51 protein-coding genes and 1 tRNA gene (1 of these 52 running past the window's edge) are annotated in these 56,072 nt (G+C 71.5%); 19 read left to right on the forward strand and 33 right to left on the reverse strand.

Annotated elements, in window-relative coordinates; translation table 11 throughout:
- On the reverse strand, positions 1-1,234 hold a 1,234-nt coding region (locus tag G472_RS0120245), incomplete at its 3' end, for a flagellin N-terminal helical domain-containing protein (RefSeq protein ID WP_029009828.1).
- Between the two features lie 385 nt (positions 1,235-1,619).
- Between G472_RS0120245 and G472_RS0120250 the strand changes: the two genes are divergently transcribed.
- The 3 genes from G472_RS0120250 (at position 1,620) to G472_RS34545 (ending at position 4,661) form a co-directional block, all read left to right on the forward strand.
- The gene (locus tag G472_RS0120250) at positions 1,620-2,087 is read left to right on the forward strand and encodes a RidA family protein (protein WP_029009829.1); all 468 of its coding nucleotides are present in this window, start codon (positions 1,620-1,622) and stop codon (positions 2,085-2,087) included.
- A 70-nt stretch (positions 2,088-2,157) separates the two neighbouring features.
- Entirely contained in the window at positions 2,158-3,318 is a 1,161-nt protein-coding gene (locus G472_RS0120255; protein ID WP_029009830.1) for a GNAT family N-acetyltransferase, read from the forward strand.
- 182 nt (positions 3,319-3,500) lie between these two features.
- On the forward strand, positions 3,501-4,661 hold the full coding sequence (locus tag G472_RS34545; protein ID WP_051341080.1) for a pentapeptide repeat-containing protein: 1,161 nt from the start codon (positions 3,501-3,503) through the stop codon (positions 4,659-4,661).
- Between the two features lie 25 nt (positions 4,662-4,686).
- On the opposite strand, the gene G472_RS0120265 is transcribed toward G472_RS34545, so the two are convergent.
- Positions 4,687-5,811 (reverse strand): CaiB/BaiF CoA transferase family protein, encoded by a 1,125-nt coding sequence (locus G472_RS0120265; protein ID WP_029009831.1) that lies wholly within the window; start codon positions 5,809-5,811, stop codon positions 4,687-4,689.
- Between the two features lie 337 nt (positions 5,812-6,148).
- Here G472_RS0120265 and G472_RS0120270 point away from each other — a divergent pair, with 337 nt between their 5' ends.
- Positions 6,149-7,312 carry a patatin-like phospholipase family protein gene (locus tag G472_RS0120270; RefSeq protein ID WP_029009832.1) on the forward strand — a complete coding sequence of 388 codons (1,164 nt, stop codon included), beginning with the start codon at positions 6,149-6,151 and terminating at the stop codon, positions 7,310-7,312.
- A gap of 84 nt (positions 7,313-7,396) precedes the next feature.
- On the opposite strand, the gene clpA is transcribed toward G472_RS0120270, so the two are convergent.
- The 4 genes from clpA to G472_RS34550 form a co-directional block, all read right to left on the reverse strand.
- Positions 7,397-9,709: an ATP-dependent Clp protease ATP-binding subunit ClpA gene (gene clpA / locus G472_RS0120275; RefSeq protein ID WP_029009833.1), complete on the reverse strand. Its 2,313-nt coding sequence runs from the start codon at positions 9,707-9,709 to the stop codon at positions 7,397-7,399.
- An 8-nt stretch (positions 9,710-9,717) separates the two neighbouring features.
- A complete protein-coding gene (gene clpS / locus G472_RS0120280) occupies positions 9,718-10,044 on the reverse strand; it encodes an ATP-dependent Clp protease adapter ClpS (RefSeq protein ID WP_029009834.1) in 327 nt (108 codons plus the stop codon).
- A gap of 264 nt (positions 10,045-10,308) precedes the next feature.
- Entirely contained in the window at positions 10,309-10,785 is a 477-nt protein-coding gene (locus G472_RS0120285; protein ID WP_029009835.1) for a phasin family protein, read from the reverse strand.
- A gap of 317 nt (positions 10,786-11,102) precedes the next feature.
- Positions 11,103-11,630: a phasin family protein gene (locus tag G472_RS34550; RefSeq protein WP_029009836.1), complete on the reverse strand. Its 528-nt coding sequence runs from the start codon at positions 11,628-11,630 to the stop codon at positions 11,103-11,105.
- Between the two features lie 278 nt (positions 11,631-11,908).
- Here G472_RS34550 and G472_RS0120295 point away from each other — a divergent pair, with 278 nt between their 5' ends.
- Positions 11,909-12,670 (forward strand): proteasome-type protease, encoded by a 762-nt coding sequence (locus G472_RS0120295; protein ID WP_029009837.1) that lies wholly within the window; start codon positions 11,909-11,911, stop codon positions 12,668-12,670.
- Between the two features lie 16 nt (positions 12,671-12,686).
- On the opposite strand, the gene G472_RS34555 is transcribed toward G472_RS0120295, so the two are convergent.
- Positions 12,687-13,451, reverse strand: a complete 765-nt coding sequence (locus G472_RS34555; protein ID WP_051341081.1) for a hypothetical protein — start codon at positions 13,449-13,451, stop codon at positions 12,687-12,689.
- Between the two features lie 313 nt (positions 13,452-13,764).
- On the opposite strand from G472_RS34555, the gene G472_RS0120305 reads away from it, so the two are divergent.
- The 4 genes from G472_RS0120305 to G472_RS37440 all read left to right on the forward strand — a co-directional run bounded on the left by G472_RS0120305 (position 13,765) and on the right by G472_RS37440 (position 17,679).
- The gene (locus G472_RS0120305; protein ID WP_035693225.1) at positions 13,765-15,039 is read left to right on the forward strand and encodes a D-alanyl-D-alanine carboxypeptidase; all 1,275 of its coding nucleotides are present in this window, start codon (positions 13,765-13,767) and stop codon (positions 15,037-15,039) included.
- Positions 15,040-15,147: 108 nt separating this feature from the next.
- A complete protein-coding gene (locus tag G472_RS0120310) occupies positions 15,148-16,089 on the forward strand; it encodes an alpha/beta fold hydrolase (protein WP_029009839.1) in 942 nt (313 codons plus the stop codon).
- Positions 16,090-16,098: 9 nt separating this feature from the next.
- Positions 16,099-17,112, forward strand: coding sequence for a DUF6352 family protein (locus tag G472_RS0120315; RefSeq protein ID WP_029009840.1), 1,014 nt, complete (start codon positions 16,099-16,101; stop codon positions 17,110-17,112).
- 99 nt (positions 17,113-17,211) lie between these two features.
- Complete coding sequence (locus G472_RS37440; protein ID WP_051341082.1) at positions 17,212-17,679, forward strand: bacteriohemerythrin; 468 nt, start codon at positions 17,212-17,214, stop codon at positions 17,677-17,679.
- A gap of 29 nt (positions 17,680-17,708) precedes the next feature.
- Here G472_RS37440 and G472_RS37445 read toward each other — a convergent pair whose 3' ends face one another.
- From G472_RS37445 to G472_RS34590, 7 genes are all read right to left on the reverse strand, one after another.
- Positions 17,709-18,806 carry a 4Fe-4S binding protein gene (locus G472_RS37445; RefSeq protein ID WP_029009841.1) on the reverse strand — a complete coding sequence of 366 codons (1,098 nt, stop codon included), beginning with the start codon at positions 18,804-18,806 and terminating at the stop codon, positions 17,709-17,711.
- A 43-nt stretch (positions 18,807-18,849) separates the two neighbouring features.
- A complete protein-coding gene (locus G472_RS37450) occupies positions 18,850-19,557 on the reverse strand; it encodes a TorD/DmsD family molecular chaperone (protein ID WP_051341083.1) in 708 nt (235 codons plus the stop codon).
- Positions 19,558-19,581: 24 nt separating this feature from the next.
- On the reverse strand, positions 19,582-20,250 hold the full coding sequence (locus G472_RS34575; RefSeq protein ID WP_051341084.1) for a 4Fe-4S dicluster domain-containing protein: 669 nt from the start codon (positions 20,248-20,250) through the stop codon (positions 19,582-19,584).
- Positions 20,251-20,276: 26 nt separating this feature from the next.
- Positions 20,277-22,826 (reverse strand): molybdopterin-containing oxidoreductase family protein, encoded by a 2,550-nt coding sequence (locus tag G472_RS0120340; RefSeq protein WP_029009842.1) that lies wholly within the window; start codon positions 22,824-22,826, stop codon positions 20,277-20,279.
- A gap of 8 nt (positions 22,827-22,834) precedes the next feature.
- Complete coding sequence (locus G472_RS34580; protein WP_051341085.1) at positions 22,835-23,836, reverse strand: hypothetical protein; 1,002 nt, start codon at positions 23,834-23,836, stop codon at positions 22,835-22,837.
- Between the two features lie 269 nt (positions 23,837-24,105).
- The gene (locus G472_RS40290) at positions 24,106-24,972 is read right to left on the reverse strand and encodes a hypothetical protein (protein WP_245593540.1); all 867 of its coding nucleotides are present in this window, start codon (positions 24,970-24,972) and stop codon (positions 24,106-24,108) included.
- A gap of 101 nt (positions 24,973-25,073) precedes the next feature.
- Positions 25,074-25,427, reverse strand: coding sequence for a hypothetical protein (locus tag G472_RS34590; protein ID WP_029009843.1), 354 nt, complete (start codon positions 25,425-25,427; stop codon positions 25,074-25,076).
- Positions 25,428-26,000: 573 nt separating this feature from the next.
- On the opposite strand from G472_RS34590, the gene G472_RS37455 reads away from it, so the two are divergent.
- Genes G472_RS37455 through G472_RS0120370 form a run of 3 tightly spaced genes read left to right on the forward strand, consistent with a single transcriptional unit; the run spans position 26,001 to position 30,810 of the window.
- Complete coding sequence (locus tag G472_RS37455) at positions 26,001-28,703, forward strand: O-linked N-acetylglucosamine transferase family protein (protein WP_051341086.1); 2,703 nt, start codon at positions 26,001-26,003, stop codon at positions 28,701-28,703.
- Positions 28,700-29,725: a hypothetical protein gene (locus G472_RS0120365; RefSeq protein WP_029009844.1), complete on the forward strand. Its 1,026-nt coding sequence runs from the start codon at positions 28,700-28,702 to the stop codon at positions 29,723-29,725. The genes G472_RS37455 and G472_RS0120365 overlap by 4 nt, the downstream gene beginning before the upstream one ends.
- A complete protein-coding gene (locus tag G472_RS0120370) occupies positions 29,722-30,810 on the forward strand; it encodes an FkbM family methyltransferase (RefSeq protein ID WP_029009845.1) in 1,089 nt (362 codons plus the stop codon). Before G472_RS0120365 ends, G472_RS0120370 begins: the two co-directional genes overlap by 4 nt.
- Before the next feature lie 14 nt (positions 30,811-30,824).
- On the opposite strand, the gene G472_RS0120375 is transcribed toward G472_RS0120370, so the two are convergent.
- Positions 30,825-33,041, reverse strand: coding sequence for a tetratricopeptide repeat protein (locus G472_RS0120375; RefSeq protein ID WP_029009846.1), 2,217 nt, complete (start codon positions 33,039-33,041; stop codon positions 30,825-30,827).
- 93 nt (positions 33,042-33,134) lie between these two features.
- Here G472_RS0120375 and G472_RS0120380 point away from each other — a divergent pair, with 93 nt between their 5' ends.
- Positions 33,135-34,016 (forward strand): hypothetical protein, encoded by an 882-nt coding sequence (locus G472_RS0120380; protein ID WP_029009847.1) that lies wholly within the window; start codon positions 33,135-33,137, stop codon positions 34,014-34,016.
- Positions 34,017-34,106: 90 nt separating this feature from the next.
- Positions 34,107-34,781 (forward strand): class I SAM-dependent methyltransferase, encoded by a 675-nt coding sequence (locus G472_RS0120385; protein ID WP_029009848.1) that lies wholly within the window; start codon positions 34,107-34,109, stop codon positions 34,779-34,781.
- A gap of 137 nt (positions 34,782-34,918) precedes the next feature.
- On the opposite strand, the gene G472_RS0120390 is transcribed toward G472_RS0120385, so the two are convergent.
- Positions 34,919-35,206 (reverse strand): hypothetical protein, encoded by a 288-nt coding sequence (locus tag G472_RS0120390; protein WP_029009849.1) that lies wholly within the window; start codon positions 35,204-35,206, stop codon positions 34,919-34,921.
- Positions 35,207-35,421: 215 nt separating this feature from the next.
- Here G472_RS0120390 and G472_RS0120395 point away from each other — a divergent pair, with 215 nt between their 5' ends.
- Positions 35,422-35,892: a tellurite resistance TerB family protein gene (locus G472_RS0120395; protein WP_029009850.1), complete on the forward strand. Its 471-nt coding sequence runs from the start codon at positions 35,422-35,424 to the stop codon at positions 35,890-35,892.
- 28 nt (positions 35,893-35,920) lie between these two features.
- On the opposite strand, the gene G472_RS0120400 is transcribed toward G472_RS0120395, so the two are convergent.
- The 4 genes from G472_RS0120400 to G472_RS0120415 form a co-directional block, all read right to left on the reverse strand.
- Positions 35,921-36,649, reverse strand: coding sequence for a copper resistance protein B (locus G472_RS0120400; protein ID WP_169732838.1), 729 nt, complete (start codon positions 36,647-36,649; stop codon positions 35,921-35,923).
- Positions 36,650-36,668: 19 nt separating this feature from the next.
- Positions 36,669-38,357, reverse strand: coding sequence for a copper resistance system multicopper oxidase (locus G472_RS34600; RefSeq protein ID WP_035693228.1), 1,689 nt, complete (start codon positions 38,355-38,357; stop codon positions 36,669-36,671).
- Between the two features lie 11 nt (positions 38,358-38,368).
- Positions 38,369-38,932, reverse strand: a complete 564-nt coding sequence (locus G472_RS0120410) for a cupredoxin domain-containing protein (protein WP_029009852.1) — start codon at positions 38,930-38,932, stop codon at positions 38,369-38,371.
- 105 nt (positions 38,933-39,037) lie between these two features.
- A complete protein-coding gene (locus tag G472_RS0120415; RefSeq protein WP_029009853.1) occupies positions 39,038-39,430 on the reverse strand; it encodes a hypothetical protein in 393 nt (130 codons plus the stop codon).
- 182 nt (positions 39,431-39,612) lie between these two features.
- Here G472_RS0120415 and G472_RS0120420 point away from each other — a divergent pair, with 182 nt between their 5' ends.
- Positions 39,613-40,074, forward strand: a complete 462-nt coding sequence (locus G472_RS0120420) for a c-type cytochrome (RefSeq protein ID WP_029009854.1) — start codon at positions 39,613-39,615, stop codon at positions 40,072-40,074.
- A gap of 6 nt (positions 40,075-40,080) precedes the next feature.
- On the opposite strand, the gene G472_RS0120425 is transcribed toward G472_RS0120420, so the two are convergent.
- From G472_RS0120425 to G472_RS0120435, 3 genes are all read right to left on the reverse strand, one after another.
- A complete protein-coding gene (locus tag G472_RS0120425; RefSeq protein WP_029009855.1) occupies positions 40,081-40,968 on the reverse strand; it encodes a S49 family peptidase in 888 nt (295 codons plus the stop codon).
- Positions 40,969-41,052: 84 nt separating this feature from the next.
- Positions 41,053-41,823 (reverse strand): tRNA1(Val) (adenine(37)-N6)-methyltransferase, encoded by a 771-nt coding sequence (locus G472_RS0120430; RefSeq protein ID WP_051341087.1) that lies wholly within the window; start codon positions 41,821-41,823, stop codon positions 41,053-41,055.
- On the reverse strand, positions 41,820-42,035 hold the full coding sequence (locus G472_RS0120435) for a putative signal transducing protein (RefSeq protein ID WP_029009857.1): 216 nt from the start codon (positions 42,033-42,035) through the stop codon (positions 41,820-41,822). Before G472_RS0120435 ends, G472_RS0120430 begins: the two co-directional genes overlap by 4 nt.
- Positions 42,036-42,143: 108 nt before the next feature.
- Between G472_RS0120435 and G472_RS0120440 the strand changes: the two genes are divergently transcribed.
- Together G472_RS0120440 and G472_RS0120445 are read left to right on the forward strand one after the other, a co-directional pair.
- Positions 42,144-43,166 (forward strand): polyprenyl synthetase family protein, encoded by a 1,023-nt coding sequence (locus tag G472_RS0120440; protein WP_029009858.1) that lies wholly within the window; start codon positions 42,144-42,146, stop codon positions 43,164-43,166.
- 97 nt (positions 43,167-43,263) lie between these two features.
- Positions 43,264-43,340, forward strand: a tRNA-Pro gene (locus tag G472_RS0120445).
- 196 nt (positions 43,341-43,536) lie between these two features.
- Here G472_RS0120445 and G472_RS0120450 read toward each other — a convergent pair.
- The 10 genes from G472_RS0120450 to G472_RS0120495 all read right to left on the reverse strand — a co-directional run bounded on the left by G472_RS0120450 (position 43,537) and on the right by G472_RS0120495 (position 54,430).
- Positions 43,537-44,808 carry a type II toxin-antitoxin system HipA family toxin gene (locus G472_RS0120450; protein ID WP_029009859.1) on the reverse strand — a complete coding sequence of 424 codons (1,272 nt, stop codon included), beginning with the start codon at positions 44,806-44,808 and terminating at the stop codon, positions 43,537-43,539.
- The gene (locus G472_RS0120455) at positions 44,798-45,142 is read right to left on the reverse strand and encodes a helix-turn-helix domain-containing protein (protein ID WP_029009860.1); all 345 of its coding nucleotides are present in this window, start codon (positions 45,140-45,142) and stop codon (positions 44,798-44,800) included. Before G472_RS0120455 ends, G472_RS0120450 begins: the two co-directional genes overlap by 11 nt.
- Before the next feature lie 213 nt (positions 45,143-45,355).
- Positions 45,356-46,540 carry a S41 family peptidase gene (locus G472_RS34605; RefSeq protein WP_051341088.1) on the reverse strand — a complete coding sequence of 395 codons (1,185 nt, stop codon included), beginning with the start codon at positions 46,538-46,540 and terminating at the stop codon, positions 45,356-45,358.
- Between the two features lie 114 nt (positions 46,541-46,654).
- The gene (locus tag G472_RS34610) at positions 46,655-47,929 is read right to left on the reverse strand and encodes a vWA domain-containing protein (RefSeq protein ID WP_051341089.1); all 1,275 of its coding nucleotides are present in this window, start codon (positions 47,927-47,929) and stop codon (positions 46,655-46,657) included.
- Positions 47,926-48,849: an AAA family ATPase gene (locus tag G472_RS0120470; RefSeq protein WP_029009861.1), complete on the reverse strand. Its 924-nt coding sequence runs from the start codon at positions 48,847-48,849 to the stop codon at positions 47,926-47,928. Before G472_RS0120470 ends, G472_RS34610 begins: the two co-directional genes overlap by 4 nt.
- A gap of 9 nt (positions 48,850-48,858) precedes the next feature.
- Positions 48,859-49,653 (reverse strand): FAD binding domain-containing protein, encoded by a 795-nt coding sequence (locus tag G472_RS0120475; protein WP_029009862.1) that lies wholly within the window; start codon positions 49,651-49,653, stop codon positions 48,859-48,861.
- A gap of 13 nt (positions 49,654-49,666) precedes the next feature.
- On the reverse strand, positions 49,667-52,054 hold the full coding sequence (locus G472_RS0120480; protein ID WP_029009863.1) for a xanthine dehydrogenase family protein molybdopterin-binding subunit: 2,388 nt from the start codon (positions 52,052-52,054) through the stop codon (positions 49,667-49,669).
- A gap of 31 nt (positions 52,055-52,085) precedes the next feature.
- Complete coding sequence (locus G472_RS0120485; protein ID WP_029009864.1) at positions 52,086-52,589, reverse strand: (2Fe-2S)-binding protein; 504 nt, start codon at positions 52,587-52,589, stop codon at positions 52,086-52,088.
- A 166-nt stretch (positions 52,590-52,755) separates the two neighbouring features.
- Complete coding sequence (hmuQ, locus tag G472_RS0120490; RefSeq protein WP_029009865.1) at positions 52,756-53,076, reverse strand: heme-degrading protein HmuQ; 321 nt, start codon at positions 53,074-53,076, stop codon at positions 52,756-52,758.
- 73 nt (positions 53,077-53,149) lie between these two features.
- Positions 53,150-54,430 carry a glycosyltransferase family 4 protein gene (locus G472_RS0120495; RefSeq protein WP_029009866.1) on the reverse strand — a complete coding sequence of 427 codons (1,281 nt, stop codon included), beginning with the start codon at positions 54,428-54,430 and terminating at the stop codon, positions 53,150-53,152.
- A 302-nt stretch (positions 54,431-54,732) separates the two neighbouring features.
- Between G472_RS0120495 and G472_RS0120500 the strand changes: the two genes are divergently transcribed.
- Positions 54,733-56,072, forward strand: partial view of a hybrid sensor histidine kinase/response regulator gene (locus tag G472_RS0120500; protein WP_029009867.1) — the 5' end (the start) only. The gene runs 1,642 nt beyond the window's last position; the window shows 1,340 of its 2,982 coding nt (coding positions 1-1,340); the start codon lies at positions 54,733-54,735; its stop codon lies off the right edge, out of view.

The following is a 56,072-nucleotide window of genomic DNA, read 5'->3' on the forward strand; positions in this document are numbered from 1 at the left end:
TCGAGATGCCGTTGCCGCCGTTGGCCGCCTGCTCCAGCAGCTTGCGGTCCACGGTGAACGACACCACGGTGCCCGAGGCGAAGCTCTCCGAGATCTTCTTCGTCAGGGCGTTGGTGGCCGAGGCGCTGACCGTCATCTCGCGGGCCACGCCGGCCGTCGTCGCACCGGTCAGCGTCAGGGTGCCGCTGCCGCCCACCGTGACGTTGGCCACGTCGAAGCTGGTGCCCGACAGACGCCCGCCGCCCTGCAGGGCGTTGTTGATGGAGTCGCGCAGCGCCGTGGCGACGTTGGAGGTCGCGGTCTGGCCGACCGCCACGTCCGACGAGGTGGCGGTGTAGGAGAAGGTCTGGCCTTCGACCGTCACCGAGAAGATGTCGCCCGCTTCGATCGTGCCGCTGACGTTGACGTTGGTGACCTGCGCCGTGCCGGACCGCGCGGTCGTCGCCGTGTTGGCCTCGATCGTCTGGGAGTTGTCGAAGTAGGAGATGGTGCGCGACTCGTTGCCGTCGCTGACGATGAAGGAGCGCAGGCGGCCGGTGGCGCCGCGGACCTCGACGGACACGTCGGAGAAGTTGCCGAGCGAGGTGCTCTGCGTGCCCGACAGCTTCAGGCCGGTCAGGCCGTGCGCCATCTCGGCGTTGGCGATGTCGCCGGCGGTGCCCTCGATGGAGCCGTCGCCCTTGATGCGGATGCTGTAGGTGTCCGTGGCGACGACGTTGGTCACGCGGGCGTTGTCGATGCCCTGGATGGTGTTGACCGCGGTGCGCGACGCGCTGGTGGTGTCCAGGCGCATGCCGTTGCCGGCCAGCAGGTTCTTGCCCTGGTACCCGGAGTCCTCGGCCAGCTTGTCGATCTGCGCCTTCAGGCTGTTGAACTGCTTGGCCAGCGCCTTGCGGGTGGCGATGGAGCCGGCGTCGTTGCCCAGGGCCGAATAGGCGGCGGTGGTCAGACCGCGGGCCTGCTCCACCATGCTTTCGATCGCCGTCAGACCCTTGTCGGCCGCCTTGATGGTGCTGATCGCCTGGCCCATGGCGTCCTTCAGGGACGACAGGTCGCCGGCGCGCTGGGTCAGACCCTTGGCGGCGAAGAAGGCGGTCGGGCCGTCGAGGGCCGAGTTGATCTTGTTGCCGGTGGCAAGGGTGTTCTGCTTCTGGGCGATCTTGGTCTCGGTGCTCTGCAACTGCAGCAGGTTGGACCGCATCGAGGCCGTGAGGGCAACGTCGTTGATGGCCATGGCTCCTGTCTCCTTCTGAGGCCGGCCTCGCGGCCGGGTGAGGGGGGCCGAGCGAGGCAACGTGTTTGATCGTCGCCCAGGGATACTCAAACCCCGTGCCAAACCGCCGTGGCCTTCGTAAAATCCTTGTGGCACGTGAAAAATCAAAGGGTTAGGGAAAATGGCCGGAGCGCGGGGGGCGGCGGGTGCCAAAAGATTCCGGGTGCCTGTGGAAAACATTGCCGGGTCGCCCCGGTCTTGCCGGGTGACGTCGGCCAAAATTTCCGTAGGTTAATCCCGATTAACCGACCCGGGGCGGGTGGGACGCTTTGCCGGCCATGGCGACCCGCGGTATCGTCGTCGCGGGCGCCGCCGCGGGGGGCGCCAACCATAAGGGAGGGACAGCATGGCGGGACGCATCGACGAGCGGCTGCGCGCGTTGGGGATCGAACTGCCGCAGGCAGCGCCGGCCGTGGCGGCCTATGTGCCCTACACCATCTCCGGTACCACGCTTTATGTTTCCGGCCAGATCACCGTGTGGAACGGCGAGCGGCGCTTCATCGGCAAGGTCGGCCGCGACCTGACGGTGGAGGAGGGGGTGCAGGCGGCCCGGCTGTGCGGGCTCAACATCCTGGCCCAGGCGCGCGCGGCCTGCGGGGGCGACCTGGATCGTGTGGCCCGTTGCCTGAAGCTGGGCGGTTTCGTCAATTGCGGCCCTGATTTCACCGACCATCCCGCGGTGATCAACGGCGCGTCGGAGCTGATGACGCAGGTGCTGGGCGACGCCGGCAAGCACGCCCGCATCGCCGTCGGCGCCGCGTCGCTGCCGCTGGGGGTGGCGGTGGAGGTTGATGCGGTGTTCGAGCTGTCCTGACGCGCCGCGCACCTTGCCGCACCGTGCGGGCCGGATTACCTCACCTGCCGGTGACCAGGAAGGGGGACCCATGCCCGACGGCCGTGAGACCATTACCGTCCGAATCCTCGACGGAATCGGCGCGGCCGATCCGGGGCAGTGGGACGCCTGCGCCGGGCCCGACAACCCGTTCGTCCGCCACGCCTTCCTCAGCGCCCTGGAGGAGTCCGGCTCCGCCGTCACGGGCACGGGGTGGCAGCCGGTCCACCTCGTGGCCCTCGACGCCGGCGGCGGCATGACCGGGGCGGCGCCCATGTACGCCAAGTCCCATTCCTACGGGGAATACGTCTTCGACCACGCCTGGGCCAACGCCTATGAACGGGCCGGCGGGCGCTACTACCCCAAGCTCCAGGTGGCGGTGCCGTTCACGCCGGTGCCCGGGCCGCGTCTGCTGCTCCGCCCCGGCGCCGGTCCCGACGTGGCTGCCGCCCTGGCGGAGGCGATGCAGCGGGTGGCCCGGGGCAACGGCCTGTCGTCGGTCCATGTCACCTTTCCGACCGAGGCGGAGTGGCGGCGGCTGGGGGAGGCCGGCTGGCTGCGGCGGCTGGGCGTGCAGTTCCATTGGGAGAACCGCGGCTATACCTGCTTCGACGACTTCCTCGGTGCCCTCAACGCCCGCAAGCGCAAGGCCGTGCGCAAGGAACGCAAGGCCGTCGCCGACAGCGGGGTGCGGCTGCACGCGCTGACCGGTGACGACATCAAGCCGGCCCACTGGGATGCTTTCCACCGCTTCTATCTGGAAACCGCCGACCGCAAGTGGGGGGGCGGCTATCTCACCCGCGATTTCTTCCACCGGCTGGGCGCCACCATGGCCGACAGCGTCGTCCTGATCCTGTGCGAGGACGGCGGGGACTGGGTGGCCGGCGCCCTGAACCTGGTCGGCGGCGACGCGCTGTACGGGCGCAACTGGGGCTCCGACGGGCGCTACCGCTTCCTGCACTTCGAGGCGTGCTACTACCGCGCCATCGACATCGCCATCGAACGCGGCCTGCGGCGTGTCGAGGCCGGCGCCCAGGGGGAGCACAAGATCCAGCGCGGCTACCTGCCGGTGCCGACCTACTCCGCCCACTGGGTGCCCGATCCCGGTTTCCGGCGGGTGCTGGCCGCCCATCTGGAGCAGGAGCGCGCCGCCATGGAGGAGGAGATCCGGCTGCTGGCCGGGGACTCGCCCTATCGGCAGGCGGACGGATGATCGGAGCGTCGCACGGTGCTTGAGTTCCCACCGATGTCGGTGCCACGATGGCCGGTATATTCGGCACCGGGGCATGGTCGATGACCGATAGGGCACAGGAATTTCTGAAGAAGGTGCGCGGCCACCTGCAATATTTGAAATTGCAACCCGGTGGACTGCGTCTTCAGGCGAAGCGGGCGGATTTGTCCGGCCTGCGCCTGAAGGGCTTCAACCTTAAGATGGCGGTGCTCACCCAGGCCGATTTTTCCGGCGCGGAGCTGGATGAGGTCAATTTTTCCATGTGCGACCTGTTCGCCGCGAACTTCAGCGGCGCCTGCCTGAACGCGGCGGTGTTCATCCGGGCCGACCTGCGCGGCGCCACCTTCCTGAAGGCCAACCTGCGGTCCGCCGACTTCGAGGAGGCGGACCTGCGGCCGGGCCGCATCATGGCCTACCGTGACGGGCGCGAGGTGGAGGAGAACCGGGCCACCAGCCTGAAGGACGCGGCCCTGGACGGTGTCCGCTTCAAGGGCGCCGACCTGACCGAGGCGGACCTGTCGGTCGCGTCCGTGACGCGCGGCGATTTCAGCAACGCCAACCTGTTCGCCGCCAACCTGTCGGGCGCCGACCTGACGGACGCCAACTTCACCGGCGCCCGGATGAAGCAGGCGGTGCTGAGCGGCGCCACCCTGGCGCGCTGCTGCCTGCGCAACGCCGACCTGCGGGACGCGGTGATGCGCAACGTCGATCTGACCGGCGCCGACATCACCGGGGCCGACCTGTCCGGGGCGATCTATCTGAAAGCCCCGGGAAACCTGCCACAGGTGGTGCGTGACCTTCTCGACGCCCACATCCGGTGGATCAACTCCGGCGGGCGGCAGGGGACGCGCGCCGATCTGTCGGGCATGGACCTGGCCGGGCTGGACCTGTCCGCCTGCGATCTGTCCGGGGCGTTGTTCCGCGGCACCAACCTCAGCGGAACCAACCTTGCCAACGCCTATCTCGCCCTGGCCGACTTCAGCGGGGCGGTGCTGAAGGGCGCGCGTCTGGACCAGGCGCTGTTGCCGGGGGTCAATCTCAGCGGCGCCGATCTGACGGGCGCGCTGGCCATTGATGCGGACTTCGGGATGATGGACCTGCGCTGCCCCGACGGCACGCCGTCCGGGCGGCGGTGGCCGGCCAACCTGACCGGCGCGGTGCTGGCCAGGGCGGACCTGCGCGGTAGCCGGTTCCGCGGCGCCCGCCTGACCGACGCCCGCTTTGACCAGGCCAACCTGACCGCCGCCGACCTGCGCGGCTGCGACGAGACGGGATGCGATCTCGGCCGCGCCGTCATAACCGGGCTGCGCCGCGGACCCGAGTGATGTGGCCGGTGACCTCCGGTCGGGATCAGCCGGTGCGCCAGCGTTCCAGCACCGCCGCGGCATCGGCTTCCACGAGGGGCGTGCGGTCGGGGGGCGGGCCGCCGTCGACCCGGATGCCGGCCAGCGTCTCCACCAGCGGCTCGGCCCCCGGCCGGGTGCGCACCTGGCCGCGCGCCGCCACCTGCGGGTGGTCGGCGACCGACCCGGCGTCGGGCAGCGCCTCGAAGCAGCAGTCGACGGGGTCGAGCAGGGCCTGCCAGTGGGCCAGCGTGCGGCCGGCGAACAGGGCGGCGACCTCGGCCGTCAGCGCCGTCTGGGGCAGCGGCTCGTCCCGGCGGGCGATCCAGTCCGGTCGGCCGACGGCGCGGCAGAAGGCGTCCCAGAACTTCTCCTCCAGCGCCGACAGGGTGGCGAAGCGGCCATCGGCGGTGGGATAGACGCCGTAGCACGCGGCACCTCCCGACAGCAGCCCCGTGGCGCGGGCGGGCAGAGTGCCCCGCGCCGCCGCGGTGAGGTTCAGCCCCTGCCAGCCCAGGACGGTTTCCATGATCGACAGGTCCAGGAAGGCGCCGCCGCCGCCGCCGTCCCGTCCGCGGCCGAACAGGGCGGCCACCACGGCCAGCGCCGTGTGCTGGGCACTGGCGAAATCGGCGACCGGCGGGTAGGTGATGGTCGGCCGCTCCGCCGTGCCGGATTCCGCCAGGCCGCCGCCGACGGCCATGTAGTTCAGGTCGTGGCCGGCACGCCCGGCGTAGGGGCCGTCGTAGCCCCAGCCGGACAGGCTGGCGTGGACAAGCCGCGGGTTGAGCGCCCGCAGCCGGTCCGGCCCCAGACCCAGGCGGGCCAGCGCGCCGGGCCGGTAGCTCTCCACCAGCGCGTCGGCACCGGCCGCCAGCCCCTCGAACGCGGCGCGGCCGGCGTCGCTCTTCAGGTCCAGGCGGACCACGGTCTTGCCGGCGTTCAGCAGCTTGTAGGCGAAGGTGGTGCCGTCGGAATCGACCGGCCCCAGGCGGCGCAGCGGGTCGCCCTGCGGCGCTTCCACCTTCACCACCTCCGCCCCCAGGTCGGCGAGGATCTGGCAGGCGTAGGGGCCCGGCAGGTACTGGCCGAGGTCGATGACGCGGACACCGGTGAGAAAGGCGAATGGCATGGGGGCCTCCGGACACGGTTCGGGCTGCGGATTGTGCGGCGTGACGGAGCGCGGCTCAACCCGTTCCGATGCCGCGGCCCGCCAGGGGCTCGCAGCGCGACCGGCATGGCATCCGGGGATGGTCGGCAGGTCGTTCCTTGTAGCGCTTTCGGCGCCCGGGATTCGTCGTGCTTTCCATTCCGGCCGGAATCCCGCGCGCATGCGACACATAATCGCGGTCCTGCAAGAGTATACAACCCGTGACCGTTGACAGTGGGCTATTGCTTCTCGGATCAAGGATGGCAAAGCCGATATCACTCGCCTCAAAAGCGAGCGGGGCGCAAGATAAGAGGAATCCATGGACCGGACGATCCGCATCCTATCCATCGACGGCGGTGGCATCCGCGGTGTGTTCTCGGCGCGCATTCTCGTGGCGCTGGAGGACAGCATCCGTGCGGCGGGCGGGCCGGACCGCCTGTGCGACGTGTTCCACTTCATCGCCGGCACGTCCACCGGCGGTATCCTCGCCACCGGTCTGGCGAAGCCGGACGCGCCGATGACGGCGCAGCAGTTGCTCGACTTCTACTATCAGGAAGGGGAAAACATCTTCCCCGACGGGTCGCGCGCCACCACCATCAAGAAGCAGGCGTCCGGGGTCAAGGCGCTGGTCGATCAGGTCATCGACCAATACAAGAACGGGTCCTGGGGGATCAAGTACATTGGCATCTACAACACCGTAAAGGCCCACTACAACACGCTGATCGCCATGTACGAGCAGCTTCGCAAGCCGATCTACGAAGGCCGGCAAATCGAAGCGGTGCTGAAGGCGGTGCTGAGCGAGACCATGCTGTCGCAGGTGGAGCGGTGCCATCTGCTGGTCACCGCCTACGACATGCTGTCGCGCGACCCCTACCTGTTCAAGAGCTGGAGCGCCCGCGCGCAGGGCGACAACGCCAAGCCCGACTTCGCCTTGTGGCAGGTGGCACGGTCGACCTCGGCGGCGCCGGTCTATTTTCCGCCGGCCGCCATCGACAGCATTCCGTCGCTGGCCGTCGTCAAGCCCCAGTCCTTCGCCATGGTGGACGGCGGGGTGTTCGCCAACAACCCCGGCATGTGCGCCCTGGCCGCCGCCCAGCGCATGTACCCCGGGGCGCGCTATCGCATGGTGTCCGTCGGCACCGGGCAGATGGCGGAGACCCGCAACTTCGACCGGGACGCCGACTGGGGTGCCCTGCCGTGGGCCGGTCATCTGCTGAACGTGCTGATGGACGGTGTCACCGATACCGTGGACTACCAGCTCCGCGAGACGCTGGGCACGGGCTACACCCGCTTCCAGGCGTCGCTGGCCGCCGGCAGCCCGCCGCCCGACCAGGAGATGGACAACCCGCAGAAGCCCAATCTGGACGCGCTGGTCCGTCTGGCGGAGTCGGTGATCGCCCGGAACAAGGGCGTGTTCGACGCGCTGGGACGGGAACTGGCCGCGCAGCGTGATCCGATCGGCGCCGTGCCGGAGCCGGTGTAACCCCTCAACGACGAACGGGGGCCGCAAGGCCCCCGTTCGCTTATCCAACCCTCACTCGTTTCGACCGCGAAACGGTGCCCGCGGTCACTCGACCATTTCGTGGACGAACTCGTCCTCGTCGGTATCGGAACGGCGCTTGCGGTTGCCTTCCACATACTCGAAGACGGGCTTGTCGTCCTCGATGCGGACCCGCACCAGCCCGCCCTTGGCCAGCTTGCCGAACAGCAGCTCCTCGGCCAGGGGCTTCTTGATGTGCTCCTGGATCACGCGGCCCAGGGGACGGGCGCCATAGAGCGGGTCGTAGCCCTTGCGGCCCAGCCATTCCCGCGCCTCGTCGGTCAGCTCGATGGTGACCCCGCGGTCTTCGAGCTGCGCTTCGAGCTGCATGATGAACTTGTCCACCACGCGGGCGATCACCTCCTGCGTCAGCGCCGCGAACGGGATGATCGCGTCGAGACGGTTGCGGAACTCCGGCGTGAACAGCTTCTCCACCGCCTCCATGTCCTCGCCCACCCGGGCCTGGCGCTCGAAGCCCATGACGGGCTTGGCCAGGTCGGCGGCGCCGGCGTTGGACGTCATGATCAGGATGACGTTGCGGAAGTCGACCGACTTGCCGTTGTGGTCGGTCAGCTTGCCGTGATCCATGATCTGCAACAGGATGTTGAACAGATCCGGATGCGCCTTCTCGATCTCGTCCAGCAGCAGGACGCAGTGCGGGTGCTGGTCGATGGCATCGGTCAGCAGACCGCCCTGGTCGAAGCCGACGTAGCCCGGCGGGGCGCCGATCAGCCGCGACACGGTGTGCCGCTCCATGTACTCCGACATGTCGAAGCGGGTCAGCTCGATCCCCAGGGTGTGGGCGAGCTGGCGGGCCACCTCCGTCTTGCCGACGCCGGTCGGGCCGGTGAACAGGTAGTTGCCGATCGGCTTCTCCGGCTCGCGCAGGCCGGCCCGGGCCAGCTTGATCGCGGAGACCAGCGCGTCGATGGCCTTGTTCTGGCCGAAGACCATGGTCTTCAGGTCGCGCTCCAGGTTGAGGAGCACCTCCTTGTCGTCGCGGCTGACCGACTTCGGCGGGATGCGGGCGATCTTGGCGACCACCGCCTCCACGTCCTTGACCGAGATCTTCTTCTTGCGCTTGTTCTCCGGCAGCAGCATCTGCGCGGCGCCGACCTCATCGATGATGTCGATCGCCTTGTCCGGCAGCTTGCGGTCGCCGATGTACTTGGCCGACAGTTCCACCGCGGAGCGGATGGCGTCGTTGGTGTAGGCCACCCGGTGGTGCTTTTCGTAATAGGGCTTGATCCCCTGGAGGATCTTCACCGCATCCTCGATCGTCGGCTCGTTGACGTCGATCTTCTGGAAGCGCCGCACCAGGGCACGGTCCTTCTCGAAGTAGTTGCGGTACTCCTTGTACGTGGTCGAGCCGATGCAGCGCAGCGCGCCCGAGGCGAGCGCCGGCTTCAGCAGGTTCGACGCGTCCATGGCCCCGCCCGAGGTGGCGCCGGCACCGATCACCGTGTGGATCTCGTCGATGAACAGGATGGCGCCGTCGTGCGCCTCCAGTTCGCCGATCACGGCCTTCAACCGCTCCTCGAAATCGCCGCGGTAGCGCGTGCCGGCCAGCAGCGAGCCCATGTCGAGCGCGAAGATGGTGGCCGACTTCAGCACCTCGGGGACTTCCCCGTGGACGATCCGGCGGGCCAGCCCCTCGGCGATGGCGGTCTTGCCGACGCCCGGGTCACCGACGTAGAGGGGATTGTTCTTCGACCGCCGGCACAGGATCTGGATGGTCCGCTCGACCTCCTGCTCCCGGCCGATCAACGGGTCGATCTTCCCGCTCGCCGCTTTCTTGTTCAGGTTCACGCAATAGGCCTCAAGGGCCTCGCTGCCTTTCTTCACGACCTTCTCCGCCGCCGCGTCGTCGTCGGCTCCCGACACCCGCTTGGACTCCGAGCGGCCGGGGGCCTTCGCGATCCCGTGAGAGATGTAGTTCACCGCATCGAACCGGGTCATTTCCTGCTCCTGCAGGAAGTAGACCGCGTGGCTCTCGCGTTCTGAGAACAAGGCAACGAGGACGTTTGCTCCCGTCACCTCCTCACGACCCGACGATTGAACGTGGATCGCGGCCCGTTGCAGAACCCGCTGAAAACCAGCCGTAGGCTTGGCATCGTCGGGCCTGTTGGTGATAAGGTTCGCAAGTTCGTTGTCGAGGTAATCCGAGAGTTCCGAGCGCAGGCGATCCAGGTCGACCCCGCACGCCCGAAGCACCGCCATCGCGTCCTGATCCTCGGTCAACGCGAGCAGCAGGTGTTCGAGCGTCGCGTATTCGTGCCGACGCTCGTTGGCATACGCGAGCGCTCGATGCAGCGTCTGTTCCAGGTTGCGCGACAGCATCTGTCAGTCTAGTCCTTCTCTAGCGTGCATTGAAGCGGGTGCTGGTGCTGGCGCGCGAAGTCCATCACCTGGGTCACCTTCGTCTCCGCAACTTCGTACGTGAACACGCCGCACACGCCCACACCTCTGCGGTGTACGTGCAGCATGATCCGCGTCGCTTCCTCGCGCGATTTGCTGAAGAAGCGTTCGAGGACGTGAACGACGAACTCCATAGGTGTGTAGTCGTCGTTCAACATCAAGACCTTATACATCGAGGGCTTCTTGGTTTTCGGCTTGGCCTTGACGGTCACGCCGGTACCGGTGCCCTCGCCCCCTTGTCTGTCCGAATCCGCCATCGGCTCAACAGTCGATCATCGCGATGTGTCTCCCCCTGAATGATATGAGGAGTCCCGGCGCCGTGGGAAGGGGCGCCATCGCTTCTCCACCCATTTGGTAGATGTCCGCTCCGGTACGGCCGGTCATCCCTACCCCGGAATAGGGGACGGGGCGAGCGGGAACCCGGACGCAGAAAGGCCCGGCGGCCGAAGCCGCCGGGCCTTCCCGGTGTCCGTGTCGCGGGGCGCCGTGCCCGCCGGCTTGAGAGCCCGGCGCCACCGTCGTCAGGCGGCCAGGGGCTTGGAGAGCTTGGCGACCGTGGCGTTGACGCGGGCGTTGATCGGGGCGAACGCCTCGTTGGCGATCTTGGCCGACAGCTCCTGCATCCTGGTGCTCTCGGTCACGAAGCTGTCCACCGACTGCTTCACGTAGGCGTTCTGCAGGTCGAACAGCTCGCGCAGGGACTTCACGGTGAAGGCGGCCTTGCCGGCGGCAACGCCCTTCTCCATGGACGCCTGGGTGTAGGCGGCCATCTGCTTGCCGGCCTCTTCGGCGCCCTTGGCGACGATGGTGCCCGACAGGACCAGCGCGTCGACGTTCTCCTTGGTCAGAGCGGCCAGCTCCTCGTAGCCCTTCAGGAGCTGGGCGGCGGCCTTCTCGACCTGCTCCTGCTGGGTCTTGGTCAGACCCTCCAGGTTGCTCTTGGCGCGGGAGACGGCGGATTCCATGTTCTTGGCGATGGTGGCGATCTGGTCGTTCATGTCGGTGTCCTCGCGTTCCTGGTCATCCGCGCCGACCCCTTATGCGTGGCAACCGGGCGCGGGGGGTGGTGGTCCGTGGCGCTGTCCACCGCCTTTGTTGCGGTGCAGCATAAGGCTCAATATATGGGATCGCGGGCCGATGTCAACGGATTTTTGTGCACCGCACAATGAGCTTGCGGCGCCGACCTGCGGCGATCCGCCGCACCCTATGCCGGTCGATGCCTTCCGGACGGGCCGGTCGCCCGGACGCACGAAGGGCCCGGACGGCGTGCCGTCCGGGCCCCGAAGATGTGCAGTCGTCGACCGACGGCAGCCGATCAGGCGGCCAGCGGCTTGGAGAACGTCTCGACCGCGGCGTTCATGCGCGCGCTCAGCGGCGCGAAGGCGGCGTTGGCGACCTGCACCGACATCTCGTGCAGCTTGGTGCTCTCCGCCACGAAGGCGTCGACCGACGCCTTGAAGTAGTCGTTCTGGAGGTCGACCAGCTCACGCACGCTCCTGGCCTGCAGGGCGGCCTTGCCGGCCTCGACCTGCTTGTCGAAGGAGGCCTGGGCGAAGGCGACGACTTCCTTGCCGAGGTCTTCCGCGCCCTTGGCGACGATGCTGCCCGACCGGAGCAGCGCCTCGACGTTGTCCTTGTTGAACGCCGTCAGGTCCTCGTAACCCTTCAGCAGCTGGCCCGACGCTTTCTCCACCTGCTCCTTGGCGGCGGACATGGTCTGCTCGAACTGCTTCTGGGCCTGTTCCTGCTGGGCCTTGACGATGCCCTCGAAATTTTCCTTGGCCCGGGTGGCGACGTCTTCGATGGTCCTGATGGCGGGCTTGCCCTTCACGGTGGTGGTCATGTTTGCGCGTTCCTTCCGTTATGGCTTCACACCGGACCGCGGGCGGCCGGTGGCGCGGCGCTGGCGGCGTTATCGATCGCCGCGCGGCGGGCGGCGAGCCTTGCTGCATTGCAACATGACCAAGTTATGGTCAGGTCACCCGTGAGTCAACGGGAATCTGTGCGCTGCACAATCCACCCGGCGCTGCGGACGGGGTACTCCCTTAACGGAAGCTTTACCGCCCCGTGCGCCAATCGGGGCCGCGCCGGCGGCGGCGCCTCAATCGGGATCCCTCGCACATGACCTATTGCCTCGGCATCAAGATCCGCGACGGGCTGGTGGCCCTGTCGGATGGCCGGATCACGAGCGGCACGCAGCTTTCCTCGGCCCGCAAGGTGACCATGGTGGGCACCGGCGCCAACCGGTTCTTCATCATGAACTCCGGCCTGCGCAGCGTGCGCGACAAGACACTGGCCTATCTGCGCCGGGACATGCAGGGCCGCCGCGGCGAGGGGTATCCCACCATGCTCGACGCCGTCTCCGCCTTCACCCGCTGCCTGCGCCAGGTGGCGGACGAGGACAAGGAGGCCCTGGCCGCCTCCAAGCTGCACTTCAACCTGCACGCCCTCATCGGCGGCCAACTCGCCGAGGACCAGGAACCCTACATGTTCCTGGTCTATCCCGAGGGCAACTGGATCGAGGTGGACGAGCGCACCCCCTATCTGTCCATCGGTGCCACCGGCTATGGCAAGCCGATCCTGGACCGGGCGCTGAAGTTCGACACGGACATGCAGACGGCGCTGAAGATCGCCTACCTGTCCTTTGATTCCACACGTTTTTCCTCGGCCGATGTGGGATTTCCCATCGACCTGGTGACCTACAACACGGCCGATCAGCAGTGGCGGCAGGCCAATTTCGATTACGACGACCTGGTCGAACAGCGCCTGTGGTGGAACCGCAACATCACCGAGCTGGCTCGCCGCATGCCCGATGGTCCGTGGGTGGAAACCCTGGTGCCCGAGCGGCTGCGCACCATCCAGGTGGACGGGGAGCCGGCGTAGCGCAGCGCTCCCGACGTCAGCGCCCGCCATCCGCCGCGCCGGCGGCGGGCGGGCGCAGGGCGGCGATCAGCGCGCCGAACGGCCGGGTCGGGCCGACGATACCGTCGGCGTCCACCTCGACCGAGAACAGCGGCCCGGCGTCGTCCAGCGCCCCGCCGTCGGGCAGGCGCCGGGGTGCGGCGTGGGGCGGCGGCAGGGCCGGGAAGGGCACGCCCGTGGCGTCCGCGGCGCCCAGCGGCCCGCCGAACCGGACGTCGGCGAAGCGGTCGGACGGGTAGGGGTAGGCGTTGAAGAACCAGTTGCCGGCATGGCAGCCCTGGACCAGCCAGTAGATGCCGTTGGACGGCAGCAGCAGGCGCTGCGGCAGCGGATCGAAGGCGCCGCTGTCGTGCAGGCTCAGCACGAAGCTGGCGAACTGGTGCGGCGTCAGCCGGGTGGTCGCCACCGCGCCGCGGCCGGGCCCCAGCGGGTCGTTGAGGTCCACGCGGGCGATGTCGGTGGCCTGGATGACCCGGGCCTCCAGCACGGCACCGCCGTTCTCGGCATCGCCGATCACATCGTAGGTGCGCACGTGCCGATTGTAGTCGGCGTTGAACACCAGACGGAAGCGGTCGCCGGCGCCGGTGCCGCGGGTGCGGCAGGCGTCGCGCAGGTCGTCGCCGGCCAGGTAGCTCAGCCACGTCAGCTTTCGGGCAACGGGATTGTCCACCGCGCCGGGAGAGGCGCAGCCCGCCGCCGCCAGGACGGCCACCAGGAGAATGCCGCGTGCGATGCCAGACATGCCATAACATATAGCGCCTTCCCGGCGGCGTGAGTAGAGGAGCCTGCGCCATCCCCCGCGCGCGGGCGGTCTACGCCGTCCGGAGCGGTCCGCCGGCCCCCTTTTCGTCACAGGGCGGAGCCTCTTCCGGAAGCAAGAAATTAACGAATTCCCGCTAGACACTGATTTGTCTGGAATTTACCATTGCGCCGCTGGCCGCAATGACAGCTTTTCCGGGGGCACCATGACCGTGACGCCGCGCCTTGTTCACGCCCGAGGGCGATCGTTCGTCGTTCCGGCGGCGGAACGAACGCCGGCGCGCGCCGCATGCCGCATGCTGGCCGGGGTGTTCGCCCTGGTGGCGATGCTGGCGGCCGGCCCCGCACTCGCGTCGAAATACGCGGCCATCGTGATGGACGCCCGCACGGGCGAGGTGCTGCACCACGAAGACGCCGACGCGACTCGCTTCCCGGCGTCTCTCACCAAGATGATGACCCTCTACCTGGCGTTCGAGGCGCTGGACGCCGGCCGCATCAAGCTCGACCAGGCGTTGCCGGTGTCGCAGCACGCGCAGAGCATGCCGGCGACCAAGCTGGGCCTGCGGGCCGGCAGCACGCTGCGGGTGGAGCAGGCGATCCTGGCGCTGGTCACCAAGTCGGCCAACGACGCGGCCGTCGTGCTGGCGGAAGCGCTGGGCGACTCCGAGACGCGCTTCGCCGAGATGATGACGCGCAAGGCGCGCCAGCTCGGCATGAACGCCACCGTCTTCCGCAACGCCTCCGGCCTGCCCAACACCGCCCAGGTCACCACGGCGCGCGACATGGCCGTCCTGTCGCGGGCGCTGATCGCCGACCATCCCAAGTATTACTCCTATTTCGGACGCCGCTCCTTCACGTATGGCGGGAAGCAGCTTCACAGCCACAACCGGTTGATGTCGCGCTACGACGGCATGGACGGCATCAAGACCGGCTACATCAACGCTTCGGGCTTCAACCTCGCGGCCTCGGCGGTGCGCGACGGGCGGCGCCTGATCGCCGTGGTGCTGGGCGGCCCCTCCACCGCGTGGCGCGACAACCGCGTGGCGTCGCTGCTGGATGACGGATTCGGCCGCCGCGCTCCGGTGCGGGACATCCCGGCGCTGGTCGCCAGCCTGCCGTCGTCCCGCTCTGCCCCGGTGCCCGACGCCAAGCCGACCCCGCCGGGCGGTGCCGCCAAGGCAGCCACGGTGCAGGCGGTGGTCGCCGGCGCCCCCGTTCCCGACAAGAAGCCGGCGACCCTGGCCGCGGGCACCGCACCCCGGGCGGCCGCGGCCAAGCCGGGCGCGGTGCCCGCCGCCGCCAGGGCCGGTGCCGGCGACGTGTGGGGCGTCCAGGTCGGCGCCTTTTCCAACCGGGCGTCCAGCCAGCAGGCGCTGACGCGGGCCTCGCAGAAGCTGCCGCAACTGCTGGCCGATGCGGAGAAGACCATCACCGCCGTGCCCACCAGCCGCGGCACGGTCTACCGCGCGCGGCTCCTCGGCTTCGACGAGAAGGATGCGCGCTCCATCTGCGAACGCCTGCAGCGGGCGGGCCAGCGCTGCATGCCCGTGGCTCCCAGCGAAGGCACCTGACCGAACCGGCCGGAGCGGCTCGCCCGCCTGTGCCTCTGGACCGGCGGGCCGGGGAGTGGTTCACTCCTCCTCCGGCCCTGGCCGGTGCGGATGGGATGGGAGGGGATGATGGCGCAGGCGTTGGCGATGACGCGGGCGGTGCCCGTCTTCGGCAGCCTGGAGACGCCGGACGGCGCGGTCCTGCGGACCGCCGCATGGCGGCCATCCGGACGGCTTCGTGGCACCGTGGTCATGCTGACCGGCCGGGCGGAGTTCGTGGAGAAGTACCAGGAGACGGCGGAGGCGCTGCTGGCGCGCGGCCTTCAGGTCTTCTCGCTGGACTGGCGCAACCAGGGCCTGTCGACCCGCCCCTCCGGCAACCCGCAAAAGCACCATCTGGATGATTTCGACGTGCTGCGCGACGACCTCGCCCTGTTCGTCGAGCGGGTCGTGCTGCCCGCGGCGGAGGGGCCGATGGTGCTGCTCGCCCATTCCATGGGCGGCATGGCGGCAACGCTCTACCTGGCCGCGGAGCCGGAACTGTTCGCCGCCGCCGTGCTGTCCGCCCCCATGCACGACATCCGCACCGCGCCGTGGCCGCGCCGGGCGGCGGCGATCCTGGCCGCGGTGGCCTGCGCCACCGGCTTCGCCACCGCTTACGCGCCGGGCCAGCGCGACTATGACCCGGCCGAGGGCGCGTTCGATCCCGACAACCCCATCACCGGCGATCCCGCCCGCTACGCCGTCTTCCACGACGCCTTCCGTCGCCGGCCGGAGCTGCGCGTCGGCGGCGTCACGTTCGGCTGGGTGCGCGCCGCGCTGCGCGCCGCCGACGCGGTGCGCGCGGAACTGCCGCTGGAGTCCGTGCGCACGCCGGTGCTGCTGCTGAGTGCCCCCGACGACCGCATCGTCGACGCCACCGTCCATCCCCTGGTGGCGCAGCGCTTCGGCTGCTGCACGCTGGTCACCTACCCGGACGCCCGCCACGAGGTGCTGATGGAGCGTGATCCCATCCGCGACCGCGTGTGGGCCGACATCGACGCGTTCCTCGCCCCCATCCTTGCCGCGTAAAGGACCGAGATGCCCGATTTCTGGAGCGAAAGCGGCTATCACCTGCTGCGCCGCGACGCCGACGGCCGGCTGGCGGTTACCGACGATTTCCTGCGCGCCTATCTCGCGCGACCGGAGATGGCGCCGGTGGCCGAGAGCTGCGCGGCCGAGCGCGCCCTGCACGCCCGCCTGATGGAGGCGCCGTCCCGCCCCGTGAGCGAGGCGGAGGTGAGCGCCCCCGCGGACCCCGACGCGGTGGCGAACTGGCGGGTGTGGCTGGCCTTCCGCGACCGGCTGCTGGCCGGCGGCACGCTGGAGGCGGCCTATCTCGCCCTGTTCCGCGAGGGCGCGCGGGGGGTGCCGGGGCTGTTCCTCGACCAGCTCGTTCACGCCATCCTGCGCGGCATCCTGGAGGGCACGCCGTCCGCCCTGCGGGTGCGGGCGGGGGAGCTGCTGTTCCGCACCCAGATCGCCTCGGTCGAGGGCGGCCGGGTGCGCCTCGCCGACGCCGAGACGGTGGAAATGCACGCCGCTACCGGCGGCTTCGGCAGCCTCGGCCGGCTGGTGACGGAGGCCGGCATGGCGCCCCGTTCGGTGGAGCTGGACGTGCTGGACGAGCGCACGCAGGAGGAATACTGGGCGCGGGCCGGCCGCCACGACACGGTGCTGGACATTACCTTCGGCGCTGCCGGCCTGGACGCGCTGTCCCGCGTGCTGGAGTCCTGGGTCGCCCATTTCCTGGCGGTCCGGGTGTCCATCCAGCCGGTGCAGACCATCCGGGACGAGCGCTGGGTGTGGCACGTCGGGCTGGACGCCGAGGGGTCGGCCATCCTCAACGACCTCTACCGCGGCCAGCCGGTGGAGGAGGAGCGGCTGGCCCGCATCCTCTCCCTGTTCCGCCTGGAGTTCGCCGACCCCGCGGCGATGCGCGCCGACATCGCCGGCCGGCCGGTCTATCTGGCGCTGGCCATGGACGCCGACCGGCGGGTGCGCCTGAAGCCCCAGAACCTGCTGGTGAACCTGCCGCTGGCCGCGGTGTCCTGATCCGGCCTCATGAGACAGATTGCCGCCTTGGCCCCGATCGTCCGCCGGGCTAATAAATCCATACAAAAATTATGGCCATAACGGACGCGGGGAAACGCCATGACGCACTCCATACAGGCCCGGACCATGAAACCCGGCGCCCACGAACGGCCGCGCTGGGACGGCGTGACCTGGCAGGACTCCTACGGGGTCGGCCACGGCGGCATCGACGCCGACCACCGCCGCCTGTTCGAGCTGTTCAACGCCTTCGTCGACGCGGTCAACGAGAACCGGGGCGATGCCGAGATCGAAGGCGTGCTGGTCGAACTGCTGGCCTACTGCGACACCCATTTCGACCGCGAGGAGCGGCTGATGCGGGAGTACGGCTATCCCGACTACGCCGCCCACAAGGCGATGCACGACAGCTTCGTGCGCCAGCTTCACGACGTGAACAACGCCCTCGACGCCGGCGGAGAGCAGGGGGCGTTCGTCCTGGGCTTCCTCGGCAAATGGCTGTCCGGCCACATCCTCGGCGTCGACATGAAGCTCGGCGCCTGGCTCGGCGGGCGCGGCGCGGGCGCGGCCTGACGGCGCCCCCGTTCGCGGGGGGAGCGGGCCTAATCCAGCACCTGGAACAGGCGTGCGGTGCGGCGGGTGGTGCGGCAGATGCGGCACAGCCCGTCCGCGGCGGCGGGACGGGCGGCGGGAGACAGCTCCTCGACGCCGCAGGCGCGGCAGCGATGGCGTTCCAGGGGCAGGGTGGTCTGGCGCCGGGGGGCCAGCCGTTCCAGGATCACCGCGTCCTCGGTGCACACGTCGGTGCACAGACAGCAGCCGGTGCAGTCCGCCGGCTCCAGGTGGAAGGCGGGCGGGTCGGGGTCCAGGCGGATGGCGCCGTGGGGGCACAGGCGGGCGCAGGCGCCGCAGGCGGTGCAGCGCGCCGCGTCCAGCGATGGCACCCATGGCCAGGGAACCGTGTCGTCCGTCCGTCCGGGTGCCGGCGGCGGCAGCAGGCGGGCGGGCGCCCGACCGGCGGCCGGGGGCGGATCCGCGGCCGGCGGCGCCGCCACCATGCGCAGCAGGGCGCGCCGCCCGATGCCCGGTGCCCCGTCCGGCCCCCCGTCCGGCTCGGTGTCGAAGCGGAGTTGCGCCCGCCACGGGGTCGGGGAGCGGCGGCGCAGGGCCAGCGGCGGCAGGCCGCGCCCGTCGAGCAGCCGGTTCAGCTCCGCCACCGCCGTGTCCAGCCGTACCGCCGTGGAGCACCCGGTGGGGCAGGCGGCGCAGTCGCCGCCGGTCACCACCAGCCGGCGCACGCCGGCACCGTACAGCGCGATCAGATCGGCGAGTCCGATGGCGTTGAGGCAGGGCAGCACACCGACCACGCCCTCGCGGCCGTTGGCCAGCCCGCTCTGGCCGCACGCGGCCATAGCCAGGGGGCCGGCGGCGTCGCGGCGCCGCACCGGGCGGTGAGGGGTGGCGATGACGCCCTCGGGGCAGGCGGGGACGCACAGGCCGCAGCCGTCGCACCGGGCGGCGTCGAGGCTCACCCCGCCGTCGTCGACGCTCCAGGCGCCGCGCGGGCAGGCGTCGGCACAGGCCCGGCAGGTGGCGACGGCGGCTATCCGGTGGACGCACCGCTCCGCGTGAAGGCGCGGCAGGCCGGCGGTGCAGGTGTCGCGGGCGAGACTGAAGCGGCCGACCATGCTGCTGCCCATGAACGCTCCTCCCGTCGGCGGCCCGGCTCGGCCGTCCGGGCCATCATCCGCAAGGACGATCGCTGCGGGAACTGACCTTTTCGTCGCAGGCGGCCGGCCGCGGCCGGCCGAGGGCAGCACCCAGCACCGTGCGCAGCCGCTCCAGGTAGGCCCCCGTCAGCAGGGCCGCCCCGGCAAAGAAGGGGGTGGCGCACCGCGTCGCGACGCGGCCGCAGAAGGCGGGGACCCAGCGCAGGGGGTGCTCGTCCAGGAACGCCACGACGTCGTCCAGGGCGGCCGCGTCGTCGCCGGCGCGCTCGCACAGGACCGCCAGGAAGTGCAGCTCCAGCACCAGATGGTCGGGGTCGCGGCGCTGGTCGTCGGCCGGCTCGACGCCGGCGCGGCGGTGCCAGCGCTTCACCGCGAACATCGCCTCCTGGCGCACCAGCGGTTCGTCGTGGACCCAGACGGACTCGATGGGGGCGGCGCGGTAGGTGTGGTTGAGGTGGATGGCAGCGAAGTCCACCGCCAGCTCCTCCAGCAGGGCCGGCGTCACCGGCTCCGCCAGCGTGCGGGCCAGCAGATCGAACCCGCGGGCGGCGTCCTCCCCGTCCAGCCGCAGGGCCAGACACTCCGCGGGAGGGGCCGCGGCCAGCTCCGCCAGCAGCGCCGCGGTCGGTTCGCGGTCGTGCAGGCGGGCCAGCCACCGCAGGTCCGCGGCCGCGCCGCGGGCGAACGTCGCGGCGACGGACTCGGGGCTCAGGCTGTCCATGGGGTGGTCCCGTCGTGCATGGGCTTAGCCTTCCACCCGTCCCTTGGGATGGGGAACGAAGGCGATGGAGGGGTTGGTCAGGTCCGGGTTCGCCATGTTGCGGACCTGGCGCACGGTGTGGTCGCCGGGGCCGATGGCCTTGGTGGGATGGGTGCCGTCGCGGATCTTGTCGATCGGCCCGATGTCCAGCACCCGCATCATGCAGCCCATGACGCAGTAGGGCTTGCGCCCGGCGTCGATCTCGTCGACGCACATGTTGCACTTGGACACCGTGTTGGTGGTCGGGTCGAACTGCGGTGCCCCGAAGGGACAGGCGGCTTCGCAGCGGCGGCAGCCGATGCACAGGGTGGAGTCGATGTCGACGATCCCGTCCTTCTGACGCTTGAAGATGGCGCCGGTCGGGCAGGTGGGAAGGCAGGCGGGCTCGGCGCAGTGGTTGCAGGACATGTTGACCTTATAGGCGAACACGTCGGGGAACCGCCCGCCTTCCACGTACATCACGCGGCGGAAGCGGGGGCCCGGCGGCAGGCCGTTCTTGTCCTTGCAGGCGATCTCGCAGGCGCGGCAGCCGATGCAGTCCACGTTGTTGTGGACGAAGCCGAGCTGCGTGTCGGGCACGACCGGCGTATAGCCGACGCGCTTCCTCTCCTTGATCGCCACCTGGATGCGGGTCTTGTCCGTGTTGTCGGCCATGGGTGCGGTCTCCTAACGATCACGGGTCAGACGCCGCGGCGGAACACGTGCGACCGCGAGGTGGCGATCCGGTCCCAGCCCGGCCGGTGGTTGAGGTCGGTCTTGCGCATGTTCACCAGGATGGTGTTGTAGGCGAAGCCGCCGGCCGGGCTCGGCTCGTCCAGGGTGAGGAAGTCGGGGTTGCCGGAGCGGTCGACGCCGTCGGCGTCCAGGTCCAGCCATGGCCCCTCGTGCACCACGCAGACGCCGGGCATGACCCGCTCCGTCACATAGGCGGGCAGCACGATGCGGCCGCGCTCGTTCCACACCTCCACCGTGTCGCCCGTGGCGATGCCCAGCGCCGCCGCGTCGGCGGCGTTGATGGTGACCTCCTGGTCATAGGTCTCGCGCAGCCAGGGGATGTTGTGGAAGATGGAATGGGTGCGCCAGCGCGGGTGCGGCGTCACCATGTGGAAGGGGTGCTCCGCCGTCTTGTCCGTGTGGTTCAGGCTTTCGAACGGCTCCACCCACTTGGGGATGGCCGGGATCGGGTAGCCCCAGGCGGTGCGGGTGAAGTCCGTCGTCTGCGCCAGCGTGGTCGACAGGATCTCGATCTTGCCCGACGGGGTCTGGAAGGGGATGCCCTTCTCGATCTGGTCCCGGAAGGCGACGTGGGGGCGCGGCAGCCGGAACTTGTAGGTTCCGCGCGTCTTGAACTCATCCCACGAGATGTCGACCCCCTGGTGGTGCTGCACCCGCTCCCACCAGGCCGAAAGATAGGCTTCGTCCACCGCGTCGTCGTGGTGGAAGTATTCCCGCGTGGCGCGCGGGTTGTAGCGGTCGCCGAAGCCGAGCCGCCAGGCCAGCTCGGTGTAGATCTGGAAGTCGGTCTTCGACTCGCCCAGCGGCTGGATGACCTTGGGGCGGTGGATGTAGTAGTGGCCCTTGTACCAGGGCAGGGCCACGTCATGCCGCTCGAAATGGGTGGCGACGGGGAACAGCACGTCGGCGTAGAGGCCGGACGGGGTGATGGTGCTGTCGTTGCACACCACCAGGTCCAGCTTCTTGATCGCGTCGATCTGCTTGTTGATGTGGGGAAGCTGGTTGAACCAGTTGGACCCCTGCCAGAAGATGCCGCGGATGTCGGGGATGACGCCGTCCAGATGGTCGCCGCGCGGCCACAGGCCGATCTCCTCCCGCTTCAGGTTGGGATAGTTGAGCACGAGGTGCGCCCAGCGGTCCGACTTGATGGAGGCGTACCAGACGTTGGCGAACTCGTCGTAGGGATAGGCCACCGCCTCGGCGTGCCAGCCCTTGCCCACCCCCTCCGCGCAGCCGCCCAGCTTGCCGATGTTGCCGGTCATCGCCTGCAGCGCCGCGGCCATGCGGTTGTACTGCTCGCCGTTGGAGTTGCGGCCGGGCGCCCACGACGCCTTCAGCGCCGCCGGCTTGGTGCGGGCGTAGAGGTCGGCCAGTTTGATGATGTCGGTGGCCGGCACGCCGCAAATGGCCGCGGCCCACTCCGGCGTCTTGGGCGTGCCGTCGGAGGTGCCGAGGATGTAATCGCGGAAACTCTCCTGCCCCCGCGCCCAGTCCGGCATGGTGCCGGGGTCCATTCCCTGGGTGAAGCGGTTGATGAAGTCCTGATCCTGAAGGTTCTGCGTGAAGATGTAATAGGCCATGCCGGCCATCATGGCCGCGTCGGTGGCGGGGCGGATGGGAATCCACCAGGCGTCGTAGGAGCTGGCGGCGTCCGTGTACTGCGGGTCGATCAGCACGAAGCGGCAGCCGCGCTGCCTGGCCAGGCGCATGTAATAGAAGGTGTTGCCGCCGTGGAAGGTGTAGGCCGGGTTCCACCCCCACATGATGATCAGCTTGGAATGGGCGAACGCGTCGTCCTCGTTGCCGTCCTCGATGGTGCCGAAGGTCATGCGGCTGGAGAAGGTGGTCGCCTGGTAGGACGGCACCGACCAGGAGGAGGTGCGGCAGCCGAACATGCCGAGGAAGCGGCCGAGCAGCCCCTCGATCTGATCCGACTTGTGAAGAACGCCGTAGGAGGCGCCGGCGTAGCTCTGGTCCAGCAGGGCCTGCGGGCCGTACTCGTTCTTGATGTGCACCATCCGCTCGGCCACGTAGTCCAGCGCCGCGTCCCAGGACGCGCGCTTGAACTTGCCCTCGCCGCGCGCGCCGACGCGGACCATGGGGTAGAGCAGCCGTTCGGCGGAATAGAGGCGGGCCCGGTAGGAGCGGCCGCGCAGGCAGGCGCGGAGCTGCGGCACCTCTTCGGTGTCGTAGCCGTAGCCGCCTTCGGGCCCCTGGTAGCGGCCGTCGTCGGTGGACAGGCGGACGATGACGTCGCCCTTCTTGTGGGCCACCAGCATGTGGCGCGAGCCGCAGTTGTGGGCGCAGCTCGTGGGCACCGTCACCAGTTCGTCGTCGGTGGGGTAGGGGGCGTAGGCGAACGCCTTGGCCTCCTGCGGCGCCACGCTGCGGAACAGGCCGGTGGCGGCGCCCGTCGCGGCGGCGCCCTGGATGAAGCCGCGGCGCGAGACGTTCAGCGCGGAGCCGAGGATGTGGGTGCGGTCGTCGTGGCTCATGGCGGCTCTCATTCCTTGGGAAGGGCGTAGCGCGGGTCGGATGCGGCGGGGCGGCCCTTCGCCCACTCCGGCGTCTCCTCGGGCATGTCGGGCCAGGGGTGGCGCGGATAGGGATAGGAGATGCGGTACCAGGAACGCCCGCCGTGGCAGCCGTAGCAGGTGTCGGCGTTGGTTTCGGCGGCGGCCTCGATCGCCTCGGCTTTCAGATAGCTGACCCGGTGGCGCACGCTGCGGAAACCGGCCTCGCTGTTGTGGCAGGCGAGACAGCCGTTGGTGCCGGGTTCCGGTTCGTAGGTTTCGCGCTCATGCTCCCAGGGCCCGGCCAGCCCTTCCATGTGCTCCCACGGGAAGCGGCCGTGACAGGCCAGGCACGAAGTCTCGGGATTGACCGATTTGCGCAGGGTGAAGCCGGCGTCGGTCAGGGTCGGCGGCACCGGCGCCTCCTCGCGGGGGTCGGAGCCGCGATGGCAGAAGGTGCACTGCAGGTCCATCAGGTCCTGCGCCATGCCGCTGACGAGATGACGGCGGTGGAAGGTGTCCTGCGGCCCGGCGTAGGTGTCGAGCGTCTGGTACCACGCCAGCGTGACGGCGGCGGGGAGGCCGGCCGGCGACGCCGTGCGCACCGAGGGCTCCAGCACTTCACGGTGACATTCCAGGCACTGTTCGTTGGTGGCCGTGTCGATCGCGGGCCTGAAGTGCAGCGGTGACCAGCGTGCCGCGTCGTAATCCGCCCCGGGCTCCCGGACCGGCACCGCAACGGTCGCCGCCGCCGGGGCCGCCGCGGCTGCCACGGCGGCGGCGGCCGGAATGACGGCGGTCGGGACCGCCGGTTCGGCGGGTGCCGCCGCGGCGGACGTCGGCCGTGTCTCGACCGCGGCGGGTGCTGCCGGTGCTGCCGGTGCTGCGGCGGTCCGCTCGGCGGGGGCCATCTTGGTGGCGGCGCCGCGGTCGGGCGGAAGGGCCCACAGAACCAGACCCAGCATCAGGAAAAGGCCAACGAAATAGGCCATCGACGGGACATTTCTCGGACTGTTCGACGTCATTGTGCCGGCCCCTGCGACGGTCGAGGGTTGACGTTCGGGGGTGTGTCGGTGCGGCGGTGACCGCTGCCCGGTGAGGCGGCGGACGGCAACGGGCCGGACCCGGCGCCGAACCGGGCCGACCGCGTGCCCTCATGCTCCGGCGGGTGTCCGGAGCGTCCGCGAGAGGCGGCGGATGCCGCCCGGCGGCACCGAACGCCGGCGGGAGACCCACCGACGCCCGGTACCGGCGTCCGGGGTCAGTTCCCCTGCATGCCGCCCATGCCGGACATGCCGCCCATTCCGCCCATACCGGACATGCCGCCCATTCCGCCCATACCGGACATGCCGCCCATTCCGCCCATGCCGGACATGCCGCCCATGCCGGACATGCCGCCCATGCCGCCCATTCCGCTCATGCCGCTCATGCCGCCCATGCCGCCCATGCCGGACATTCCGCCCATTCCGCCCATACCGGACATGCCGCCCATTCCGCCCATACCGGACATGCCGCCCATTCCGCCCATGCCGGACATGCCGCCCATGCCGGACATGCCGCCCATGCCGGACATTCCGCCCATTCCGCCCATGCCGCCCATTCCGCCCATGCCGGACATGCCGCCCATGCCGGACATGCCGCCCATGCCGCCCATTCCGCTCATGCCGCTCATGCCGCCCATGCCGCCCATGCCGGACATTCCGCCCATTCCGCCCATACCGGACATGCCGCCCATTCCGCCCATGCCGGACATGCCGCCCATGCCGGACATGCCGCCCATGCCGGACATGCCGCCCATTCCGCCCATACCGGACATGCCACCCATGCCGCCCATACCGGACATTCCGCCCATGCCGGACATGCCGCCCATGCCCTGCGGCATCATGCCGGACATGCCGCCCATCCCACCCATGCCGGACATACCGCTCATGCCCTGGGCGACGGCCACCGATGCCGTGGCCATGCCGGTCACCAGTGCCGCCGCGATCAGAGCGGTGCGCAGACCCTTGTTCATCCGATTCCTCCTTGATGCAGGTTCATTGATTTGGATGCGTGTATCTTTCGCCGGCCGTGCGTGCGGCCGTGCGTTCCGGCGGGGCGCCGCCGAAGTCTCGTCGAGCGGGCGCACCCGCGGGGTAACGGAAGGCCGAGCCGGCCGGAGCCGTTTGCGGAACGCCGAACGTTCGCCGTTGCCTTGCAGTGATCGACCGGCCGGGGCTGCCAATTCCCTCAGGGGGTGTGCCAGCGCCGCAGGTCATAGGGGCCGGGCATGCCCGGCTTCGTGAAGGGCGTGTACCAGTTCCCCTGGTCCTCGAGGAACTTGAGGCTCTGCGGATAAGGAGCGCTGACGCCGCTCAGCGCGCCGGCGTACCACCCCGCATCGCGTGCGATCGCCGCGACGGCCGGGGCACGATCGGGCCGGACCGACGGCGTGGTCCCCGCAATGAATGCCGGTTCCCCTTCCGCCATGGCGGCCGCTCGGGAAGCATTCGCGGCCGATCCCGCAGCAAAAGCGGGAGCCGTCAGACACAAAAGGAGCGCAGATGCCAACGCCAATGGTTGCATCGTTTCCTCGCCGTCCATGAGTCTTGTTCTGTCAGGGCTACTTGGTTCGTGTATGAAGTTATTGGTAACCCCTGATCTTGTGCCGGTTATGCCATTCGGGAGGCGATCATGTCAACTTGGGTGCCGGGGCGGATGACTTGCCTTATGCTTAAGGATGCCTTAACACCCGAGAAACTTTTAGGAAAATCCACACAGTTCGCAGGGCCAATGAATATCGGCAAGTCGTTGATGGAATGCTGAAATCAGAACCGGGTGGTCACATCCGCGGGGTGTGCCACCGGGGCCGCCCCATGCGTTTGCCGACGGGTCCCGGGCGTTCAGCGCACGTGCACGGCGAATTTGTCGCAGATCCCCGCGTGGAATTGGGCGTCATCCGAAGGGCATGACGAGCCGGCCGAGAGAGGGATCGACCGTCGTGCCGGGCGACGATACACATCGTGATGCCTGCTGCACGGCGAAGATGCGCGGGAACGGCCGGCGTTTCCCGCCCGGGCGGGGCCGACTCGGTGTTCGATCGTCGCCGGGCCTTGCCAAGGGGTGAAGCGCGACCCCACTATCGCCCGGTCGCACATGCCAGCCCGCGGACCCTCCATGAAGCCCTCCCGCCGCCCGAAGCCCGCCGCCGGCGTCGATAACCGTTTGGCCCGCGCCGTGGCGCTTCACCGCGACGGCCGCCTGGACGATGCGCGCACGCTGTACGAGGCGGTGCTGCGCGGCACGCCCGGCCAGCCCGATGCCCTGCACCTGCTGGGCCTGATCGACGCGGCAACCGGCCGGGCGGAGGCGGGCATCGCCCGCATCCGCCGCGCCGTCGAGGCGGACGGGCGCCAACCCCTGTTCCACCTGAACCTCGGCCGCCTGCTGGAGGCGGGCGGACATTTTGGCGAGGCCGCCGCCGCCTACGCCGCCGCCGCCCGCCTGGCACCCCTGGAGCCCGATCACCACCGGCTGGCCGCCGCCGCCGCGGCCCGCGCCGGCCGCGCCGACGCGGCGGCGCAGGGGTGGCGGGGCCTGCTGGCCCTCGCCCCGGACCACGCGGAAGCCGCCTCGTGCCTGGGCGACGCCCTGTACGACGGGGGGCGGCCCCTGCCGGCCGCGGCGTGGTACGGCCGCGCGGTGGCGCTGCACCCCGGGCTGGCGGCCGCCGCCTTCAACCGCGGGGCCGCCCTGCGCGACGCCGGCCGTCCGGGGGAGGCGCTGGCGGCCTTCCGCGACGCCGCCGCCCGGGCGCCGCTGCTGGTGCAGGCCCATGAGCAGACCGCCGGCCTCTGCCACGCCGGCGGCGACACCGCCGGGGCCGCCGCCGCCTGCCGCCGCGTGCTGGCGCTGGTCCCCGACCACGGCGAAGCGGCCAAGGTGCTGGGCGACAGCCACGCCGACGCCGGCGCCCCGGAGGCGGCGGTGCGCTGGCTGGCCCGCGCCGTGCGGCTGCTGCCGGACGCCGCCGATGCGCTGCGCCGGCTGGCCGGGATGGAGCACGGCCGGGGCCGGGCCGCCGCGGCCGCGGCATGGTACCGCCGCGCTCTGGCGCTGGAGCCGGCCCATGCCGACGGCCTGTCGGGGCTGGCGGTGGCTCTGGCGGTGCAGGGACGCGACGACGCGATTCTCCCGGCCCGCCGGGCGGTGCGTCTGGCGCCCGGCGACGCCACGGCCGCGGCCAACGCCGGCTCGGCCCTCCAGGCCCTCAGGCGCACTGCGGACGCGCTGCCCCGGCACCGCCGCGCCCTGGCCCTGGAGCCGGCGAACGCCGTCGCCTGGATCAACGTGGGCATGGGCCTGCTGGAGTCCGGTGCGGCGGAGGAGGCGGTGACGCCCCTGGAGCGCGCGCTGATCCCCGGTGCGGCACGGCATGAGGCGCTGGCCCGCTCCAACCTCGGGGTGGCGCTGATGGCGCTCGGCCGCAACGCCGAGGCGGCGGCGCAGTTCCGCGCCGCCCTGGAGCGCGCGCCGGGCGACGCCACCGTCCGGTCCAACCTGCTGTTCTGCCTGTGCTTCGACGAAACGGCCGACCTCGACGCCGTGTACGCCGAACACCGCCGGTTCGAGCGGTTCGTGCCGCCGCCGCCGCCGCCGTCGGCGGCACCACCGTCCGTCCCGGCCGCGGGCGGCGATCCCGACCGGCGCCTGCGCGTCGGCTATCTGTCGCCCGATTTCCAGCGCTATCCCGGCCCCGGCTATCACTTCCTGCTGCCGCTGATCGAAGGCCACGACCGGCGGGCGGTGGAGGTCACCTGCTACCACAACGACGTGCGCCACGACGCCGCCACCGACCGCTTCCGCGCCGCCGCCGACCGCTGGCGCGCCGTGGCCGGCCTCGACGACGGGGAGCTGGAGGCGCTGATCCGCGCCGACGGCATCGACGTGCTGGTGGACTGCGACGGCCACATGTCGCGCAACCGCATGCCCCTGTTCCTGCGCCGGCCGGCGCCGGTGCAGGTCAGCCTGCCCCTCTATCCCAACACCACCGGGCTGTCGGCCATGGACTACCAGCTCGCCGACCGCCGGGTCGCGCCGCCCGGCGCCGACGCCCGCCGGTCGGAGCGGCTGATCCGGCTGCCCGGCTGCGTGCTGTGCTACCGCCCGGCCGAATCGCCCTTCGCCCCGCCGCCGCGGCCGCCGGCGGAGACGGCGGGGGTGTTCACCTTCGGCTCCTTCAACAACATCACCAAGGTCAACGCGCCGACCATCGCCCTGTGGGCGCGCGTCCTGCACGCCGTGCCGGGCGCGCGGCTGCTGCTGAAATGGCGCGGCCTCGACCCGTCCGGCGGCCTCGGCCGGCGCCTGCTGGACGCCTTCGCCGCCCTGGGCGTAGGGCGCGAACGGCTGCTGCTGCGCGGCATCACCCCCGACCCCTACGAGGATTACGTGCGCGTCGACGTGGCGCTGGACCCCGTCTTCGCCAACGGCGGCACCACCATCTGCGACGCCCTGTGGATGGGCGTGCCGGTGCTGAACCGGGCCGGGGAGGCGATGATCTCCCGCTGGGGTGCGACGCTGCTGGGCGCGGTCGGGCTGGACGCGCTGGTGACCGGCGACGACGACGCCTATGTGGCGCTGGCCGTCCGCCTGGCCGGCGATCCCGCCTTCCTGGCGGCGCAGCGCGACGGGCTGCGGGCGCGCGTGGCCGGCTCCGCCCTGATGGACGAGGCGGGCTACGCCCGGTCGGTCGAGGCGGCCTTCCGCACGGCGTGGCGGCGGCGGTGCGCCGGCCTGCCGCCGGCGGCCATCGACGTGCCCGACGGGGCCGACGTGCCCGGCGGGGCCGGGGCCGGGGCGGGGGAGGGCGGGCGGTGAGCGATCCGGTCATCCACGTCTCCTTCCCGCAGCCGCCCGACGCCTATCCGGCGACGCGGCACTGGCACGCCCAGATCAGCCGCTTCGTGACGGAGGCGCTGACCGCCCGCTTCGGGCGGCGGGTGGCCTTCGCGCCGTGGACGGCGCCCCTGGCGCCGCGCGGGCGCGACGTTCTCGTCAGTTTCCTGCCGCACCCGGCCCTGCGCACCTGGAAGCGCTCGGTGGTCGTGGAGAACATGAACTTCGACGTGGACAAGTGGCGCCACGGCGCCTTCCGCCGCCATGGCTACGACGCCCCCCTGGACGCGGTGGCCGAAACCTACCGCTGGCTGGAAGGCCAGTACGCCCTGGTGGTGCTGAGCAACGACGTGGCCATGCGCCGCGTGGCGGCGCGCGACCCGCGGGTCGCCGCCTGCCATGACTGGGCGGTGGCGGCGGTGCGCCACCTGTCGCTCCACCCGCACCCCATCGACAAGGTGGAGTTCTCGCGCCTGCACGGCCGCTTCCCCGTGCCGGACAAGGTGCGGATGCTGGTCTACCACGGCGGCCCCCGCAAGAACTCGGCCGAGCTGGTGGCCACCCTGCGCGACCTGGGGTTCCGGGAGAACGCCGACTTCAGCGTCGTCGGCCACGTCCCGAAGGGCAACGGGGACCTGCTGGCCTTCCTGCGGCAGAATTTCGCGGTGGTGGCCAACACCTCCTTCTCGGAGACCGGGCCGATCAACATGATCGAGTACCTGCTGTCCGGCCACGCCGTGTACGGTCACGACGACTGGTGGGACGGGGCGGGCAATGCGCATTTCTGCTGGTCCTACGACCCGGCGGCGCAGGCGGCCAACCGCGCCGGCCTGACGCACATCCTGCGCGCCATGGCGCCGGCCGACGTGGCGGCGGAGGCGGAGCGGGTGCGCGCCCGCTATGTGGAGCGCACCGACACCGACTGGCCGGCGGTGCTGGTCCCCCTGTGCGACCGCGTCGCCGCCCTGCTGGAGGACGACCATCCGGGGGAGGGCGGGCGATGACGCCGGAGTTGGGGCTGCTGCGCGCCTTCCTGCCCGCCGGCACGACGGTGGTGGCGCTGGGGCCGGGGGCGGCGGCGTGGAGCGCCGGCCTGGCCGCCGACCGCCGCGCGGTCGCCGCCGAGGCGGTGCCGGCGGACCTCGACGCCTGGCTGGCGGAGCGCGGCCTGCGCCACGTCGACGGGCTGCTGCTGCACGGGGAGGGTGCGGCGGCGCCGGCGCTGGCGGGGGCGGCGGCGCTGCTGCGGCTGCGCCGCGTCGACTTCGTCCAGTTCGACCACACGGCGGCAGGGGGCGATGAGGCGGCGCTGTACGCGCGGCTGCAGGCCCACGGCTACGCGCTGTTCCGCTTCGCCGGGCGGAATCTGGAGTTCCGGCGCGAGCCGGCGGCCGGCGGCGATCCCTGCACCCATCTGGCCACGGCGCCGCGCCACTGGAAACGGCTGTTCGCCCGCGACCCTACCATGTTCCGCTACGCCGACCTGTTCCCCCGCCACGGCGTGGTGCCCCGCGGCATCATCCACGCCGGCGCCCACGAGGGGGAGGAGTACGCCGCCTACGCCGAGGCCGGCTGCCGCCGGGTCGTCTTCATCGAGGCCGACCCCGCCATCTTCGCCCGCCTGGCCGCCCGCTTCGCCGGCAACCCCGACGTGCTGTGCGTCAACCGGGCGGTGTCCGACACCGCCGGGCGCGCCGTGTTCCGGCGGATGAGCGGCAGCCAGTCGGGGTCCCTGCTGGCGCCGGCGCGCCACCTCGACCTCTACCCCCACATCACCCCCGCCGGCACCGTGGAGGTGGAGACGGCGCCCCTGCCGGACATCCTGGCCGACCACGGGCTGGACCCGGCGGACTGGAACGTCCTCGCCCTCGACGTCCAGGGGGCGGAGCGGCTGGTGCTGGCCGGCTGCGGCGCCCTGCTGGACCGTTTCGACGCGGTGGTCACCGAGGTCAATTACGCCGAACTCTACGAAGGCTGCGGCCGCATCGCCGACCTGGACGACATCCTGTTCCCGCGCGGATTCGCGCGGGTGGAGGAGGTGAGCCCCCACCACCACGGCTGGGGCGACGCCTTCTACGTGCGGCGCTGACGGCCGCCGGGGGGTCACCACAGCACCGGCCCGTTCCAGGGGTCGAAGGGGACGAGGCGGGCCAGCCGCCGGTCGGGACGGACCATCACCGCGGCCCCCGGGTTGAGCATGGCGGCGGTGACCGAGAAGGAGCTGTTGGACGCCGCCAGCGCGTCGGCCCGCGCCAGCACCCAGTGGTCCACGAAGAACTCCGCCCCCGGCAGGGGCGGCGCCACGTCGGCGGCGCACAGCGGCCGGTAGGCGGCGAAGCGGGCCGCCAGGGCCGGCGCGTCGGTGGCGAGGTAGAGCACCGGCCGGTCCAGCCGCGGCCACAACGCGGCCAGCCAGTCCAGGTACCAGTCCTCCGGCGCGATCCAGAAGCGCTCGCCGCCGAAATCGCCGCGGCGCAGGTGGACCGCCACCAGCGTGCGCCCCCGCCCGCGCACCGCGGCAAGGGCCCGTTCCGCCCGCTCCGCCACCGCACCGACGGGGGTGAACAGGCGGCGCCATTGGTCCCGACCCCACGCCAGCGGCGCGGTGTCGCCGCAGAAATAGCCGGCGACGTCGTGCCCGGCGCAATCGGCCGCGGCGCCGGGGGCGAACAGGGCGCGAAGGTCCAGGTCGTCCTCGTGCAGCACCGGCAGGGGCGGACCCGGCAGCGGGTCGTCGAGGCCGTAGAGGTGGCGGCCGATCCACTCCGGCGTCTCCAGCTCCAGCCGGTGCCGCTCCGCGTACAGGCGCAGGGTGCCGTACTGGAGGAGCTGGTTGCCGAACCGTCCGGCGTGCCCCAGCCCGCCGGCGGCGATCCGCGGCCGGCCCGACGGCGGGCGCGGCGGCGCGGCCGCCCCGGTGGTCCGGCGCAGCAGCAGCAGGGCGCGGCGCGAGAAACCGGTGCCCAGGCCGGGGGTGGTGGCGATCACCCGGTCGTAGGCGGCCAGGGCCGCCGCCTCGTCCCCCAGCGCCTCCCGCGCCGCGCCGTCCAGCAGCAGGCCGTTCGGCAGGCCGGGGATGAGGCGGAGCGCCCGCCCGGCGCAGGCCAGCGCGCCCGCGGCATCCCCCCCGCCCAGCCGGATGCGGCCCAGCGCGCACAGACACTCCGCGTCGTCGGGCCGGGCGGCCAGGGCGCGGCGCAGGACGCCGGCCGCCGCCGCACCGGCCCCCGCCCGTTCCAGCGCCCGGCCGAGCTGGGCCAGCACCGGCCCTTCGCCGGGGTGCAGCCGCAGGGACCGGCGCAGGGCCGCGGCGGCGGCCGTGACCGCGCCCAGCGTGTCCAGCGCCGCCCCCAGGTTCTGCCACGCCTGCGCCGCGTCGGGGGCGAGGGCCAGGGCGCGGCGCGCCACGGCCAGGGCGGGGCGGGGCCGCTCGTCCTCCTGCAACGCGCCCCCCAGGTTGATCAGGGCCGCGGGGTCGCCGGGGTCGGCCACGGCGGCGCGGCGGCCGGCGCTCACCGCGGCGGCGCGGCGGCCGGGGGTGCGCCACGCCGCGCACAGGTTGCCCCAGGCGGCGGCATCGGCGGGGACCAGCGCCAGCACGCCGCGGTAGGCCGCCGCCGCCCCGGCGGCGTCGCCGGCGGCGTGGCGGCAGAGCGCCAGACCCATGCGGGGCGCGGGGTCGTCCGGTTGCAGCATCACCGCCGCCCGGTAGGCGTCGGCCGCCGCGGCGGTGCGGCCGAGGGCGCGCAGCGCCTCCGCCTCCTCCAGCCGGGGGCGGGCCAGGGCGGGGGCGAGGCGGGCGGCATGGCCCAGCGCCGCGGCGGCATCGGCGGTGCGGCCGCAGCGGCGCAGGGCCATGCCGCGGTCGAACCAGGCGGCGACCTCCTGCGGCGCCAGGGCCAGTGCCGGCGCGTACAGCCCGGCCGCGGCGGCGAAGGCGCCGGCGTCGAAGGCCCGGTCGGCCAGGGCGCGCAGGGCCGCGGCCAGGCGCTGCGCCGCCTCCGCCGACGCGGGGTCGAGGGTCAGGGCGGTGCGGTAGCTGGCCGCGGCGTCGGCGGTGCGGCCCAGCGCGTCCTGCACCTTGCCGCGGTTCAGGTGCACGTCGGGGGCGCCGGGGTTGCCGGCGGCGGCGGCGTCCAGATGGGCCAGCCCCTCCGCCGCCCGGCCGGTCTGCGCCAGCAGCAGCCCCAGCAGGTGGCTGGCCTGCGGCTGCCCGGGCACGGCGTCGAGGATGCGGCGGTACAGCTCCTCCGCCTCCGCGGCGCGCCCGGCGAGGTGGTGGTCAAGCGCGACCGACAGGGCTTCGGAGACGGAGGCCATGGCCGCACGATGGCGGCGGCCCCGGATGCTGTCAACGCCGCGTCGTCATGGTAGAGATGGACCGGCACGCCGCACGCGAGGGGGACCGCCGCCATGACCGCCGCCGGGGACGAGGACGACGCCGGCCTCCTGCGCTACAACACGCCGCCCGTCTGGTGCGCCCAGGCGCTGGACCTGCCGGAGGACCATTACCGCCGCGCCGGCGTCACCCGCCTGCACGGCCACGACCGCCTGAACGTGGACGCCCTGCGGCCGGGCGACCTGGTGTTCGTCAAGACCGACGGGATGGAGGTCTTCGCGCAGGTGCTGCCGCGCATCCGGGTGCCCATCGGGCTGGTGACCGGCGTCAGCGACATCACCCCGTACCGCCACGCGGCGCTGGCGCAGGACGAACGGGTGGTGTCGTGGAGCGGCACCAACCTTCCCCTGTGGTCGGACCGGATCATGCAGATCCCCATCGGCTTCTCGGAGCGCGAGCGGCCCCACGGCAGCCGGGCCGCCATTCTCGCCGCGGCCGGCGGCCGGCCGTGGGAGGAGCGCGACGTCGAGGTGCTGCTGACCGCCATGGCCGACACCTCCCCGGAGCGCCGCGCCATCGCGCAGGACGGCGTTACCGTGTGCGCGGAACGGCTGGCCTATCCCGACTACCTCGCCCTGCTCGGCCGCGCGCGTTTCGTGATCTGCCCGCCGGGCAACGGGCCGGACACCCTGCGCGTCTGGGAGACGCTGGCGACCGGGGGCATCCCCGTCGTGAAGTCCGGGCCGCTCGACCCCCTCTACGCCGCGCACGGCTGCCTGATCGTCCCGGACTGGACGGAGATTCCCCGGTGCGTGCGGTCGCGGACCGACGGCCCGGCGCTGCGCGCTCTCGCCGTCGAATCGTTCCGCACGCGGACCGGCCCTTTCTTCGCTGCCCATTGGCGCGAGTGCGTCCTGCGCCACCATGCGCGGCTGATGGCGCAACGGACCGGGTAGGGGGCAACCGCGGCAACCGCGGCGTTGCCGCTCGCCCGTTCCGTCCGCTAGCCTGATCCCCTTGCCCTTCCGGCCGCGGAGCCCTGTGCGATGCTTTCCCCCAACAGTCCCGTCTTCCGTCACAACTACCATGAGTTGGATGACTTCGGCCGCATCCTCTACATGGTCGCCGTGAAGCCGAAATGGGACGCCCGCCGCCAATTCTTCTTCGAGGGCTGCCGCGACCTGGCCGGCCAGATGTACGTGGCGGAGCGCATGGCGCTCTACGACGCCATCCTGCGCCACCGGCCGCGGACCTGTTACGAGATCGGCACCTTCACGGGCGGCGGCAGCACCTTCTTCATCTCCGCCGCCTTCCGGGACCTCGGCGCCGGCCGGCTGGTCACGCTGGAGACGAGCCGCAACCACTACCTGCTGGCCGCCAGCTTCTACGAACAGTACCTGCCCGCCCACAAGGCCCACACCACCTTCATCCACGGTGACCGGCCCGAGCTGTTCCTGCCCATGATCACCGAGGACGGCGGGGTCGATTGCGTCTTCCTCGACGGTGCCGCGGAACCGGCGCAGGCGCTGGAGCAATTCCGCTTCTTCGAGCCCCGTTTCCGGCCGGGCTCGGTCGTCATGTGCCACGACTGGGACCTGGACAAGCAGGAGGCCCTGCGCCCCCACCTGGAATCGCGCCGCGACTGGGTTCAGGAGGTGCGCCTGACCGACCCCGACAGCGTCGGGTTCGTCGTGTACGTGCACCGGCCCGATCCCGGTTGACCCGGCGGCGGAACGGTGCGTCATACCAACGGCACCTGAAGGGTGCCGTTGGTATGACCCTTTCGATCAGTGCCAAGGCATTGATCTGCCGGGTTTCACGGCCGGAAAATGATGGAAGTGATCATTTTCCGGCCGTATCAGCCGCCGTAGGGGCAGCCGGGCCGGCCGCACGCCACCGCCGAGCGGGGCGCCACGTAGGCGCCGCACTCCGGGCATTTCTCCAGGTCCTCGGCCGCGTCGGCGCGGGCGCTGCCCGATCGCGCGGCCGGTCCGGCGGGACCCGCCGGCCGGTGGGGGGCCGGCCGGTCGCCACGCTCGCGCAGGCGGTCGCGCCCGGCCGCCTCGATCCGCTTCAGCCAGCGCCAGCCGAAGAAGACCAGGACGAACACCAGGATGAGCAGGAGGAGCTTGGAGAACGACAGCATGGGCCATGCTTAGGGGTGCGGGCCGCCACGGTCAAGGGGCGAAGCCGGCGGCGGGCGCCGCTTCCGGCCGCAGCGGCTCCCGATTCCCGCCCCGGCCGGCTGGACAAACCGCCCCGTCGTCCCCACGATTTTCCGGGGCGGGAACGCCCGGGCACGGCGGACCCCCGGCACCCGCCGGGACGTTATCCCGCAAGGACACCCCGGCAGGAGACATCATGCTGAACCGCATCCGCGCGCTGTTCGAGGACTGGGACGGGACGCCCGAGGACCGGCGCCGCACCACCCACGGCCAGGACGAGCTGCAGCTCGCCGCCGCCGCCCTGCTGGTCGAGGCGGCCCGCACCGACAACGGCATCCGCCCCGAGGAACGCGCGCGCATCGTCGCGGTGGTGCGCCGCCGCTTCTCCCTGAACGACGCCGAGGCGACGGAGCTGATGCACGCCGCCGAGACGGAAACCGAAGGGACGGCGCACCACTACAATTACGTGCGCACCATCATCGACCACTGCCCCCCCGAGGAGCGGCTGTGGATCATCGAGATGCTGTGGGAGGTGGCCTACGCCGACGGCCACCTCAACGACCTGGAGGCCAACCTGCTGCGCCGGCTCGCCGGCATGCTGGCGGTGCCCGACCGGGAGGCGGGCGCCGCCCGCCTGCGGGTCGCGGAGCGCCTGGGCGTTCAGTGACCCGCAGGGTTGGCATTGGGGTGCGGGATCAGAACCAGAACCGCACGCCGGTCACAAAGGACAGGTTGCCCGCGTCCTCCCCATGGGCGCGGGCCAGGTCGGCGGTTTGTCCGAGCTTGCGCTCCCACACGACCCCGACGTACGGGGCGAACTCCCGCGCGAACTCGTAGCGCAGGCGCAGGCCCAGTTCCACGTCGGTCACACCGCGGCCGATCTCCCGCTCGTGCACGCGCCGGGATGACAGGTTGACCTCGACCGACGGCTGGAGCACCAGCGACCCGGTGATGAGCAGGTCGTGCTCCGCTTCCAGACGGGCGCTGAGCGCGCCATCCTCGGCCACGAAGGCGTGGGCGCTCGTTTCGATGAACCACGGCGCGGTGCCCCGCACCCCCAGCACCCCGTAGGTGGTCTGCGGCCGGGGCCGCAGGTCATGGCGCACACCCGCCTGGACGTCCCAGAACTCCGACACCATGCGGCTGTAGAGAAGGCGGACCTCCGCCTCCTCCACGTCGCCGTCCGTGGTCCGGTGTCCTTCGGAATCGAACCACAGCTTGTTCGTGCCATCCCCGATCCAGCCGTGCAGGCGCCAGTCGACGGTGTTCGCACCGTCGTACCGGCGGTGCTCCAGCCGCTCCACCCGGAGCGTGGCCAGGATCGGCAGCTCTTCGTGGAACCGTTCGGCGTGCTCGGGGCCGGCGGCCCGGACCGGCGTCGCGGCCAGGACCAGGAGCCCGAGGGCGATCATCACGATCTTCATCAGCGGCATCCTTCCAGCATCACAGGCGCGCGGCGCGCGGTTCGACGACGAAGCGGGCCATCATCCCCGACGCCATGTGGTAGAGCAGGTGGCAATGGAGCGGCCATTCCCCGGGCTCGTTCGCCGTCACCAGCACCGACAGGGTCCGTCCCGGCGGAACCAGCACCACATGCTTGCGCGGCAGGCGGCCGGTGCGGCCGTTCTCCAGCTCCATGAACATGCCGTGCAGGTGCATGGGGTGGGCCATCATCGTGGTGTTGATGAAGCGGATGCGCACCCGGTCGCCATAGGCGACGCGGATCGGCTCCCCGTCGTCGAACGCCCTGCCGTTCAGGGTCCAGACGTAGCGGGACATCATGCCGGTCAGGCGCAGGTCGATGACGTGCGCGGGCTCGCGCAGGTCCGCGGTGCGGGTCAGGGATTGCAGGTCATCGTAGGCGAGCGCCTTCGCCCCCGGCGGGGTGGCGGCGTCCGCCCATCCCACCGCCCGTGCGGGGGCCGGGTCGGCATGCCCCGCGGAACCGCCGTGGGCGCCGTGGGCGCCATGGCCCATGGCGGCGTGATCCGATCCGCCATGATCCATGTCTCCATGGTCCATCCCGCCATGGTCCATGCCCATGTCCGCCATGGTCAGCACGGTGCGCGGCCGTTGCTCCGGGATCTCCCCCGCCATGCCCTCCCGCGGGGCGAGGGTGGCGCGGGCATAGCCGGAGCGGTCGATGGGCTCGGCGAACACCGTGTAGGCCCGATCTTCCCGCGCCAGGACGATGACGTCGTAGGTCTCGCCGACGCCGATCCGGAATTCGTCCACCCGGACGGGCATGACGTCCTGTCCGTCCGCGGCCACGACGGTCATGGCGAGGCCGGGGATGCGCACGTCGAAGATGCTCATGGCCGAGCCGTTGATGATGCGCAGCCGCACCCGCTCGCCCGGCCGGAAGAGCCCGGTCCAGTGGTCCCGCACCCCCTTGCCGTTGACCAGGAACCGGTAACCGGTGACGTCGGCGAGATCGGTGGCGTCCATCCGCATCTTACCCCAGGCGAGCCGGTCGCGCAGGGTGGCGGAGAAGCCGTCGCGCTCCGCGTCGCGGAAGAAGTCGACCAGCGTGCGCCGACCGTTGTTGTAGTAGCCCTCGCTGATCCTGAGCTTGCGCAGCACCGCGGCCGGCGCCTCGGCGGTGTGGTCGGACAGCAGAACCACATGGTCGCGGTCGGCCCGCACGGGGTCGCGCCCGGCGGGTTCGATGACGATGGCGCCGTACATCCCCTCCTGCTCCTGGCCGGCGGAATGGCTGTGGTACCAATAGGTGCCGGCCTGGCGCAGGACGAAGCGGTAGGTGTAGGTCTCCCCCGGCATGATCGGGGCGAAGCCGTTGAAGCCGGGGGCGCCGTCCATGACGCCCTCCAGCAGCAACCCGTGCCAGTGGATCGAGGTGGGCTCGTCCAGGCGGTTGGTGACCCGCACCACGACCTCCTCCCCCTCGCGCCAGCGCAGGGTGGGGGCCGGAATGGAGCCGCCGATGGCGATGGCGCGGGTGGTCTCGCCGTCGATGGTGATGCGGGTGCGCTCAACCGCCAGGTCGAGCGCCCGGTCGGCCGCGGCAAAGGCATGGCGGCCGGCATGGGCGGTGACGACGCCGGCCAGGCCCGCCGCCGCCGCGAGCCGGAGTGCCGCGCGGCGGGACAGGGTGTGCGGTTCGCGGTGCATCGGCGCCGTCCTCATCGCCCGATCACCACGGTGCCGACCATTCCCGCTTCGTAATGGCCGGGCACGTTGCACGCGAACTCCAGGTCCACGGTCTTGTCGAACGTCCAGGCGAAATCGGCGGTCTTGCCCGGCTCCACCAGCACGCCGTTGGCGTGGTCGTGGCCCACGCCGTGGTCCATGCCCGGCATGGCGGAATGGTCCATTTTCATGCGCTCGGCGTCGATGCCCGTGGGGGTCAGCATGCCGTGTTCCATCATCACCGCCATGGTCTTTTGGTGCTCGGCATGCATGGCGGCGGTGCCCAGGCTGAACTCGTGCAGGAAGTCGCCTTTGTTGGTGACGACGAAGCGGATCGTCTCGCCCGCCTTCACGCGCAGGGTGTCGGGCGTGAAATGGTTGTCGTGCATCTCCACGCGGATGGTGCGCCGGGCGGCCGACACCGCGGCGGGCCGGCCGATGGCGGCGGTGTCGTGGGCGTGCGCCTGGCCATGGCCGTGCCCGCCGGCGGCGAACGCGGGGCCGGGGCCGGCCATCAGCAGGGCAATGGTGGCGATCAGCAGGGATTTGGGGTGCATGGCTCGTCGATCTCCCCGGCGCGCGCGGGCGCCGGCGCGTCCGGCCGCGCGGGCGGCCGGAAGGTGGTGCATGGGGGGATGACGGAAGCGGGTCCGTCGGCCGTATCAGGCCGCCGGTTTCGGGGGGCGTCTGAGGGGCGCCACCGGGCGGCCGCGCCCGTCGGGCCCGCTGGCGGGGAGCAGCACCGCAGCGTCCCACGCGACGGGGCCGACGGTGCCGGACGCCGCGGTCACGGCCGGCTGGATGCAGGCGGCAAGGCAGCATCCCGCGTGATCGCCGGGCGGCGGCGCGCCGTCGTGCGCGGGGACAGGTCCGGACTCGTGCGCGGGCACCCCGAGGCAGTCGCCGTGATCACCGTGTCCGCCGTGCCCCCGGTCCTGCTGGACCGGTGCGATGCGGTGCCCATCATGCCACGACGGCGGCACGGCCCACGCGGCACCGCTCTGGGCGAGCAGTGCGGCGACGACCGCGACGACGATGATCCGCACGATGCCCATGCCCGCGTTCGGCCTCCCGGCGCACGACCGCCAATCGGTCATCCCGACTGTAGGCAGCCCCCGCGCGGACGGCAAGCCCCCGCTTGATCCGGGCGGCCGCCATCCCCATAAGCCGCCATGGGAGCCGCCACCGCCGGATCGGGGGAACAGTCCATGCGCGCACGCCATCGGGAGACGAGCGAATGACCAGGACCGGCGTGATCGTCCTGCTGGCGCTCGGCGCCGCGGTGCTTGCGGCGGGCGGGGGGCTGCTGCTGGCCTGGCCGCAGGCCGCCATCGACCCGGCGGACGCCGAACAGGTGGCGCTCGGCCGCGGTGTCTACGCCGATCACTGCGCCGCCTGCCACGGGGCGCAGCTCGAAGGGGAGGCGGACTGGCAGACCCGCCGGGAGGACGGCCGCATGCCGGCACCGCCCCACGATGCCACGGGCCACACCTGGCACCATCCCGACGAGACGCTGTTCCGCATCACCAAGCACGGAATCGAAGCCTTCGCCCCGCCGGGCTACCAAAGCGACATGCCCGCCTTCGCCGATGTCCTGAGCGACACCGAGATCCGCGCCGTGCTGGCCTTCATCAAGAGCACCTGGCCCGAGGAGATCCGGCGGCGCCACGCCGCCATCCAGGCGCAGGCCGCCCGCTGAGGCGCCCTATAGGCCGAAGCGGGCCCACAGGGCGCGCTCCTCCACCGCGCTCAGCGCCGCGTCCACCAATCCGCCGGCCAGCCCGGCGGTGACGGCGGCGGCGGACGGGGCCGGGGCGGGCAGGCCGGTGCGCAGGCGCATGCGGCGGAACAGCCCCTTCTCCTCCGCCACCACGCGCAGGCGCACCTTGTCGCCGAAGCGGCCGCGCAGCACGGTGCGCGCGTCGCCCAGCCCGTCGATCAGGCCGAAGGCCAGGGCGCGGCGGCCGGCCCAGAAGGCGCCGGAGAACAATTCCTCCTCGGTACCCTTGAGGCGGCCGTCGCGGCGGGTGCGGACCATGGACTTGAAGGCGTCGTGGATGTCCGCCTGGATGCCCTTGAGGTGGGCGACGCCGTCCTCGCGCTCCGGCGAGAAGGGGTCGAGGAGGACCTTGCGGTCGCCCGCCGTGTGGAGGCGCCGTTCCACCCCGTGCTTCTCGATGAAGGCGTGCAGGCCGAATCCGGCATAGACCACGCCGATGGAGCCGACGATGGAGCTTTCGTCGGCGAAGATCTCGTCCGCCGCGCAGGCCAGCCAATAGCCGCCCGATGCCGCCACGTCCTCGCAGAAGGCGAGCACCGGAACCTTCTTCTCCTGCGACAGGTCGCGGATGCGCCGGGCAATCAACGCCGACTGCACCGGAGACCCGCCGGGGGAGTTGATGACCAGCGCCACCGCCGCCTGGCCCCCGGGGGCGAAGGCGCGGTCGAGCAGCGGCGCCACATGGGCCAGGGTCAGTCCGCGGCGCAGCGGCCCGACGTCGCCGATGACGCCGTGCAGCCGCACCACCGAAACCAGCGGTCCGCGCGTGCGCCAGGGACCGAAGGGAAGCTTGGACAGGAAGGAATCATTCATGGCCACCCCAACATGGGAACGGCCATGCCGAAGATCAAAGGTGCGCCGGCCCCATGCCGGGTTCGGAATGTCCCCTGACCGGCATCAGAGGCGCAGCGCCGCGGCGTCGCGCAGCACCGCTTCGGCCTCGGGCGTGAAGGCGCCGTCGCCGCCGTGCAGGGCCAGCCCCGCCGCCAGCCGCGCCGGGCCGCGGCCGCCGCGCTGGGCGGCGACCAGGATGCGCCGCGCCTCCTCCCCCGGTGCCGGCCACACCGGGAACAGGACGATGCCGCCGAAGCGGCCGTGCAGCAGGGCCATGATCTCGTCGACCCGGTCGGCGCGGTGGATCAGCGTCAGGTGCCCGCGCGAGCGCACCATGGCGGCGGCGAAGGCGATCCAGTCGGCCAGCCGCGCCTCCCCCTCCACATGGGCGGCGGCCCTGGCGGCGCCGGGGGGATGGGTGGCGGCGTCGGCCCGCAGGTAGGGCGGGTTCATCATCACCCGGTCGAAGGAGCCGGGGGCGAGAATCGGCGGCGGCCGCAGCAGGTCGCCGGCGTACACCAGCACCCGGCCGGTGGCGCCGTTGAGCGCGACATTGTGCCGCGCCAGCTCGGCCGAATCCGTCTCCTTCTCCAGGGCGGTGATTCGGGCGCCGGGCACGCGGGCCGCCAGGCACAGGGCCGCCGCCCCGGTACCGGTGCCGACGTCCAGCACCCGATCGCCGGTGCGGGCGTCGGTGGCGGCGGCCAGCAGCACGGGATCAACGGCGGCGCGGTAGCCGTGGCGCGGCTGCACTAGCCGCACCCGCCCGCCCAGCAGCGAATCTTCGGTGTGGAGATGGTCGTGACCGGGAGAATCGGGGGGAAGGTCGCTCACGGCCCGGTCTCCTCGCCGGCGTCCGCCAGCACGCGCCGGGCCCGTTCGGCGTCGTCGTCGGCCACCATCAGGCGGCGGGGGATGGCGCCGATGGAACCTTCCAGCACGCTGGTGTGGGTGTCCAGCACCACCGCTCCGATCCCGGCGTCGGCCAGCAGGGCGGACAGCCAGGACAACCGGACGACGTCGTTCGTGCGCAGGATTTCCGTCATGGCGAGCCCTTCCCCGTGACGCCCGAGAGCCAGCGGACTTGACCGAGGTGGCGCCACCGGTATGCTCGCTGCCGGGTACAGCCACGTCAATCATCATTGGAGTCGGCCTTGGCGGTCGTCACGAACCTCGATCCGCACCGGCGCAAGTCCTCGACGACGCCGCTCGACGACCTGACCGCCCTGGTCGCCGACGATCTCCTGGCGGTCAACACCATCATCGTCGACCGCATGCAGTCGCCGGTTGCGCTGATCCCGCAGCTTGCCGGCTACATCGTCGCCGCCGGCGGCAAGCGGCTGCGCCCGGTCCTGACCCTCGCGGCGGCCCGCCTGTGCGGCTACCGGGGGGAGCATCACCGGCTGCTGGCCGCGGTGGTGGAGTTCATCCACACGGCCACGCTGCTGCACGACGACGTGGTGGACGAAAGCGACCTGCGCCGCGGCCTGGCCTCGGCCAACGCGGTGTTCGGCAACAAGGCCAGCGTGCTGGTGGGGGACTTCCTGTTCTCCCGCGCCTTCCAGATGATGGTGGAGGTGAAGTCGCTGGAGGTGCTGGGGATTCTGGCCAACGCCTCGGCCGTCATCGCCGAGGGCGAGGTGCTCCAGCTCCAGACCACCAACGACACGCAGACGAGCGAGCAGGCCTATCTGGAGGTCATCAAGGGCAAGACGGCGGAGCTGTTCGCCGCCGCCTGCCGCGTCGGCGCCGTGGTCGCCGACCGCCCGGCGGCGGAGGAGACGGCGCTCAACGACTACGGCCTGAACCTGGGCATCGCCTTCCAGCTCGTCGACGACGTGCTGGACTATTCGGCGCGCCAGGCGACCCTGGGCAAGACGGTGGGCGACGACTTCCGCGAGGGCAAGATCACCCTGCCCGTGGTCCTCGCCTTCCGCCGCGGCAACGAGGAGGAGCGCGCCTTCTGGCGCCGCACCATGGAGGAGCTGGACCAGCGCGACGGCGACCTGGAGCGGGCGCAGGAGCTGATGACCCGCCACGGCGCCCTGGCCGACACGGTGGAGCGCGCCCGCCATTACGGCGCCATCGCCCGCGATTCGCTGGGCCTGTTCCCCGACATGCCGGTCAAGCGCGCCCTGCTGGACGTGGTCGATTTCGTCATCGACCGCGAATTTTGACGGGCCCGTTTTTTCGGGCTTGCACGCCCCGAAACGACCCGCTATATACGCGGCCTCACCGGGACGGACCACCCAAGACGGTCCGTTCCGGCAGGACCGGAGAGTAGCTCAGCCTGGTAGAGCACTGCTTTCGGGAGGCAGGGGCCGGAGGTTCGAATCCTCTCTCTCCGACCAGTAAGATCAAGGGCCTCCGGGGTAACCCGGAGGCCCTTGATGCTTTTCGGCACGGCTGCCGGCGCCGGCACTTATGCGCGGTCAGGACCATCCTGACCGCTGCGTTCAAACGCCACGCAGGCTTCGGCCCTATCGGGCGTGGCCGCCGTCGCGGCAGATACCGGGTTCTGACGTCAGGACTGACCGAACCCGGCATTTACCGGACGCCCCTGAAACCCGGATAGGCGAAAGCCCCGGCGATCAACCGACAGTCTTTCTCCGTCACCCCTTCACCGCGCGCGACGCCATACCATGTCGCCTTCACGCGGGCTTCCATGTCGTCGATGATCGATGCCGCTTCTTCCGCCGGGATCAGAAACCGGGCGCTCTGTGAAAGAAGGTTGTCGGCGTTGGCGAAGCGACCGGCGTCGCCGCAGCTCATCGCCAGGTCGCGCCGCTCCACCGAAACCGGGCTTGTCGGCGTCAGATCGTAGGCCGGAGACAGCGCCCGGTCCCGGTCCCGGGCGATGACGGCATGGTTGCGTGGGTGGTCGTCGGTGTTCGAGATCAGGGCGTTGAAGCACATGCGGCGGAACAGCTCGACGGCTTCCCGGCGCGGCTCGGCGGTGACGCGCCGCAACTCCTCGACGAGCAGCACGTAGGACCAGCGGTCGCGGGCGCGGTGGGTGTCTTCGGTTCGCAGCAGCGTCAGACCGCTGATCATGCGGGTGCGCCGATAGCCGTCCGCCATCTTTTCACGGTCGAATCGCCTGACCAGCAGAACGTCGCGCCCGCCAGCCCGGACGATACGGCTTTCCGCCGTGGTCAGGCCGCAGGAACGGCCGAGCGTGAGCATCGCGTGCTCGATGCGCGCGCTGTTCCATCGGTCATCGGGGCGATTGAACTTGGCAAGCCAAAGGCCGTCCTCGTCCTCGACGACGGCCTTCGGACGCGCGCCGCCCATCGAGGTGCCGACCAGCAGCAGCTCTTCGATCTGCGCCGCGTCGCCCGTATCCGCCTTATCCTCATTCCGGACGATGGCGTCGGCGACCGCCTGAAGCTTCGCCAGGTCCAGCGTGCGGTTGAAAAGCCGCATGGGGGCGGGCGGCGTCACGTTGAGGCCGAAGCCAAGGGCGCCCGCCCGGTCGTCCGGAGAGCACAGCAGGTAGTCCAATTCGCCGAGCTGTGCCTTGCCGGCATGCCGCTCGATGACGCGCCGCCCCCAATAGTCCGGCCCGGCATCCCGCAATGCCCCGAACATGCCGTTCAGGGCGGCCGTCTCATAGACACGGGGGCCGAGCTTCAGGTCCAGGGGATCGATGGGAACCGCATCGGGGCGTTCCCGATAGCTGCGTCCGTAGACGAAGCGTCCGAGGGCGGAGCCGCGTCGATCCGTGGTCAACTCGTAGCGCCCCGCCGTCACGGGCCGGGTTTCTCCCGGCAGGGTGATGTAGACGTAACAGCCAGCCGGGCGGGTTTCAGAAGTCATCGCTCAGACTCCCCCCCGATCGCCGTGCGCGTTGCCGGTCCCGCGCCGACGCCAGGATTTTCCCCTCTTCGTCCCGGTCCGGGGCGGCTACGGCATCGAGTTGCCCCAGCAGGTCGAACGTCCAAAGCAGCGCGGCGTATACGGCGGCGCTGGTGGACGGTTTGCCCTTCTCCGCGTCCTGTACGGCGCGCGGGCCGGTGCCGATCTTCTGCGCCACGTCCCGGACGCTGAGGTTGCGGCGCAGGCGCGCCGTGCGCAGGTCCGCCCCCAGCCGCTTGAGCGATTGCTCGACGGCGTAGGGCGGGGCGGTCAGCAGTGGGTTGCGAGCAACCATGTCGAACCTTAAGAGCCATTTATACGGGCATATATGCTCTTAAGAGGATAACCGATTCCCGGGCTATAGGCGAGAGAAGGGCTCTTAAGCGCGCATTATCAGGGGTGTTGTGCCTTTGAGCGCACGGGGGCACCCCCCTGACCTGGCTCGCAGACGGTGAAGCCTGACGGGAGCCCCGCCACGTGGCCGGGATGGCGCGGGGCTCACCGGCCGTCAGGCCGGGCGCTTGCCGGCGCGGCTCAGGATCAGGTCCACGGCGTGACGGCGCTGGTTGTCGGCGGCGGTGTCGGTCCGCCCGCCGGCGCGGCGCGGTTGCTCCACCACCACGTCCGGTGCGATGCCGACGCGGTCCACCGCCCGGTCCCCGGGCGTGTGATAGCGGCCCGTGGTCATCTTGATGGCACCGCCGCCGTTCACCGCGGCGGTGGATTGCACCGTGCCCTTGCCGAAGGAGCGGGTGCCGACCACCACCGCCCGGCCGTGGTCCTGCAACGCGCCCGCCACCAGTTCCGACGCCGAGGCGGAGGCGCCGTTGATCAGCACCGCCATCGGGCGTCCCCCCGCCAGATCGCCCCGCGACGCCGTGAAGCGCTGGAGCACGGCCGAATCCCGCCCGCGGATGGTGGTGATGGTGCCGGACTCCAGAAAGGCGTCGGCGACGCGCACCGCCTGGTCCAGCAGGCCGCCGGGGTTGTCGCGCAGGTCGATCACATAGCCCGCCACCGTGCCGTCCAGGGCCGCCATGGCCCGGCCCAGCTCGGCCCGGGTGTCCCGGTTGAACAGGGCGATGCGGACATAGCCGATGCCCCGGTCCGTCTCCCAGGTGACCGGCCGGGTGCGGATGACGGCGCGTTCCAGGGTGACGTTGAACGCCTTGCCGTCGCGCTCCAGGCGCAGGGTGACGGGCGTTCCCGGCGCCCCCCGCAGGCGCTCCACCGCCTGTTCCACGCTCAGCCCGGCCAGCGCGGCGCCGTCGGCGGCGAGGATGCGGTCGCCGGCGAGGATGCCGGCGCGGGCGGCCGGCGACTCCGGCATGGGCGCCGCCACCGTCAGCCGGCCGGCGGGCATGGCGAGCTGGATGCCGATGCCGGCGAAGGCGCCGTTCATGGTGGAACGGGAGCGCTCCACGGCGCCGGGGTCGAGGTAGGTGGAATGGCGGTCGAGGGATTGCAGCATGCCCCTGGCCGCCGCCTCGGCCAGGTCGCGGTCGCTGCGCCGGTCGACGGCGGAGCCGCGCACGCGCTTCAGCGTGTCGATGAAGAGTTGCAGGGCCTGCGGGTCCACCTCCTCGGCGCCGCGCACCGACGACGGGCAGGGGCAGGCGGGCGGGGCGGGCTGCGCCGCGGCGGGCGACGCGATCAGAAGGGCTAGCGCAAGCGGCAGGATCGTGGCCTTCACGGGGGGTGCCTCACAATGCAACGGGGTCCCGCGCGCGCCGGCGGCGCTGCGCGCCGTCCGGAGGTACCGCTTCTTTGTGGAAGCGGTGAGGCCCGCAACGGCCCGATCGTGGCATCACCGGGGCGGAACGGGGGCGGCGGCGTGGCCGCGGCCATCCCCCGCCGCCTCGCGCACCCGCCGGCGCAGTGCGGCGTCGGGACCGGCGGGCGGCCGTTCCAGGGCGCGGGCCAGGTCGACCAGGCTGTTCAGGCTGTGCACCGGGCGGAACTCGTCCACATGGGGCAGCAGCGCCCGCACGCCCGAGGCCCTGGGCGCGAACCCCTCCCAGCGCAGCAGCGGGTTCAGCCAGATCAGGCGGCGGCAGCTCCGGTGCAGGCGCGCAGCCTCCGCCGCCAGCCCCGCGCCGGCGTCGCGGTCCAGCCCGTCGGTGATCAGCAGCACGATCGCCCCCTGGCCCAGCACCCGCCGCGCCCAGACGCGGTTGAACGCGTGCAGGGTGGCGGCGATGCGGGTACCGCCGGACCAGTCGGGCACGGCCGCCGACACCGCGTCCAGGGCCGCGTCCACGTCGCGCCGGCGCAGGTGGCGGGTGACGGGGGTGAGGCGGGTGCCGAAGACGAAGCTGTGGACGCGGTCGCGGTCGTTGGTCAGGGCGTGCAGGAAGTGCAGCAGCATGCGCGAGTAGCGGCCCATGGAGCCGGAGATGTCGCACAGGGCCACCAGCGGCGGCGGTCGGGTGCGACGGCGCGCCCGGGCCGGCTCCGCCACGTCGCCGCCGGACCGCAGCATGCGCCGCAGGGTGGCGCGGGGGTCGATGCGGGGGCCGCGGGGATCGGGGCGGAAGCGGCGCGTCGGCACCGCCGCCACCGGCAGCACCAGGCGGGCCATCAGGCGCCGCGCCTGCGCCAGCTCCTCCGCCGACATGGACTCGAAGTCCTTGCCCTGCAACAGCTCGCGGTCGGATACGGTGAAGGCGGCGTCCGACTCCACCTCCGTCCGCTCCGGTTCCTGCGCCGCCGCCCCGTCGTCGGCGCCGGGGCCGCGCAGGGCGTCGGCGACCCGGCGCGACAGGGCCTTGCGGTCATCCGGGCCGGTGCGCAGGCCGGGCAGCATCATGCCCATCATGCGCTTCAGCAGGTCGGGGTTGCGCCAGAACACGTGGAACGCCTGGTCGAACACGGTGCGCTGCTCGCGCCGGGTGACGAACACCGCGTGCAGCGCCCAGTAGAAATCCCGGCGGTCGCCGAGCCCCACCGTCTCCACCGCCTCGATGGCGCGCAGCAGCGTGCCCGGCCCCACCGGCAGGCCGGCGGCGCGCAGGGCGCGGGCGAAGTGCATGAGGTTGACGGCCAGCCGCGCCTCGCCGACCGGGGAGGTGTCGGAAGTCATGGCGCGCGGGTGGCGGCCAGCTCGGTCTTCACCCGCGCCAGCAGCCGGGCCGCCTCGCTGCCCCGGATGCGGGCGATGTCGTCCTGGTACTTCAGCAGCGTGCCCAGCGTGTCGTTGATGGTGGCGGGGTCCAGTTCAAGCTGGTTCAGCTCCACCAGCGCCTGCGCCCAGTCCAGCGTCTCCGCCACCCCCGGCGCCTTGTACAGGTCCATGGCGCGCAGGGCCTGCACGAAGCCCACCACCTGTGCCGCCAGCCGGGCGTCGGCCGCCGGCGCCTTGACGCGCAGGATCTCCCGCTCGCGCGCCGCCGAGGGATAGTCGACCCAGTGATAGAAGCAGCGGCGCTTGAGGGCGTCGTGCACCTCCCGCGTGCGGTTGGAGGTGAGGATGACCAGCGGCGGTTCCGGCGCCCGGATCGTGCCGTACTCCGGGATCGTGATCTGGAAGTCGGACAGCACCTCCAGCAGGTACGCCTCGAACGGCTCGTCGGTGCGGTCCAGCTCGTCGATCAGCAGCACGGGGGGGCCGTTCAGGTCCGGCTCCAGGGCTTGCAGCAGCGGACGCTTGATCAGGAACCGCTCGCCGAACAGGTCGGCGGCCAGGGCGTCGCGATCACGGTCGCCGGCCGCCTCGGCCAGGCGGATCTCCATCATCTGGCGTGCGTAGTTCCACTCGTACACCGCGGCCGCGGCGTCCAGCCCCTCGTAGCATTGCAGGCGCAGCAGCCGGCGCCCCAGCGTGCGCGCCAGCACCTTGGCGATCTCGGTCTTGCCCACGCCCGCCTCGCCTTCCAGGAACAGCGGGCGGCGCAGCTTCAGCGCCAGGAACAGCGCCGTCGCCAGCGACCGGTCGGCGACATAGTCGCCGCCGGCCAGCAGGTCCAGCGTGGAGTCGACGGAGGCGGGGAGGGCAACGGGCATGATCCGGGATCACCCGCACGCCGCCACCGCGCGTCTCGCCATGACGGTGACGAGGTGGGCGCGGTAGTCGGGGGCGGCGTGGATGTCGCCGTTCAGGCCGTCGGCGTCCACCGTGATGCCGGCGATCGCCTCGGGGCGGAAGTCGGATGCCAGCGCCGTCTCCATCTCGGGCACCCGGAACACCGACGGGCCGGCACCGGTGACGGCGAGGCGCACCTCCGCACCGAAGCGGGCGACGAACACGCCGACCAGGGCGTAGCGGCTGGCCGGGTGGCGGAACTTGGCGTAGGCCGCCGCGTCCGGCACCGGGAAGCGCACGCCGACCACCAGTTCGCCCGGCTCCAGCGCCGTTTCGAACAGGCCGGTGAAGAAGTCGTCGCCGGCGATCTCCCGCCGGTCGGTCCGCACCGTGGCGTTCAGCGCCACCACCGCGGCCGGGTAGTCGGCCGCCGGGTCGGCGTTGGCTATGGACCCGCCGAGCGTGCCGCGGTTGCGCACCTGGCGGTCGCCGATGCTCTCGGCCAGCCGGGCCAGCGCCGGGATGCGGCGGCGCACCGTCTCGCCGGCCGCCACGTCGGCGTGGCGGGTGAAGGCACCGATCAGCAGGGCGCCGTCCTCCTCGCGCACGCCCTGCAGGTCGGGCACGCCGGACAGGTCCACCAGCTCCGACGGCTGGGCCAGACGCTGCTTCAGGGTGGGCAGCAGGGTCATGCCGCCGGACAGCGGCCGGGCGTCCTCCGACCGGGTCAGCGCCGCAACGGCGTCGGCGAGGGTCGCGGGGCGTTGGTACTCGAACGCGTACATGGACTGTCCTCCCTCACTCGGCCGCCATGGCGGGGCGGGACTCGTTGATGGCGCGCCACACCCGCTCGGGCGTGGCGGGCATGTCCAGGTGGGTGATGCCGTACTCCGCCAGCGCGTCGACGACGGCGTTCATCACCGCCGCCGAGGCGCCGATGGTGCCGGCCTCGCCGCAGCCCTTGACCCCCAGCGGGTTGTGGGTGCAGGGCGCCTCCTCGTGGTAGCGCACGGTGAACGACGGCACGTCGTCGGCCCGGGGCATGCCGTAGTCCATGTAGGAGCCGGTGAGGAGCTGGCCGCTCTCGTCGTAGACGCAATTCTCCAGCAGCGCCTGGCCGATGCCCTGGACGATGCCGCCGTGGACCTGCCCCTCGACGATCAGCGGGTTGATGACGCGCCCGAAATCGTCCACGGCGGTGAAGGCGACGACCCGGGTCACCCCGGTCTCGGGGTCGATCTCCACCTCGCAGACGTGGCAGCCGTTGGGGTAGGTGAAGTTCTTCGGGTCGTAAAACGCCTGCTCGTCCAGCCCCGGCTCCAGCTCGTCCAGGGGGAATTTGTGGGGGATGTAGGCGGCCATGGCGATGTCGGCGATGCCCACGGCCTTGTCGGTGCCGGCGACGGCGAAGCGGCCGTCCTTCACCTCGATGTCCGCTTCGGCCGCCTCCATCAGGTGGGCGGCGATCTTCTTCGCCTTGCGCTCCACCTTGTCCATGGCCTTGACCAGCGCCGAGCCGCCCACCGCCAGCGAGCGGGAGCCGTACGTGCCCATGCCGAACGGCACCTTGGCGGTGTCGCCGTGGACGATCTCCACGTTGTCGATGGGGATGCCGAAGCGGTCGGCGACGAGCTGGGCGAAGGTCGTCTCATGGCCCTGGCCGTGGCTGTGGGACCCCGTGAACACGGTGACCGATCCGGTGGGGTGGAAGCGCACCTCCGCCGACTCGTACAGGCCGGCCCGGGCGCCCAGGGCGCCGGCGATGTTGGACGGGGCGATGCCGCACGCCTCGATGTACGTGGCAAAGCCGATGCCGCGCAGCTTGCCGCGCGCCGCCGCCTCCGCCTTGCGGGCGGCGAATCCGGCGTAGTCGACGAGGGGCAGGGCCATGTCCAGGTTCCGGGCGAAGTCGCCGGTGTCGTACTCCAGCGCCACCGGCGTGGCGTAGGGCATAGCCTCCTTCGGCACAAAGTTGCGCCGGCGGATCTCGGTGCGGTCGATGCCCATCTCGCGCGCCGCCGTGTCCACCAGCCGCTCGATCAGGTAGCAGGCTTCCGGCCGGCCGGCGCCGCGGTAGGCGTCGACGGGCGCGGTGTTGGTGAACAGGGCCTTCACCTCGGCGTAGATGGCCGGGGTGCGATACTGGCCGGCCAGCAGGGTGGCGTACAGGTAGGTGGGGATGGAGGTGGAGAAGGTGGACAGGTACGCCCCCATGTTGGCGACCGTGGAGACGCGCAGGGCCAGGAAGCGCCCGTCCTTGTCCAGCGCCAGTTCCGTCTTCGACAGGTGGTCGCGCCCATGGGCGTCGGACAGGAAGCTCTCCGACCGCTCCGCCGTCCACTTTACCGGCCGGCCGATCTTCTTCGCCGCCCAGGTGACGATGGCCTCCTCGCCGTAGTGGAAGATCTTGGAGCCGAAGCCGCCGCCCACGTCCGGGGCGACGACGCGCAGCTTGTGCTCCGGGATGCCCAGCACGAAGGCGCCCATCAGCAGGCGGATGACGTGCGGGTTCTGGGAGGTGGTGGTCAGCGTGTGCTCGCCGGTGGCCGGGTCGTACTCGCCCATCGCCGCCCGCGGCTCCATGGCGTTGGGGATCAGCCGGTTGTTGACCAGTTCCAGCGTCGTGACGTGGGCGGCCTGCGCGAAGGCGGCGTCCACCGCCGCGGCGTCGCCCAGATGCCAGTCGTAGCAGACGTTGCCGGGGGCGTCGTCGTGCAGCCCGGCGGCCCCCTCGTCCAGCGCGGCGCGCAGGGAGGCGACGGCCGGCAGCTCCTCGTAATCCACCACGATCAGCTCGGCCGCGTCCTTTGCCTGCGCCGTCGTTTCGGCGATCACCACGGCCACGGGGTCGCCGACATAGCGGACCTTGTCGCGGGCGATGGGGTGATGGGGCGGCTCCTTCATCGGCGAGCCGTCCTTGTTGTGGATCAGCCAGCCGCAGGGCAGGCTGCCGACGCCGTCGGCGGCCATGTCGGCGCCGGTGAACACCGCCACCACGCCCGGTGCCGCCTGCGCGTCGGCCGTATCGATGCCGGCGATGCGCGCGTGAGCGTGGGGGGAGCGGAGAATATAGGCCCGGGTCTCGTTCGGGCGCCGGATGTCTTCGGTGTAGGTGCCGCGGCCGGTCAGGAACCGCTTGTCCTCGCGCCGGCGCACGGACGCGCCGATCCCGCTGGGGTTCGCCATCGCACAACTCCTCCCTTATGTCCGGGGTGCGTCATTCGGCCGCGGCGGCCGCTTCGGTGTCGGCGGATCGCATCGCCTGCGCTCCGGCCAGCACCGCTTTGACGATGTTGTGGTAGCCGGTGCAGCGGCAGATGTTGCCCTCCAGCCCCTCGCGCACCTCCGCTTCGGAGGGATCGGGGTTGTCGGTCACCAGATCGACGGCGCTCATCACCATGCCCGGCGTGCAGAACCCGCATTGCAGGCCATGGTGTTCGCGGAACGCCTCCTGCATCGGGTGCAGGGTGCCGTCGGCGGGGGCCAGCCCCTCGATGGTGGTGACGGCACAGTCCGCCGCCTGGACTGCCAGCATGGTGCAGGATTTGACCGAGCGCCCGTCCACATGGACGACGCAGGCACCGCACTGGCTGGTGTCGCAGCCCACGTGGGTGCCGGTGAGTCCCAGATGCTCGCGCAGGAAGTGGACGAGCAGTGTGCGCTCCTCGACCTCCCGCGTGACCGCCTTTCCGTTGACGGTCAGGGTGATGGTGCAGGCCATATCGCGAATCCCTCCCGTGGATCGTCCTTATCCGTGACCGTGACGTCCGGAACCATGACCGTTGGCGCCTCCGGCAATCCGCCGAAGCCCGTTTTACACAAGGATAAGGGTTGTCCCGGCACCGCGGTCAAGCCGGCCCTTCGGACAGGGGGGAGGGGAGAGGCGGTCAGGCGTCGCGGCCGACGGTCTGGATCACCGTGAATCCCTCGAACTGCGGCGGGCCCAGGTAGAGGGGCTTGCGCTCGCCGGCGCCGCGGTGGGCGTTGCGGAACGCGTCGGAGCGCGTCCAGGCCAGGAAATGCTCCTCCGACTCCCACACGGTGTGGGAGGCGTACAGGCGATGGTCGTCGCGGTCCGGCCCGCGCAGCATGTGGAATTCCACGAATCCGGGCACCTCGCGCAGGTGCACCTCGCGGTTCAGCCAGACCGCCTCGAACTCCTCCGCGGCGTCCGGGCGGACCTTGAAGCGGTTCATTGCGATGAACATGGGGTCGGGCTCCTCTGCCATGGCCGGCGCGCAGTGTAACGCGATCCGCGCGCCGGCGACACCCGGCGCGCCGCTACACCGCGGGGACCTCCGTTTCGGGATCGATGTCGGTGTCGGTCACGGTCTCGACGCCGGCGTCCACGGCGGCCAGCATGGTGCGGTAGACGCCCAGCAGGCGTTCGGCGTGGCGGGCCGGGGTGGAGGGGTTCTGCCAGTAGCGGGTCCAGGCGGCCAGGCCGACCCGTTCGGCCACCGCGTCGTCGCGCAGGGCCGTCAGCGCCGCCGCCAGGGAGTCGACGTCGCCCGCCCGCGTCAGGAAGCCGTCCACGCCGTCGTCGATGGCGCCGCTCAGGGCCGTGGTGGCGGTCGTCACCAGCGGAATGCCGCGGGCCAGCGCCTCCATGGCCGACAGGCCGAAGGGTTCGTACCACAGGGACGGGAAGGCGATGGCGCGCGCCGTGTCCATGTGTGCCAGCACCTCGGCGCGGGTCGCCGGCCAGGGCAGGATGGCGGCGTCGGGGTTGATGCGCCGCAGCTCCGCCTCGTAGGGGCCGGCGCCGACGAATGCCAGCTCCGCCCCCGCCTGCCGCGCCGCCGCGGCCAGCACGCCCACCCCCTTCTCGCGCGCCAGCAGCCCCATGAAGAGGATGCGGCGGTTGTGTGCCACCGGTGCCGGAGGCGCCTGTTCGATGTCCACGGGGTTGGGCACCACCACCGCCCGGGTGTCGTCGGGCAGCAGCGGGCGCGCCACGTCGCGCGCGAAGGCGGACGGGCAGATCAGGGTCAGCGGGCGTCGGCGGGCCGCCAGCGCGCGCCGGGTCGCCGCCAGGCGGGCGAGGCGCACCAGCTTGTGCGCCGCCCCCTGGCCGTCGCAGGCGGTGGCGGCGCAGCGCGCGGACAGGGGGTGTACGGTGCAGGGCCGGGCCGCCCGGTGGTCGTAGTACAGGCCGTTGGGGCAGGCGATGACGTAGTCGTGCAGGGTGAAGGCCCAGGGCAGGCCGCTCTGCCCCGCCACCTTGAGCACCGCCGGGCTCAGCGCCCGGGTGTAGTGGTGCAGGTGCACCACCGTACGCCGCGGCACCGTCGCCAGCAGCGCCGCCAGCCACCCGGCCGCCCGGCCGTTCCATACCCCGGTCGCGGCGGCCCGCAAGGGGTTGGCCTCCTGCCAGACATCGCGCAGCCCCATGGCGTGCACGCGGATGTTGGGGTGGTCGAGCAGCCGGCTGGCGGCGCCGACGGCGTGGACGTACAGGATGTCGTGCCCCCGCTCCGCCAGGGCGCGGGCGCTGAGGATGGCGATCTTGGTCGAGGCGCCGTCCGGCTCGCCGGCGTCGGACACGATGACGATGTTCATGCTGCACGCTTCCTCGGGGAGGGGCCGCGGGACGGTCGCGGCCGCGGACGGACGGGGCGACAGATTGGCACCGCCGGGGTGCGCGGGAAGCCGGGAAAGGTGAGTACCCCCACCTTGGTGCACGGAGCACCCCGTTTCCGGCGGCAACCGTACGGACGGGCGGTCCTGTGGTTGTGTGTGCGCTGTTTACACGCCGCAGGCTTGTGGTATCGTCGCCCCGTCGGTGCGGGGTCGGACCGTCCGCGCTGCCGCGACCACAACGGGACCGGCCGGGCGCCAACCGGCCGCCGGCGGAGGACCGGATGAGCGACGAGTTTCTGTTCGCCGACGAGGAACCGGACGCGCAAGCAGGGCCGGCCGCGGCGGCGGCGGCGCCGCCGGCGGAGCCGTGGCTGATCCTGATCGTCGACGACGACCCCGCCATCCACGCCACCACGAAGATGGTGCTGCGCGGCTTCACCTTCGACGGCCGGCCGGCGCAGTTCCTGTCCGCCGCCACCGCCGCCGAGGCGCGCGCCGTCATCGAACGCACGCCGGGCATCGCCGTGGTGCTGCTGGACGTGGTGATGGAATCCGACGACGCCGGCCTGCGGCTGGTGCGGCACATCCGCAATGGATTGAACAACCGGCGCGTGCGCATCATCCTGCGCACCGGGCAGCCCGGCCAAGCGCCCGAGCGCGACGTCATCCTCAACTACGACATCAACGACTACAAGTCGAAGACCGAGCTGACGGCGCAGAAGCTGTTCACGTCGGTCGTCGCGGCGCTGCGCGGCTATCAGGACATCACCGCCATCGAACAGCACCGCCAGGGGCTGGAGCGCATCCTGAACGCCTCGTCGGCACTGCTCGACAAGCGCACCATCGCCCGGTACGCGGACGGCGCCGTCCGCCAGATCGACGAGGTGGTGCCGGGATGCGCCGGCGCCCTGCTGGCCAGCCGCCGCACCGGCGACGGTGCCACCCTGCTGCTGGGCGGCGGCGGCGTATTCGCCGGGCTGGCCGGCCGCGACGGCGGGGCGCTGGCAGGGGAGGAGGCGCAGGTCCTGGCCGCGGCGCTGGAGGACCGGCGCCACCGCTACGGCCCGGACCGTTCGGTGCTGGTCTTCCGTTCCACCGCGCGGCCCCACGACACGGCGCTGCTGCTGCGCCACCCGCGGCCCCTGACCGAGGACGAGCGGCGCCTGCTGGAGGTCTTCGGTTCCAAGATCGCCGTCGGCTTCGACAATGTGCACCTGTACGAGGAGCTGAGCGCCCTGAACCGCAGCCTGGAAAGCCAGGTGGCGGAGCGCACCGGCGCCCTGGTCGCCGCCACCGAGGCGGCGGAGGCGGCGCGCGCCGAGGCCGAAGCGGCCAACCAGGCCAAGTCGCTGTTCCTCGCCACCATGAGCCACGAGATCCGCACGCCGATGAACGGTGTGCAGGGCATGCTGGAGCTGCTGGAACACACGCCCCTGACGCCCGAACAGCGCGAGCTGGTGGCGGTGGTGCGCGATTCCGCCGACTCCCTGCTCACCATCATCAACGACATCCTGGACTTCTCCAAGATCGAGGCCGGCCGGCTGGACCTGGAACGGGTGCCGGTGTCGCTGGCCGCGGTGGTGGAGGGGGTGGCCGACACCCTGGCACCGGGGGCGCGCAA

Origin of the sequence: Azospirillum halopraeferens DSM 3675, assembly GCF_000429625.1 — a bacterium.
In the GTDB taxonomy this organism is placed as follows: Bacteria; Pseudomonadota; Alphaproteobacteria; order Azospirillales; family Azospirillaceae; genus Azospirillum; species Azospirillum halopraeferens.

What these genes read in the sequence shown, in the direction of transcription:
- G472_RS0120390 (WP_029009849.1), bottom strand. Translation starts at nt 35,206, where the DNA reads ATGCTGTCGTTCTCCAAGCTCCTCCTGCTCATCCTGGTGTTCGTCCTG.
- G472_RS37445 (WP_029009841.1), bottom strand. Translation starts at nt 18,806, where the DNA reads ATGGGCAGCAGCATGGTCGGCCGCTTCAGTCTCGCCCGCGACACCTGC.
- G472_RS0120470 (WP_029009861.1), bottom strand. Translation starts at nt 48,849, where the DNA reads ATGCCCGTTGCCCTCCCCGCCTCCGTCGACTCCACGCTGGACCTGCTG.
- G472_RS34575 (WP_051341084.1), bottom strand. Translation starts at nt 20,250, where the DNA reads ATGGCCGACAACACGGACAAGACCCGCATCCAGGTGGCGATCAAGGAG.
- G472_RS0120395 (WP_029009850.1), top strand. Translation starts at nt 35,422, where the DNA reads ATGCTGAACCGCATCCGCGCGCTGTTCGAGGACTGGGACGGGACGCCC.
- G472_RS37455 (WP_051341086.1), top strand. Translation starts at nt 26,001, where the DNA reads ATGAAGCCCTCCCGCCGCCCGAAGCCCGCCGCCGGCGTCGATAACCGT.
- G472_RS0120380 (WP_029009847.1), top strand. Translation starts at nt 33,135, where the DNA reads ATGACCGCCGCCGGGGACGAGGACGACGCCGGCCTCCTGCGCTACAAC.
- G472_RS0120495 (WP_029009866.1), bottom strand. Translation starts at nt 54,430, where the DNA reads ATGAACATCGTCATCGTGTCCGACGCCGGCGAGCCGGACGGCGCCTCG.
- G472_RS0120375 (WP_029009846.1), bottom strand. Translation starts at nt 33,041, where the DNA reads ATGGCCTCCGTCTCCGAAGCCCTGTCGGTCGCGCTTGACCACCACCTC.
- G472_RS37440 (WP_051341082.1), top strand. Translation starts at nt 17,212, where the DNA reads ATGACGCACTCCATACAGGCCCGGACCATGAAACCCGGCGCCCACGAA.
- G472_RS0120305 (WP_035693225.1), top strand. Translation starts at nt 13,765, where the DNA reads ATGCTGGCCGGGGTGTTCGCCCTGGTGGCGATGCTGGCGGCCGGCCCC.
- G472_RS0120400 (WP_169732838.1), bottom strand. Translation starts at nt 36,649, where the DNA reads ATGAAGATCGTGATGATCGCCCTCGGGCTCCTGGTCCTGGCCGCGACG.
- G472_RS0120410 (WP_029009852.1), bottom strand. Translation starts at nt 38,932, where the DNA reads ATGCACCCCAAATCCCTGCTGATCGCCACCATTGCCCTGCTGATGGCC.
- G472_RS0120265 (WP_029009831.1), bottom strand. Translation starts at nt 5,811, where the DNA reads ATGCCATTCGCCTTTCTCACCGGTGTCCGCGTCATCGACCTCGGCCAG.
- G472_RS0120415 (WP_029009853.1), bottom strand. Translation starts at nt 39,430, where the DNA reads ATGGGCATCGTGCGGATCATCGTCGTCGCGGTCGTCGCCGCACTGCTC.
- clpS (WP_029009834.1), bottom strand. Translation starts at nt 10,044, where the DNA reads ATGGCGGATTCGGACAGACAAGGGGGCGAGGGCACCGGTACCGGCGTG.
- G472_RS0120435 (WP_029009857.1), bottom strand. Translation starts at nt 42,035, where the DNA reads ATGACGGAAATCCTGCGCACGAACGACGTCGTCCGGTTGTCCTGGCTG.
- G472_RS0120385 (WP_029009848.1), top strand. Translation starts at nt 34,107, where the DNA reads ATGCTTTCCCCCAACAGTCCCGTCTTCCGTCACAACTACCATGAGTTG.
- G472_RS34610 (WP_051341089.1), bottom strand. Translation starts at nt 47,929, where the DNA reads ATGACTTCCGACACCTCCCCGGTCGGCGAGGCGCGGCTGGCCGTCAAC.
- G472_RS0120425 (WP_029009855.1), bottom strand. Translation starts at nt 40,968, where the DNA reads ATGAATGATTCCTTCCTGTCCAAGCTTCCCTTCGGTCCCTGGCGCACG.
- G472_RS0120315 (WP_029009840.1), top strand. Translation starts at nt 16,099, where the DNA reads ATGCCCGATTTCTGGAGCGAAAGCGGCTATCACCTGCTGCGCCGCGAC.
- G472_RS0120295 (WP_029009837.1), top strand. Translation starts at nt 11,909, where the DNA reads ATGACCTATTGCCTCGGCATCAAGATCCGCGACGGGCTGGTGGCCCTG.
- clpA (WP_029009833.1), bottom strand. Translation starts at nt 9,709, where the DNA reads ATGCTGTCGCGCAACCTGGAACAGACGCTGCATCGAGCGCTCGCGTAT.
- G472_RS0120285 (WP_029009835.1), bottom strand. Translation starts at nt 10,785, where the DNA reads ATGAACGACCAGATCGCCACCATCGCCAAGAACATGGAATCCGCCGTC.
- hmuQ (WP_029009865.1), bottom strand. Translation starts at nt 53,076, where the DNA reads ATGTTCATCGCAATGAACCGCTTCAAGGTCCGCCCGGACGCCGCGGAG.
- G472_RS34555 (WP_051341081.1), bottom strand. Translation starts at nt 13,451, where the DNA reads ATGTCTGGCATCGCACGCGGCATTCTCCTGGTGGCCGTCCTGGCGGCG.
- G472_RS0120340 (WP_029009842.1), bottom strand. Translation starts at nt 22,826, where the DNA reads ATGAGCCACGACGACCGCACCCACATCCTCGGCTCCGCGCTGAACGTC.
- G472_RS0120420 (WP_029009854.1), top strand. Translation starts at nt 39,613, where the DNA reads ATGACCAGGACCGGCGTGATCGTCCTGCTGGCGCTCGGCGCCGCGGTG.
- G472_RS0120370 (WP_029009845.1), top strand. Translation starts at nt 29,722, where the DNA reads ATGACGCCGGAGTTGGGGCTGCTGCGCGCCTTCCTGCCCGCCGGCACG.
- G472_RS34600 (WP_035693228.1), bottom strand. Translation starts at nt 38,357, where the DNA reads ATGCACCGCGAACCGCACACCCTGTCCCGCCGCGCGGCACTCCGGCTC.
- G472_RS37450 (WP_051341083.1), bottom strand. Translation starts at nt 19,557, where the DNA reads ATGGACAGCCTGAGCCCCGAGTCCGTCGCCGCGACGTTCGCCCGCGGC.
- G472_RS0120480 (WP_029009863.1), bottom strand. Translation starts at nt 52,054, where the DNA reads ATGGCGAACCCCAGCGGGATCGGCGCGTCCGTGCGCCGGCGCGAGGAC.
- G472_RS0120250 (WP_029009829.1), top strand. Translation starts at nt 1,620, where the DNA reads ATGGCGGGACGCATCGACGAGCGGCTGCGCGCGTTGGGGATCGAACTG.
- G472_RS0120310 (WP_029009839.1), top strand. Translation starts at nt 15,148, where the DNA reads ATGGCGCAGGCGTTGGCGATGACGCGGGCGGTGCCCGTCTTCGGCAGC.
- G472_RS34590 (WP_029009843.1), bottom strand. Translation starts at nt 25,427, where the DNA reads ATGGACGGCGAGGAAACGATGCAACCATTGGCGTTGGCATCTGCGCTC.
- G472_RS34550 (WP_029009836.1), bottom strand. Translation starts at nt 11,630, where the DNA reads ATGACCACCACCGTGAAGGGCAAGCCCGCCATCAGGACCATCGAAGAC.
- G472_RS0120455 (WP_029009860.1), bottom strand. Translation starts at nt 45,142, where the DNA reads ATGGTTGCTCGCAACCCACTGCTGACCGCCCCGCCCTACGCCGTCGAG.
- G472_RS0120485 (WP_029009864.1), bottom strand. Translation starts at nt 52,589, where the DNA reads ATGGCCTGCACCATCACCCTGACCGTCAACGGAAAGGCGGTCACGCGG.
- G472_RS34580 (WP_051341085.1), bottom strand. Translation starts at nt 23,836, where the DNA reads ATGGCCTATTTCGTTGGCCTTTTCCTGATGCTGGGTCTGGTTCTGTGG.
- G472_RS0120450 (WP_029009859.1), bottom strand. Translation starts at nt 44,808, where the DNA reads ATGACTTCTGAAACCCGCCCGGCTGGCTGTTACGTCTACATCACCCTG.
- G472_RS0120270 (WP_029009832.1), top strand. Translation starts at nt 6,149, where the DNA reads ATGGACCGGACGATCCGCATCCTATCCATCGACGGCGGTGGCATCCGC.
- G472_RS0120255 (WP_029009830.1), top strand. Translation starts at nt 2,158, where the DNA reads ATGCCCGACGGCCGTGAGACCATTACCGTCCGAATCCTCGACGGAATC.
- G472_RS0120475 (WP_029009862.1), bottom strand. Translation starts at nt 49,653, where the DNA reads ATGTACGCGTTCGAGTACCAACGCCCCGCGACCCTCGCCGACGCCGTT.